General features: G+C 33.3%; 48 protein-coding genes (1 of these 48 cut by a window edge). 33 read left to right on the top strand and 15 right to left on the bottom strand.

Annotated features, from left to right (window positions below; translation table 11 throughout):
- The first annotated feature begins 542 nt into the window (after window positions 1-542).
- The 6 genes from ilvD to FUA26_RS14730 all read left to right on the top strand — a co-directional run bounded on the left by ilvD (window position 543) and on the right by FUA26_RS14730 (window position 8,129).
- Window positions 543-2,225, top strand: coding sequence for a dihydroxy-acid dehydratase (gene ilvD / locus FUA26_RS14755; RefSeq protein ID WP_147137840.1), 1,683 nt, complete (start codon window positions 543-545; stop codon window positions 2,223-2,225).
- 47 nt (window positions 2,226-2,272) lie between these two features.
- Complete coding sequence (gene ilvB / locus FUA26_RS14750) at window positions 2,273-4,009, top strand: biosynthetic-type acetolactate synthase large subunit (protein ID WP_147137838.1); 1,737 nt, start codon at window positions 2,273-2,275, stop codon at window positions 4,007-4,009.
- A gap of 103 nt (window positions 4,010-4,112) precedes the next feature.
- Entirely contained in the window at window positions 4,113-4,649 is a 537-nt protein-coding gene (gene ilvN / locus FUA26_RS14745) for an acetolactate synthase small subunit (RefSeq protein ID WP_147137836.1), read from the top strand.
- Between the two features lie 61 nt (window positions 4,650-4,710).
- Window positions 4,711-6,186, top strand: coding sequence for a ketol-acid reductoisomerase (ilvC, locus tag FUA26_RS14740; protein ID WP_147137834.1), 1,476 nt, complete (start codon window positions 4,711-4,713; stop codon window positions 6,184-6,186).
- Between the two features lie 15 nt (window positions 6,187-6,201).
- Window positions 6,202-7,467, top strand: a complete 1,266-nt coding sequence (gene ilvA, locus FUA26_RS14735) for a threonine ammonia-lyase IlvA (protein WP_147137832.1) — start codon at window positions 6,202-6,204, stop codon at window positions 7,465-7,467.
- Window positions 7,468-7,610: 143 nt separating this feature from the next.
- Window positions 7,611-8,129, top strand: a complete 519-nt coding sequence (locus tag FUA26_RS14730) for a plastocyanin/azurin family copper-binding protein (RefSeq protein ID WP_147137829.1) — start codon at window positions 7,611-7,613, stop codon at window positions 8,127-8,129.
- Between the two features lie 70 nt (window positions 8,130-8,199).
- Here FUA26_RS14730 and FUA26_RS14725 read toward each other — a convergent pair whose 3' ends face one another.
- The 9 genes from FUA26_RS14725 to FUA26_RS14685 form a co-directional block, all read right to left on the bottom strand.
- On the bottom strand, window positions 8,200-10,146 hold the full coding sequence (locus FUA26_RS14725; RefSeq protein ID WP_147137826.1) for a plastocyanin/azurin family copper-binding protein: 1,947 nt from the start codon (window positions 10,144-10,146) through the stop codon (window positions 8,200-8,202).
- Window positions 10,147-10,162: 16 nt separating this feature from the next.
- Window positions 10,163-12,064, bottom strand: coding sequence for a family 16 glycoside hydrolase (locus FUA26_RS14720; RefSeq protein ID WP_147137824.1), 1,902 nt, complete (start codon window positions 12,062-12,064; stop codon window positions 10,163-10,165).
- Between the two features lie 42 nt (window positions 12,065-12,106).
- Window positions 12,107-14,920 (bottom strand): TonB-dependent receptor, encoded by a 2,814-nt coding sequence (locus tag FUA26_RS14715; protein WP_147137821.1) that lies wholly within the window; start codon window positions 14,918-14,920, stop codon window positions 12,107-12,109.
- A 105-nt stretch (window positions 14,921-15,025) separates the two neighbouring features.
- Window positions 15,026-15,394, bottom strand: a complete 369-nt coding sequence (locus FUA26_RS14710) for a transmembrane 220 family protein (RefSeq protein WP_147137818.1) — start codon at window positions 15,392-15,394, stop codon at window positions 15,026-15,028.
- A gap of 70 nt (window positions 15,395-15,464) precedes the next feature.
- Window positions 15,465-16,280 (bottom strand): 3-keto-disaccharide hydrolase, encoded by an 816-nt coding sequence (locus FUA26_RS14705; RefSeq protein WP_147137816.1) that lies wholly within the window; start codon window positions 16,278-16,280, stop codon window positions 15,465-15,467.
- A gap of 4 nt (window positions 16,281-16,284) precedes the next feature.
- Complete coding sequence (locus tag FUA26_RS14700) at window positions 16,285-16,887, bottom strand: gluconate 2-dehydrogenase subunit 3 family protein (protein WP_147137813.1); 603 nt, start codon at window positions 16,885-16,887, stop codon at window positions 16,285-16,287.
- Window positions 16,884-18,581 carry a GMC oxidoreductase gene (locus tag FUA26_RS14695; RefSeq protein ID WP_147137811.1) on the bottom strand — a complete coding sequence of 566 codons (1,698 nt, stop codon included), beginning with the start codon at window positions 18,579-18,581 and terminating at the stop codon, window positions 16,884-16,886. Before FUA26_RS14695 ends, FUA26_RS14700 begins: the two co-directional genes overlap by 4 nt.
- Before the next feature lie 17 nt (window positions 18,582-18,598).
- On the bottom strand, window positions 18,599-19,225 hold the full coding sequence (locus tag FUA26_RS14690) for a gluconate 2-dehydrogenase subunit 3 family protein (protein WP_147137808.1): 627 nt from the start codon (window positions 19,223-19,225) through the stop codon (window positions 18,599-18,601).
- A gap of 3 nt (window positions 19,226-19,228) precedes the next feature.
- Window positions 19,229-20,944 (bottom strand): GMC oxidoreductase, encoded by a 1,716-nt coding sequence (locus FUA26_RS14685; RefSeq protein WP_147137805.1) that lies wholly within the window; start codon window positions 20,942-20,944, stop codon window positions 19,229-19,231.
- 127 nt (window positions 20,945-21,071) lie between these two features.
- On the opposite strand from FUA26_RS14685, the gene FUA26_RS14680 reads away from it, so the two are divergent.
- From FUA26_RS14680 to FUA26_RS14595, 18 genes are all read left to right on the top strand, one after another.
- A complete protein-coding gene (locus FUA26_RS14680) occupies window positions 21,072-22,115 on the top strand; it encodes a helix-turn-helix transcriptional regulator (RefSeq protein ID WP_147137802.1) in 1,044 nt (347 codons plus the stop codon).
- A gap of 104 nt (window positions 22,116-22,219) precedes the next feature.
- Window positions 22,220-23,197, top strand: coding sequence for a sugar phosphate isomerase/epimerase family protein (locus FUA26_RS14675; RefSeq protein ID WP_147137799.1), 978 nt, complete (start codon window positions 22,220-22,222; stop codon window positions 23,195-23,197).
- A 21-nt stretch (window positions 23,198-23,218) separates the two neighbouring features.
- Window positions 23,219-24,391 carry an MFS transporter gene (locus FUA26_RS14670; RefSeq protein WP_147137796.1) on the top strand — a complete coding sequence of 391 codons (1,173 nt, stop codon included), beginning with the start codon at window positions 23,219-23,221 and terminating at the stop codon, window positions 24,389-24,391.
- Between the two features lie 8 nt (window positions 24,392-24,399).
- Window positions 24,400-25,548 (top strand): Gfo/Idh/MocA family protein, encoded by a 1,149-nt coding sequence (locus FUA26_RS14665; RefSeq protein ID WP_186826926.1) that lies wholly within the window; start codon window positions 24,400-24,402, stop codon window positions 25,546-25,548.
- A 236-nt stretch (window positions 25,549-25,784) separates the two neighbouring features.
- Entirely contained in the window at window positions 25,785-26,837 is a 1,053-nt protein-coding gene (locus FUA26_RS14660; protein WP_147137794.1) for a sugar phosphate isomerase/epimerase family protein, read from the top strand.
- A 5-nt stretch (window positions 26,838-26,842) separates the two neighbouring features.
- Window positions 26,843-27,580 (top strand): 3-keto-disaccharide hydrolase, encoded by a 738-nt coding sequence (locus FUA26_RS14655; protein WP_147137791.1) that lies wholly within the window; start codon window positions 26,843-26,845, stop codon window positions 27,578-27,580.
- A 467-nt stretch (window positions 27,581-28,047) separates the two neighbouring features.
- Window positions 28,048-28,638, top strand: a complete 591-nt coding sequence (locus FUA26_RS14650) for a GNAT family N-acetyltransferase (protein WP_147137787.1) — start codon at window positions 28,048-28,050, stop codon at window positions 28,636-28,638.
- Between the two features lie 44 nt (window positions 28,639-28,682).
- On the top strand, window positions 28,683-29,858 hold the full coding sequence (locus FUA26_RS14645; RefSeq protein WP_147137784.1) for an argininosuccinate synthase: 1,176 nt from the start codon (window positions 28,683-28,685) through the stop codon (window positions 29,856-29,858).
- Between the two features lie 60 nt (window positions 29,859-29,918).
- A complete protein-coding gene (gene argC / locus FUA26_RS14640) occupies window positions 29,919-30,902 on the top strand; it encodes an N-acetyl-gamma-glutamyl-phosphate reductase (protein ID WP_147137782.1) in 984 nt (327 codons plus the stop codon).
- A 90-nt stretch (window positions 30,903-30,992) separates the two neighbouring features.
- Complete coding sequence (proC, locus tag FUA26_RS14635) at window positions 30,993-31,787, top strand: pyrroline-5-carboxylate reductase (protein WP_147137779.1); 795 nt, start codon at window positions 30,993-30,995, stop codon at window positions 31,785-31,787.
- A gap of 71 nt (window positions 31,788-31,858) precedes the next feature.
- Window positions 31,859-32,983 (top strand): aspartate aminotransferase family protein, encoded by a 1,125-nt coding sequence (locus tag FUA26_RS14630; protein WP_147137776.1) that lies wholly within the window; start codon window positions 31,859-31,861, stop codon window positions 32,981-32,983.
- Window positions 32,984-33,050: 67 nt separating this feature from the next.
- Window positions 33,051-34,262 carry a glutamate-5-semialdehyde dehydrogenase gene (locus tag FUA26_RS14625; protein WP_262712140.1) on the top strand — a complete coding sequence of 404 codons (1,212 nt, stop codon included), beginning with the start codon at window positions 33,051-33,053 and terminating at the stop codon, window positions 34,260-34,262.
- Window positions 34,263-34,287: 25 nt separating this feature from the next.
- Window positions 34,288-35,049 carry a glutamate 5-kinase gene (gene proB / locus FUA26_RS14620; RefSeq protein WP_147137771.1) on the top strand — a complete coding sequence of 254 codons (762 nt, stop codon included), beginning with the start codon at window positions 34,288-34,290 and terminating at the stop codon, window positions 35,047-35,049.
- Between the two features lie 104 nt (window positions 35,050-35,153).
- Complete coding sequence (locus FUA26_RS14615) at window positions 35,154-36,095, top strand: N-acetylornithine carbamoyltransferase (protein WP_147137768.1); 942 nt, start codon at window positions 35,154-35,156, stop codon at window positions 36,093-36,095.
- Window positions 36,096-36,166: 71 nt separating this feature from the next.
- Entirely contained in the window at window positions 36,167-36,964 is a 798-nt protein-coding gene (argB, locus tag FUA26_RS14610) for an acetylglutamate kinase (RefSeq protein WP_246109151.1), read from the top strand.
- Window positions 36,965-36,966: 2 nt separating this feature from the next.
- Entirely contained in the window at window positions 36,967-38,028 is a 1,062-nt protein-coding gene (locus tag FUA26_RS14605) for a M20 family metallo-hydrolase (protein ID WP_147137762.1), read from the top strand.
- 85 nt (window positions 38,029-38,113) lie between these two features.
- The gene (argH, locus tag FUA26_RS14600) at window positions 38,114-39,391 is read left to right on the top strand and encodes an argininosuccinate lyase (protein WP_147137759.1); all 1,278 of its coding nucleotides are present in this window, start codon (window positions 38,114-38,116) and stop codon (window positions 39,389-39,391) included.
- A 64-nt stretch (window positions 39,392-39,455) separates the two neighbouring features.
- On the top strand, window positions 39,456-42,098 hold the full coding sequence (locus FUA26_RS14595) for an ATP-binding response regulator (RefSeq protein WP_147137757.1): 2,643 nt from the start codon (window positions 39,456-39,458) through the stop codon (window positions 42,096-42,098).
- On the opposite strand, the gene FUA26_RS14590 is transcribed toward FUA26_RS14595, so the two are convergent.
- Complete coding sequence (locus FUA26_RS14590; RefSeq protein WP_147137755.1) at window positions 42,082-42,765, bottom strand: LytR/AlgR family response regulator transcription factor; 684 nt, start codon at window positions 42,763-42,765, stop codon at window positions 42,082-42,084. The genes FUA26_RS14595 and FUA26_RS14590 overlap by 17 nt on opposite strands.
- 114 nt (window positions 42,766-42,879) lie before the next feature.
- Here FUA26_RS14590 and FUA26_RS14585 point away from each other — a divergent pair, with 114 nt between their 5' ends.
- A complete protein-coding gene (locus tag FUA26_RS14585) occupies window positions 42,880-44,376 on the top strand; it encodes a vanadium-dependent haloperoxidase (RefSeq protein ID WP_246109150.1) in 1,497 nt (498 codons plus the stop codon).
- 22 nt (window positions 44,377-44,398) lie between these two features.
- The gene (locus FUA26_RS14580) at window positions 44,399-44,836 is read left to right on the top strand and encodes a doxx family protein (protein ID WP_147137752.1); all 438 of its coding nucleotides are present in this window, start codon (window positions 44,399-44,401) and stop codon (window positions 44,834-44,836) included.
- Between the two features lie 99 nt (window positions 44,837-44,935).
- Here the strand turns inward: FUA26_RS14580 and FUA26_RS14575 are convergent, their stop codons facing one another.
- From FUA26_RS14575 to FUA26_RS14560, 4 genes are all read right to left on the bottom strand, one after another.
- Window positions 44,936-46,423, bottom strand: coding sequence for a cellulose synthase family protein (locus FUA26_RS14575; protein WP_147137748.1), 1,488 nt, complete (start codon window positions 46,421-46,423; stop codon window positions 44,936-44,938).
- Window positions 46,423-47,112: a glycosyltransferase family 2 protein gene (locus tag FUA26_RS14570; RefSeq protein ID WP_147137745.1), complete on the bottom strand. Its 690-nt coding sequence runs from the start codon at window positions 47,110-47,112 to the stop codon at window positions 46,423-46,425. Before FUA26_RS14570 ends, FUA26_RS14575 begins: the two co-directional genes overlap by 1 nt.
- Before the next feature lie 89 nt (window positions 47,113-47,201).
- Window positions 47,202-48,794 carry a 4Fe-4S binding protein gene (locus FUA26_RS14565; RefSeq protein WP_147137742.1) on the bottom strand — a complete coding sequence of 531 codons (1,593 nt, stop codon included), beginning with the start codon at window positions 48,792-48,794 and terminating at the stop codon, window positions 47,202-47,204.
- Window positions 48,795-48,796: 2 nt separating this feature from the next.
- On the bottom strand, window positions 48,797-50,104 hold the full coding sequence (locus FUA26_RS14560; RefSeq protein WP_147137739.1) for an NAD(P)/FAD-dependent oxidoreductase: 1,308 nt from the start codon (window positions 50,102-50,104) through the stop codon (window positions 48,797-48,799).
- A 203-nt stretch (window positions 50,105-50,307) separates the two neighbouring features.
- On the opposite strand from FUA26_RS14560, the gene FUA26_RS14555 reads away from it, so the two are divergent.
- The 7 genes from FUA26_RS14555 to FUA26_RS14525 all read left to right on the top strand — a co-directional run bounded on the left by FUA26_RS14555 (window position 50,308) and on the right by FUA26_RS14525 (window position 56,222).
- A complete protein-coding gene (locus FUA26_RS14555) occupies window positions 50,308-51,018 on the top strand; it encodes a DUF547 domain-containing protein (protein ID WP_147137736.1) in 711 nt (236 codons plus the stop codon).
- Window positions 51,019-51,041: 23 nt separating this feature from the next.
- Window positions 51,042-51,956, top strand: coding sequence for a hypothetical protein (locus FUA26_RS14550; protein ID WP_147137734.1), 915 nt, complete (start codon window positions 51,042-51,044; stop codon window positions 51,954-51,956).
- Between the two features lie 71 nt (window positions 51,957-52,027).
- Window positions 52,028-53,029, top strand: a complete 1,002-nt coding sequence (locus FUA26_RS14545; RefSeq protein ID WP_147137731.1) for a glycoside hydrolase family 113 — start codon at window positions 52,028-52,030, stop codon at window positions 53,027-53,029.
- The gene (locus tag FUA26_RS14540; protein ID WP_147137728.1) at window positions 53,026-53,760 is read left to right on the top strand and encodes a hypothetical protein; all 735 of its coding nucleotides are present in this window, start codon (window positions 53,026-53,028) and stop codon (window positions 53,758-53,760) included. The genes FUA26_RS14545 and FUA26_RS14540 overlap by 4 nt, the downstream gene beginning before the upstream one ends.
- A complete protein-coding gene (locus FUA26_RS14535; protein ID WP_147137725.1) occupies window positions 53,760-55,016 on the top strand; it encodes a POTRA domain-containing protein in 1,257 nt (418 codons plus the stop codon). Before FUA26_RS14540 ends, FUA26_RS14535 begins: the two co-directional genes overlap by 1 nt.
- Window positions 55,017-55,086: 70 nt before the next feature.
- Complete coding sequence (locus FUA26_RS14530) at window positions 55,087-55,818, top strand: metallophosphoesterase family protein (RefSeq protein WP_147137722.1); 732 nt, start codon at window positions 55,087-55,089, stop codon at window positions 55,816-55,818.
- 134 nt (window positions 55,819-55,952) lie between these two features.
- Complete coding sequence (locus FUA26_RS14525; RefSeq protein ID WP_394344186.1) at window positions 55,953-56,222, top strand: DUF1456 family protein; 270 nt, start codon at window positions 55,953-55,955, stop codon at window positions 56,220-56,222.
- Window positions 56,223-56,254: 32 nt separating this feature from the next.
- Here FUA26_RS14525 and FUA26_RS14520 read toward each other — a convergent pair whose 3' ends face one another.
- Window positions 56,255-57,671, bottom strand: the 3' portion of a protein-coding gene (locus tag FUA26_RS14520) for a carboxypeptidase-like regulatory domain-containing protein (RefSeq protein ID WP_147137719.1). 107 nt of this gene lie beyond the right edge of the window; 1,417 of the gene's 1,524 nt are visible here — the last part of the coding sequence; its start codon lies off the right edge, out of view; the stop codon is at window positions 56,255-56,257.

The raw sequence follows: 57,671 nt of genomic DNA, 5'->3' as shown, positions 1-57,671 counted from the left end.
AGCATTTTTACTTATATCATAATGTGTTAGATATAAAGAGGTTGCAATCAGTCAAATCTTTCCTCTATTATTGTGGCGCAAAAATATAAAAATTAAACCAAAGACACCTTGTTTTTGTTTTTTTTAAGAAAAAAGTTGTATTCTAAAATTTTTCTATAAATATTTGTTGCAACAAGTATGAAACATACCGTATTAAATAGTATTTCAATTAGCGTCATTGTGATTATTTCACAATGATAAGGAAGTGCTGTTTAATAAATTAATATAAAATGAAACCTTCCTAAAAATATATAGGAAGGTTTTTTTATGATTTTTTTTAGCGTATTGGGCATCATAAAAAAACAAAGTTAACTAATTGTTTTTTAAATAATTAAGTTGTTTTTGGGTGTAGTGAATTTAACCCATAAAAACAATAAAAAATGCCTACAAGTAGCTAAAGGGTTATTTTCGTTTGTTGAATATTAATATTATTTGTTAAAATTCTTAAAAACATATAAATATCATAATTTAACTAACTAAGATTTAAATTTTTATCATAAAAAATGAACAAACTAAACAAACATAGTAGCAGATTAACGCAAGACGAATCGCAACCAGCATCACAAGCCATGTTGTATGCTGTTGGTTTTTCTGATGAAGACATGCAGAAAGCTCAAATAGGTATTGCAAGTACCGGGTATGATGGTAACCCATGTAATATGCACCTTAACGGCTTGAAAGATGAGGTTAAAGTAGAGTGCAATATTGCTGGTATGGTTGGTTTAGGGTTTAATACTATTGGTGTGTCTGATGGTATTTCAATGGGTACATCGGGTATGAATTACTCACTTGTATCTAGAGATATTATTGCAGATTCAATTGAAACTATTATGAATGCACAAAGCTATGATGGTTTAATAGCTATTGTAGGTTGCGATAAAAATATGCCCGGTGCAGTTATGTCAATGCTGCGTTTAAATCGTCCGTCAATCATGATGTATGGTGGTACCATAAAATCGGGTAATTACAAAGGTAAAAAATTAAACATTGTATCTGCTTTTGAAGCATTAGGGCAAAAAGTAGCAGGCGAAATTGACGAAGCAGAATACAAAGAAATCATTAAAAGATCTATACCTGGAGCAGGTGCTTGTGGCGGTATGTATACGGCAAATACCATGGCGTCGGCCATAGAGTGTATGGGGTTTGCATTACCTTACAACTCATCAATTCCAGCAGAAAACCCTAATAAATTATCTGAAGCTGAAAGGTACGCCAGAGCCATCAAAAATTTATTAGAGTTAGATTTAAAACCTTTGGATATTATTTCAAAAAAATCTATAGAAAACGCCATTACTCTAGTAAACGCTTTAGGAGGTTCAACCAACGCTGTTTTACACTTTTTAGCTATTGCACATGCTGCTGATATAGATTTTACTTTAGAAGATTTTCAACGCGTAAGCAATAAAACGCCTTTAATTGGAGACTTAAAACCTTCAGGTAAATACCTAATGGAAGATGTGCATGGTGTTGGTGGTACGCCAGCAATAATGAAATATCTTTTAGAAGAAGGTTACTTGCACGGTGATTGCATGACCGTTACCGGAAAAACATTAGCCGAAAACTTAGCCGATGTTAAAGCCATGGAGTTTGAAGATCAAGATATTGTTTACCCTACAGATAAAGCATTAAAAACATCAGGAAACCTACAAATTTTATACGGAAACTTAGCTACAGATGGTGCTGTTGCAAAAATTTCAGGAAAAGAAGGTTTAGTGTTTGAAGGTAAAGCCGTTGTTTACAACAGTGAGCAAGATGCCAATACAGGAATTTCAAATGGCGAGGTAAAACGTGGTGACGTTGTAGTTATAAGGTACGTTGGGCCAAAAGGCGGACCAGGTATGCCAGAAATGTTAAAGCCTACATCATTAATTATGGGGGCAGGTTTAGGAAAATCGGTGGCGTTAATTACCGATGGTCGTTTCTCTGGTGGTACGCACGGTTTTGTAGTTGGCCACATTACTCCCGAAGCACAATCTGGAGGCGCTATTGGGTTAGTTGAAACAGGTGATACCATTAGAATTAGTGCCGAAGACAACTCAATTAACGTACTAATTTCTGAAGAAGAATTGGCTCAAAGAAAAGCAAACTGGCAAGAGCCAGCATTAAAACATAAAAAAGGAATATTATATAAATACGCTAAATGTGTAGCGCCAGCTTCTGAAGGTTGCGTAACAGATAAGTATTAAAATTTCCAACTAAACAAAAAGAGTCTTTCAATATAAAGTTGAAGATTATGAAAGAAACACAGACCATAGAAAAAACGAAAACGGAAACCACAAAAACTGAACGCATAACAGGTTGCGAAGCAATTATAAGATGCTTAATTGCTGAAGGTGTTGATATTCTTTACGGATATCCAGGAGGTGCCATTATGCCTGTTTATGACGAGTTGTTTAAATACCAAGATCAAATTCATCACGTATTAACACGTCATGAACAAGGTGCAGCCCATGCCGCTCAAGGCTATGCCAGAATATCTGGTAAAGTAGGTGTAGCTATGGCAACCTCAGGCCCGGGTGCTACCAACTTAATAACTGGTATTGCAGATGCGCAAATAGATTCTACACCAATGGTGTGTATTACAGGGCAGGTATTTTCGCATTTATTAGGAAGTGATGCGTTTCAAGAAACAGATATTGTTGGTATATCTACACCTGTTACCAAATGGAATCATCAAATTACAAAAGCTGAAGATATTCCAGAGGTAATAGCTAAAGCGTTTTACATAGCTAAAAGTGGCAGACCAGGCCCTGTGTTAATTGATATTACTAAAGACGCACAGCTTCAAGAATTCGATTTTAAATACGAAAAATGTTCAAGTGTAAGAAGTTACAAGCCTGTGCCTAAAACAAATATTGAGTCTGTAAGAGCAGCAGCCCACTTAATTAACAATGCCAAAAAACCGCTAATTGTTTGGGGGCAAGGTGTTATTTTAGGTGAAGCAGAAAACGAACTTAAAGCAGTTATTGAAAAAGCAGGTATTCCATCGGCTTGGACTATTTTAGGGGCTTCTGCAATACCAACATCGCACCCATTAAATGTTGGTATGGTAGGTATGCATGGTAATTATGCACCCAATAAGTTAACTAATGAATGCGATGTGTTAATAGCCATAGGTATGCGTTTTGATGATCGTGTTACAGGAAATTTAGCAACCTATGCCAAACAAGCCAAAATAATTCATTTTGATATTGATCCGGCTGAAATAGATAAAAATGTAAAAACCGATGTTGCTGTTTTGGGCAATTCTAAAGAAAGTTTAGCATTGTTACTAAATGAACTTAACGAAAACAAACACGAAGCATGGCACCAAGAGTTTAAAGATTTATATAAAATTGAATTTGATAAAGTAATTAAAGCCGATTTACTGCCTGAAAAAGAAGGTTTAACCATGGGCGAAGTGTTAAAAGAAATTAACACACAAAGTAAAGGTGATGCAGCTATAGTTTCTGATGTAGGGCAACACCAAATGATTGCTTGCAGATATGCCGAGTTTAACAAAACCAAAAGTAACATTACATCGGGTGGTTTAGGCACCATGGGATTTGCTTTACCAGCGGCAATAGGCGCTAAAATGGCAGCGCCAGAGCGCGAAGTTGTAGCAATAATTGGTGATGGTGGTTACCAAATGAATATACAAGAGTTAGGTACTATTTTTCAGCAAAAAGTACCCGTAAAAATTGTAGTGCTTAACAATGAGTTTTTAGGTATGGTACGCCAATGGCAACAACTGTTTTTTGATAAGCGCTATGCATCAACTGAAATGACAAACCCAGATTTTGTAACCATAGCAAAAGGATATCACATTGAAGCTAAGCGTGTAACAAAACGCGAAGAATTAGCCAGTGCTGTTGAAGAAATGATAGCTTCAAAATCATCATACTTTTTAGAAGTTTGTGTTGAAAAAGAAGACAATGTATTTCCAATGATACCTACTGGAGCATCGGTATCAGATGTAAGATTAAGCTAAAAACAGTTTTAAAGTATAGAACAAAAGATAAAAGGTGATTTTATCAAAAATAAAATGTGTTATAAGCACTATTTTTCGCCTTTTTTCAAATATCTTTTAAAAAATGAACGAAGAACTAAAAACATTCACGATTTCAGTTTACACCGAAAATAACATCGGGTTATTAAATCGTATTTCAGCCATTTTTCAACGCAGGCACATAAACATTGAAAGTTTAACCACATCGCAGTCTGAAATTGAAAACGTTAACCGTTTTGTAATAGTGGTAAACATATCTGAAACTCAAGCAAAAAAAATAGTAGGACAAATAGAAAAGCAAGTTGAAGTAATTAAGGCTTATTATCACACAGATAATGAAACTATTTTTACAGAGTCTTGCATGTTCAAAATAAAGTCTGAATTGTTGTTTGAAGAGCCGCAAATACAAAACATAATAAAAGAAAGCAACACAAGAATTGTTACAGTAAACAAAGCATTTTTTGTGTTAGAAAAAACTGGCAGACGTCATGAAATTGAAGCGCTGCGTAGAGATTTAAATGCTTTTGGTATTATGCAGTTTGTACGCTCTGGAAGAATAGCTGTTACAAAAGACGAAATGAGAATAACAGAGCTACTAAAAGCCGAAAAAAACAAACAATAAACATTAAATATCACACCTAATTTGTTAGGTAAAAACAAGTATTAAAACAAGAACATTACAAATGGAAAATTATTTTAACACACTTACATTAGCAGGTAAATTAAACCAATTGTCTAAATGTAGATTCATGGATGCATCAGAATTTACAGATGGTGTAAACGCACTTAAAGGCAAAAAAATAGTAATAGTAGGTTGTGGAGCTCAAGGGTTAAACCAAGGCTTAAACATGAGAGATTCTGGGTTAGATATTTCTTACACATTACGTGAGGCAGCAATAAAAGAAAAGCGCGCATCATTCGTAAATGCTACTGAAAACGGTTTTACAGTTGGTACTTATGAAGAATTAATTCCAACAGCCGATTTGGTTTTAAACCTAACACCAGATAAGCAGCACACAAATGTTGTTAACGCTGTAATGCCATTAATGAAAAAAGGAGCAACTTTAGCATATTCTCATGGTTTTAATATTGTTGAAGAAGGTATGCAAATTCGTGAAGACCTTACCGTAATTATGTGTGCGCCAAAATCACCAGGTTCTGAGGTACGCGAAGAATACAAAAGAGGTTTTGGGGTGCCAACACTTATTGCAGTTCACCCAGAAAATGACCCTGAAGGTAAAGGTTTAGCCCAAGCAAAAGCTTATGCTGTTGCAACAGGTGGAGATAGAGCAGGTGTACTAGAATCGTCTTTTGTTGCTGAGGTAAAAAGTGATTTAATGGGTGAGCAAACAATTCTTTGTGGTTTATTACAAACAGGTTCTATTTTATGTTTTGATAAAATGGTTGAAAAAGGTATTGAGCCAGGTTACGCTTCAAAATTAATTCAATACGGTTGGGAAACTGTTACTGAAGGTTTAAAATACGGTGGTATTACAAACATGATGGACAGACTTTCAAACCCTGCAAAAATTAAAGCTTTTGAATTATCTGAAGAGTTAAAAGATATCATGCGTCCTTTATTCCAAAAGCATATGGATGATATAATGGAAGGTAATTTTTCTAGCGGAATGATGGCAGATTGGGCTAATGGCGATGCTAATTTATTAGGATGGAGAGCTGCAACTGCTGAAACAGCTTTTGAAAAAACACCAGCAGGTGATATGGAAATTAGTGAGCAAGAATATTATGATAACGGCGTATTAATGGTGGCATTAGTGCGTGCAGGTGTAGAATTAGCTTTTGAAGCTATGACTGAATCTGGAATTATTGATGAGTCTGCATACTATGAGTCTTTACACGAAACACCATTAATTGCAAATACTATTGCTAGAAAGAAATTATACGAAATGAATCGCGTAATTTCAGATACTGCAGAGTACGGTTGTTATTTATTTGATCATGCATGTAAACCTTTATTAGCAGATTTTATGAAAACTATTGATACTGATGTTATTGGAAAAGCTTATGCAAAAGATAACGGAGAAGGTGTTGATAACGCTAAATTAATTGAAGTTAATGCAGCATTAAGAAATCACCCAGTTGAAAAAATTGGTAGATTCTTAAGAACATCAATGACGGCTATGAAGCCAATAGTTTAATACCAAAAACATATTATGACGCAGGAAAACAACATATATTTTCCTAACATAAACAATGTAAAGCTAGCTGCCGATACTATTAAAAAAGTATCGGCAGTTACGCCTTTATACCATAGCTTAAGGTGTTCAAAAAAATATAATTCTACTATTTATTTTAAGCGAGAAGATCTTCAACAAGTACGCTCATATAAAATTAGAGGTGCTTACAATAAAATAAGTTCTTTATCGCAAAAACAAGCAAATAATGGTGTGGTTTGTGCAAGCGCAGGTAATCATGCGCAAGGTGTAGCACTATCCTGTAAGTTACTAAAAATTAAAGGTGTTATATATATGCCAGCACCAACGCCCAATCAAAAAATTGAGCAGGTAAAAATGTTTGGTGAAAACTATATTGATATCAAGTTACAAGGTGATACGTTTGATGATGCTTACCACGCAGCCATGTTAGAGTGTAATAGTACAGGCAAAATATTTATTCATCCATTTGATGATGAAAAAGTAATTGAAGGGCAAGCAACTGTAGGTTTAGAAATAATAGAACAAAGTAATAAAACTATTGATTATGTTTTTATACCTATTGGTGGCGGTGGTTTAGCAGCAGGTTTATCAACCGTTTTTAAAACCATGTCGCCTAAAACAAAAATAATAGGAGTTGAGCCGCAAGGAGCACAATCTATGGCTACTTCAATAAAAAATAATGAAAACACAACTTTAGAAAATATTGATAAGTTTGTTGATGGTGCTGCTGTTAAGCGCGTAGGTAATTTAACTTTTCCTATTTGTAAACAATATTTAGATGCTGTAATTCCAGTGCCTGAAGGTAAAGTATGTGAAACTATTTTAGAACTTTATAATAAAGATGCTATTGTTGTTGAGCCCGCAGGAGCATTAAGCATTGCTTCTTTAGATTTTTACGCAGAAGCTATAAAAAATAAAAATGTTGTTTGTGTTGTTAGCGGAAGTAATAATGATATTACCAGAACTCCCGAAATTAAAGAACGCGCTCTGCTTTATGCTAATTTAAAGCATTATTTTATTGTGAAATTTCCACAACGTGCTGGTGCTTTAAAGCAATTTGTGGTTGATATTTTAGGTGAAAATGACGATATTACCTATTTTCAATATGCAAAAAAAACCAACAGAGAAAATGGTTCGGCAGTGGTTGGGGTTCAACTAAAATCTTCAAAAGACTTAGAGCCTTTAATAGCAAAAATGAAGGCTCATAATTTTTACGGCGACTACTTAAATAACAAACCAGATTTGTTTCAATTTTTAGTGTAAATAATAGTTTGTAATTCTTCTAACGAAAAAATTAAGTACTTACAAGTAAATATTTTTTAAATATAATTTGAGACTTTTTTTTTTGCCGTATTTTAGTGCATTGAACACATTAGAATATTAACAAACAAAATTTAGTTTTAAAAATGAAAACATTTAAATATGTATTAACATCAGTTTTTGCTGCATCAGTTTTATTTAGTTGTGGTGGGGAGAAGAAAGAGAAAAAAGAGTCGTTTTCTTATGAAAATAAATCTACAACTACTGAAGAGGTTAAAGAAGAAGATAACGTAGCCAATATAGTTTTAGTTGGTGATGATATGATGAAGTTTGATAAAAATGAAATTAAAGCTAAAGCTGGGCAAAAAGTAAAGTTAACATTACGCCACAAAGGAAAAATGGATTTAAACGTAATGGGCCATAATGTGGTTATTTTAAAACAAGGTGTTGATATAGCAACATTTGCAGGAAAAGCAGCTACAGCCAGAGATACAAAGTATATTCCAGAATCTGGAAAAGATGATATTATTGCGCATACTGATTTAATTGGAGGCGGGCAAACAACATCTATTGAGTTTGATGCTCCTGCAGCAGGAACTTATGATTTTATTTGTAGTTTTCCTGGGCATTACGCTATAATGAAAGGTAAGTTTATTGTTGAGTAATTATTTTTAAAAATTCTATATAAAAAAAAGCGGCTAATAGGCCGCTTTTTTTGTGCAATAATTATAGTTTTTATTTTACAATTAGTTTAGTTCTCATAGTAAATGAATGTCCTGGAAAAGTACAAACTATCCAATATTCACCTGGTTTGCTTGGTGCTGTAAAATAAATGGTTTCAGAGTCTTCTGGTCCAACAGTCCCAGAGTGTGCTATTACCAAATCACTAAACGGTACGTAGTTTAAATCTGGTCCTTCAAGGCCTAGATTTAACGCTAATTCACCTACTTTAAGTGGTGTTTCTTTTCCTTGTTTAGTAATAACAACGTTGTGTATCATATCATCGTTGTTATTAAGTGTGAACTCTATTTTACTATTACGGTTAATTGTAATTTCTTCAGTATCATACTTTAAACCAGGTATAGTACCTAATACTACTTTTTGGTCGGCACCAGCTTCACCCCATTCATGTGGCATTGTTGTAATGCGCTTTGGTTGTTCAATTTTTTTACCAGATTTTTTTATTTCCATTTGCATAGATTTTAATTCGCCACCAGGAACTTCGTTTAAAGTATAGTAAGCCTTTTTATGCAATAAAGTTTCACCAGTTTTAGCCTTTAATTTTGGTATTTCTAATTGGTGAATGAATCCTAAACGCATACCGTGAACAGTTATTTTAACGGTTAAGCCATCATCAGAAAGTTCAGCTTTGTGAATCATAGCATTTTGCTGATCTATAATAGGGCTACCGTAAGTTTTGTGGTATTTGTATGTGAAGGTTTTCATTTTATAGTTTGATATATCTTCAGCCTGTTGTTTACTAACTGGTTTGGTAAATTCTAATTCAAAACCATCTGCTTGGGCTTTCATAGTTTTAATTTCAAAAGGTGTTTTACCTGTCCAAACTAAACGTTGTAAGCCAAATTCTTTTTTACCTGTAGAGGCCCAACCTCTACTAGTCATACCAACAAACATGCTATTGTCGCTTCCCCAAATCATGCGTAAAATACCTGAAGAAAACCCTTCAACAAAAGGGAAGGCTGCACCTTGATATACACCGTTTACCTTTTCCATGTAAACACGCATAATTTTACTGTGCCCTTGGTCACCTACAAATTGTTGGCCTTCAAACGGTCCAAATTTACCATTGGTAGTATCATATAAAATATCAGATGTTGAAATACCTAAAATAGTATGCGGAAACCAAATAGCTGGTGCTTTTAATTCTTTTTCTTTTTTGGCGTACTCATACAGGGTCATGCCAGAATTGTCTTTTATATCATCAGGTTTTAAGGTTAACGGAGATAGCGGGTCATCGCTCCATTTTAACCCTTCCGGATGGCCAGCAAAATCTCCCATAGCTAAGTGTGTCATTCTACCGGAACCTACCCAGTCACCTTGGTTTTCAGTATAGAAAAAGTCGCCTTCAGGATTAATAGCAAATCCAGCAGGAGAACGTAAACCTGTAGCTATTGGAGTAACATTACCTTCAGGTGATATTTTAAGCATCCAACCACGCCAACGTACGGTGCTTTTTCCACCACCTAACCATGAAAGATTTAAGGTAACAATCATATCGCCATTTTTGGTAAATTTTGGACCGTAAGAGTAGTCATGGTAGTTACCAGATAGTGGCCATGAAAAAATGGTTTTATACACATCGGCTTCATTATCACCATTTTTATCTTCAAGTCTTGTTAATTCACCCCGTTGTGATAAATAGAAACCATTATTTTTGTAGCCCAAGCCTAATGCTTCATGTAAACCTTGAGCAAATAGTTTATACTCTGGGTTTTGGCTGTAGGGGTTATTTATTAACCAAACTTCACCGCGTCTGGTTGAGACACCTAATTTATCATCATCGGTTAAGGCTAAGCCACCAACTTCTAGTTTTACATCATTAGGAATTGGAACATCAACAATTTTGTAATATTCTGATTCTTTAGATTTTGATTGACCAAAAACAAATTGACCAATACAAATGCTTAAAATTACTGTTAAAAGTTTTATTGTTTTTTGCATGATTAATTGTTTTTAATTACCAAATAATGCTATAATTTATTGTGTTTTTACCTTTAGGAACTTCAACTAATAATTCATCTTTACCATCAATGTTCCTTATAATTGGTTTAAAATTATTGCCGGAAAAATCAATATAGTAACTTTCGTTATTCACAATAAAAGTATTATTGGGTAGTACTTTAATACTTTCACCATCGGCTAATTTATGCCATAAGTTTTGTTTGCTATCAATAGTTATGTTTTTGGTTAGATTACGATTTTCATTAGACACTGTAAAGTAATTTGAAATAGTAGCCCCTTCAATTGCATATGAAAATGTAGGTAGTTTTTCAGAATCTAATTCATAACCTAATTGTTTAATGCCTTTGTTCTCTGGTTGAGGTAGTGGCCAAGGTGTATTTTGGTTTTTTAAATTTGCAAATTCTAAGCCACCGTGTAATGAAATAGAAAAACCTACAGGTTCTCCAAGTTGTTTATAACCTCTAGACAACCACATGTGTGTTGTGTTTAAAAATAAGCCACTCCATGCTTTTAGTAAAGATCCTGTTGCTAAATCATAAGAGTAGTGAATACCTTCAGGTAAGCCAACAGATATACTGTGAGTTCTTGTTTCGTTTTTATGTGTAACAAAGCTGCGTTGTATTTTTGGGGTGTTTTCTGGGTTAATAACAATTCCATTTAGCGGATTAAATTTATTTGCATCTTTCCATACATCTTCTTGTATAGAATATTTTTGCAAATTAGGCCCTTCAACATGAAGTGTAAAGCCACCTGCCCATGGTTTTGTTTGATTGTATATTATTTTGAATGGGTATGTTCCTTTTTCAAGTTTAACAACATTACTATGAATTGTATTCATATTATCCTTAGATACAAGTACTCTTTTATTGTTTATAACTATATGGGCTAGACCGTTTGTGCGAGACTCAAATAAATAATCGCCTGTTTCAGGAATATTAATAGTTCCTGTATGTGCAATTAACTTGTGCTCTTTAGTTTTTGTAACATCAACAAGTGTGAATTTATCAACGGGAGTTTCATTGGCAATAGGAATAGTATCTAAATTGTCTATAGTTTTACTTTTAGTTTTGTACTCTGTTCTTACAATGTTTGAAAGCTGAAGTTTATCAATTTCATATAATTTGTATTTTATGTTTTTAAAAGCAACAGGTCCATGGTCTCCCTGTATCATAAGCGGGCCTCTTGCTGTTTCATCACTAAAAGCAGCGGCTCTTGTTGGACCTTTAACTTCAACATTTTTATGAATTAATGAGCCATTTAACCAAACTTCTTCAAACCAAGCGTTTTTAATTTTTTTACCAGAATTATCAAACTTAGGTGCATGGAATATAATTTTAAAATGTTGCCATAAACCAGGGGCTTTTGCAGCATTAATTCTTGGAGGATGCCCTTCGTAGCCTTGTTTTCCATTTTCGGCATCTTTATTCCAGCGTTGATAAATACCTCCAATATCACTATGTTTAGGGTCTTTTACGCCCCAACTGTCTAATAATTGTATTTCGTAACGTCCTTGAAAGTAAATACCTGAATTAGATTTAATAGGCATCATAACATCAAGTTCAAGTTCTATATCACCGTGCTCAAAAGCAGTAAAAAGTTGTTTGTTAAATTCTTGGTCATTGGCATTAAAAAGTATTCCAACACCGTCTTCATCAATTAAGGTTTTTTCTTTTTGTCTATCGGCTATAACGTTTCCAACAATTTTCCAGTTAGAACCACTAGGTTTAAAAGCAGATAAATCGTTTAAATTTAATGTTTTAAAGGGTAGGGATGTTATTGGTTGGTTTACTTCAGTTTTTTTATTTGCCACAGTTTGTTGAGGCTTTTTTGCGTCTTTTACACATGAAAAAGCAAGTGCAAAAAGTAAAATTAGTAAATAATTTGAAACATGTTTCATTTGTTTTAAGTTTAGTTTATACTAAGTTGTTTAATTCATGAATTAAAATATATAATTTAGGTTTATTAGAGAGCTTCTTGGTAAAATTGGTACAACAACAAAACTAGCATCTGGATTTGCTTGTACAAAATCATTGGTAACACCATTAGCACTTGCACCAAAACTGTTAGCACCAAAAAAGTTAGCAAGTCCTTCAGAGTTGAATAAGTTATTTATAACCAAGTTAGCAGATAGGTTTTTTGTAATTTTATAACCAATACCTGTATTGAAAGTACTGTAAGCGTCTAGCTGAAAGGCGTTAGCTGCATTGCCTTCTCTTTTGCCCATATATTGCCAATTAAAAAATGCCGAAAGTGTGTTGTTATTGTAATAACTACCTAAGTTAAACATTAATTTAGGGTTGAAAGCTAATTGGTTTCCAGAGTAATTTGTAACCGTGTCGTCGTTTGTGTCTACTGTACCAGCAGCATTATAAATACGCCATTTTTCGGCTTTAGGGTTTTGTAAAACACCATTAAATTTAAACGCTATATTTTCAATTGGGGTTACAATACTTTCCCATTCAAAACCTAAAGATCTAGAGGTGTTAAATTGAATAGGTGTATAAAAAACGGTATTAGTATTACTGTCAAATTCAAAATTGCTAGAGCCAATATTTTTTAGTTCGCTCCAAAAAAGTGTACTTGTAAATGAAACAGATTTAGAGCTTAGTTTTAAGCCAGTTTCAATTTGTGTGATTTTTTGAACTTCGCCCTTGCCATTAATTGGTACATTATCAAAATTATTAAAATAGTAATTTAATTCTGGAGCCTTATTTCCTCTAGAAAAGCGGCCAAAAATAGCAGCGTTTGTACTTAAACTATAATTTAAACCTGCGGAATAGGAAATATAATTGTAATTAAAATTAAAATCATCAGTTTCACCAGTTGGTCCTTTAAGGCTGTTATCATAAGCAGTATTCTCATTGCCATCAACACCGCCGTCTAATCCCAATGGGGCATGTTGGTCTTTGCTACCTTTGTGGGTAATGTTTTCAAGGCGTAAACCAACATCTACGCGTAGGTTTTGGTTAATATTCCATTCATCGTTTATAAAAGTTGCAATTTGGTTAACATTAGCATTTGTGTTTACATAAAATAAACCACCGTAGTTACTAGCGCCTTTGGCATCAGATAATGCAACTATGGGTTGGTTAGGGTTTTGTAACGTAACTTGCAGCATTTTAGGGTTTGGCTCATAAGTAACATAAGCAAAACTACCTTGGGTAAAATGGTCTGTTTTAGAAAAGCCAAGTGATAATCCGGTAGAAATGGTATGATTTTTTAGTTGCTTTTGAAGTACAAAATTGTTCATTAATTCATCAGCAGAAATATCTTTATACCATGCTGAAGTTCCCATAATAGCATCGTTTGGTAGGCTACCGTTTGTTAAATACTGAAATGAGCCACCCGATAAAATAGTGCTATTATCAACGCGGGCTAGTTCGGTGCCAGATTGTGCATCGTTAAAAACTACTTGGCCAATAGGATAGTCTGCACCACTAACAAAATAGGCGGTAGGATCATTTAATGATACAAATGCGTTACTAATTGATGTTTGCCAATTAGCTTTTTTTGTTGAAAATTTAATATTGTTTTTAACAGTCCAGTTGTTGCCAATATTTTGAGAAAAATCAAAACCTAAAGCAAAATCTTGTGCGTGTACACCTTTAGAAGGGTTGAAACTATTGGTTTTATCTGGATTTCTTCCGTCGGGAATTTCTACATCAAACGATGGCATCATTAATGCTGTTGAACTAAAACTTTGGCCAAAAGCAGGCTTAGGGTCATTCCAATTTGTAGCAGCAACACCAGTGTAGCGGTTGGTGTAATCATCTAAAAGTTTTCCGTAGAATTTAAAATATCCGTTCTTGTTGGTTTTTATAAGGTTTAGTTTGGCTTGCCCGCCTTTGCTAAACGTAAAATTAGTATTTCTGGCGCCATCATCATGCCTGTAATGACCACCAAGGTTAAAATACCAATTGTTACCTAGTGGCCCGCTTAAATTGGCATCAATTCTATAAATAGGATTGTTATCTTCACCTTGAATACCAGTTGAAGCAATAATTTCACCTCCAAAAGTTTCGTTTACACCTTTTGAAATAAAATTGTAAATGCCTCCAGGAGCGTTCATTGCGGTAACAGATGCATTTCCTCCCCTTAAAGCTTCAACTTTTTGTGTTGTAATATCTGTTCTGTGAAATAAATCGGGTGAATAGTACGAGTGTTGCACCAAACTTACAGGTAGGCCATCTTCTTGCAAAGAAACATAATACCATCCCATGTCGTCTTCGGCGGAAGCTGATACTCCTCGCGTGTAAACTCTAGTGAACACCTCACCAGCAGAAGCATCGGTAAACGTGCCAGCTATGTTTTGTAGTAAATTAGCAGTGCCTCTAGGGAATGTGTTTTGAATATCTTTTTGGGTTAATGTGCTAACCGATGTACTGGTTTCAATTGTTTTATTAGGATTGAATGATCCTGTAACAACAATGGTTTGAAGGTTAAGTAAATCGGGCTCTAGATTAAATTCTAGAGTAATATCGTTATTCTTAACTTCAATTACTTTACTAATGGTTTTGTAGCCTAAGTACGAAATTTTTAACGTGTAATTTCCGGCTGAAATATTTTGAACATTAAATGTTCCATCATAATTTGTTAAACTTGTTTGGTTTGTTGGTTGTATTAAAATATGTGCGCCTTCAATGGCTGTTTTATGGTTGTTGTAAACGTAACCGCTTATTGAAACTTGAGACCATGCTATATTGGTCAATAAAATAAAAATAAAATAAAGTGCGTTTTTTTTTAAGGTAATCATTGTTTAATTTATAGAGAGAGTTTAGTTTAGTTAACACACAAAAATGCAAAATATAAACGCAAATAATGTGTGTAATTATTCAGTGAAATATTTTGAACAAAAGTATTACTTTTTATTGGCTTTTATTTGGTAGAAGATAGCTGCAGCAGCAATTAATAGGCCTAAAAATTCTCTAGAGCCTTCAAGGTATGGTTTTTCGTAAACCATTTTACCAAAAATTTCTTCTTTGTTATCTGTTTGGAGGTAATCTATAAATAAAGAAAAATGAAAAGCTGCATAACTAATTAAGCTAAAAAAGATTAGCCAGTAAAGGTAAATAGGCATTTTTTTAAAACTAGGAGCTAAACATAAAATAGCAACAATAAAATATATTGAAAACCAGAGCAAGCCATCTGGGTCATTAAGTTGAATTATAGCAAATGCTATAAATGTTAAGCATAAAATTATATTGGTAATTTTTTGTTTTTTACGCATTATTAATTTTTTTGCTTGTAAATGTACAGCTATTTTAAAAATTGATATTTAATAAAAGTTTGTGTTTTATTTATTCCAATTCTAAAATTTCAATATTTTTAAATTCAACGGGATGGCTTTCGCTTTGCAAAGAAATGTAACCAGATTTTAGAGGTTGCCCTTCTAAAGATTTCCAATGCGCAACATTGTAGTCTATATTTCCACCTCCATACTGTGGTTTATAGTAACGCATAACTTCATTACCATTAATAAAGTGTTTAATAATAGAATCATTTCTAACTTCAATTTCAATATTAACCCATTGTTCTCCATGATAGGTTTTTGAAGCAGATGTTATACAATGCTCGGTTATTAATTCGTTATCCATAATAACATTGGTGCCGGGTGTACAAAGATTAGCGGTAGTGCGTTCATCAACGCCATTACCACCTAAAAGTTGTACTTCAATTGAAACAGGAAAGTTTTGGTCTAGCCCTATTTTTTTTGGGTCTTCGCAATGTATCATAATACCACTATTGCGGTTGGCCCAAGCAGCACCATCGCTTAATTGTTTATCTACAAATCTGTAATCCATTCTAAAACGGTAATTAGAAAAAGGTTTTTTGTAGTAAATATGCCCGAAAGTGTTGTTAAAAGTATCGTTATATTTATTATAGTTTACTTTTAAAATACCATTTTTAACAATAAAAGTATTATTGTAATTATCGCCAGCCGGATAACCTTTAATTTTAATTATCCAATCATCTAAATCTTTACCATTAAATAGTTTTATCCATTTTTCAGCGCTAGATTGCTGGGGTGTTTTAAGTTCTTTTTTTGTGTTGTTTTTACACGCTATAACACTAATAAAGGTAATTAGTATAAAAATTATTTTGAATAGTTTCATAAGTTTATCTTTGTAATGACCATGCTTTTCCTTTGGTGGTATTTTGCAAATCTACACAACCTTTATCGGGGCCTGGAACAGGATTGTAAGCTAATACTTTTTCGCCAACCAATTCACTGTTTTTAAAAGCCCAAACAGCTTTTGATCGGATACTTTTTAGTCCATTAAATACTATGCTTTCGTTTTTGTTGAAGCTTTTACGTGTTTCGGGTTTAGATTTTAAATATTTAGCTAAAAGAGCATCGTAAGTTTCTGTTTTTATATCAGAAATAGAAAAATCATCGGATTTATTAGGTGCTAGTTCTAAAATAAAGGTGTCTATTTCTTTTATAAATTTTGTTTGATCTTTTTTGTTATACGATTTAAAAGCTAACAAATCTATAAATTCAGGCACATTAACCTCTAAAGCGCCAGGAGAAGCCTCGGTTTTTGGTAAAATTAAATCAATAATATTTTTTAAAACAAACCCTTGATCTACAGTTAAAAGTTTTGGAGTCCATACTTCAATTTCCGAAGTGCAACTTTGTAGTATACTTAAAGCGCTTGGTGCCACTGCAGCGTACCCCAAAGATAAACCAATGTTTTTTAGTGCGTTTCTACGATTCATGTGTTTTGGGCTTTAAATTGTTTAATAGCATGATTAGCAGCTCTTGCGGTAAGTGCCATATACGTAAGTGACGGATTTTGACAACCAGCCGATGTCATACAGGCACCATCAGTTACATACACATTTGGTACGGTATGTATTTGGTTGTATTTGTTTAACACTGATGTTTTAGGATCATGCCCCATTCTGGCAGTTCCCATTTCATGTATGCCTATACCCGGAGCTTTTGGTTGGTCTCTGGTTTGAATGTCTTTAAAACCTGCTTGTTCTAACATGGCAACTGCTTGTGCAATCATGTCTTTTCTCATGGCATATTCGTTTTCCTTCCATTCGGCATCAAATGTAATGGTTGGTAATCCCCATTGATCTAGTTTATTATAATCTAAACTCATTTTATTATCATGGTAAGGTAAACATTCGCCAAAACCACCAATACCTAAACGCCAATTTCCGGGTTCTAACATTTTTTCTTTAAAAGCGGCGCCGTAAGCTAATTCTTCGGTAGATTCTGTGTAGTCGCCTCTTGTAGCTCTACCTTGGTAGCCGTAGCCTCTTAAAAAGTTTTTGTTTTCAGAAGCTTTGTCGCCTAAATTAACAAATCTTGGTATGTAAACGCCATTAGGCCTTCTTCCGTAGTAATATTTATCTTCAAAACCATCAATTTTTCCAGAAGCTCCAGCTCCTAAGTGATGATCCATGATATTATGACCTAACTCACCAGAATCATTTCCTAAGCCATTTGGGAACCTGTCAGATTTTGATTGTAATAAAATAGAAGCTGATGCCATAGCTGATGCGCAACAAAAAATAATATCAGCTTTAAATTCAAGTTTTTCTTTAGTTTCGGCATCAATTATTTTAACACCCGTTGCTTTCTTTTTGTCGGCGTCATAAACAATTTCATAAGCAATAGAATGTGGTCTCAATGTCATATTTCCGGTGCGTTCGGCGGCTGGTAATGTAGAAGCGTTACTGCTAAAATAGCCACCAAAAGGACAACCGCGAATACAGCGATTTCTACTTTGGCATCGGCTACGGCCTTCTCTGGCTGTATTGCTTGTTATGTGTGCAACTCTACCAATGGTTAGTACACGCCCAAATTTAGTTGCCATACTTTCTTTTAGGTGTTCTTCAACACAATTTAGTTCCATTGGAGGTTCAAAAACACTATCGGGTAATTGTGGTAGGCCCAAAGCTTCACCGCTAACACCAATAAATTTTTCTACATGGCTGTACCAAGGCGCAATATCTTTATAGCGTATGGGCCAATCAATACCGTGGCCGTCACGTATATTTGCTGTAAAATCTAAATCACTTAGCCTATAACTTTGTTTGCCCCACATAATAGACCTACCGCCAACGTGGTAACCGCGCATCCAATCAAAACGTTTAGTTTCGTTGTAAGGATGTTCTAAATCATTAACAAACCAGTGTTTGCTCTCGTTTTTTACGGTGTAACCTGTTCTGCTTTGTTTTGGGTATTTTTTTAATTCTTCAGCAGAAATATTTCCTTTTAATTCTTGGTCCCACGGGTCTAAATTCATGGTAGGATAGTCTTCAATATGTTTTACCATTCTGCCGCGTTCTAAAACCAAGGTTTTTAAGCCGCCTTCACAGAGTTCTTTGGCAGCCCAACCTCCTGAAATACCTGTGCCAATTACAATAGCATCATATGTTTCGTTTATTGATTTCATAATTAGTTTAACTTAAATTACAAAGACCACGCTTTACCATTGGTTTCTTCTGTAGAAATACATCCTAATTGAATGCCTGGAACAGGATCATAAGCTAATACGTTTTCGCCTATTTGTTCTGAGGTGCAATATCCAAAAATGGTATATTCTCTAACAGTGTAAAGAAATTTGTATATGTAATAGGTATCTTGTTTAGTTTGTGGAATGTTTTTTACGTGGTTTTTTAGTTGGTTTATAATGTTTTTTGAATCTTCTTCTGAAACATTAAAATATGAATTTAAAAGTATGCTGAAATCTTTTTTAGAAAGTTCAGATATGGGTTTCTTTGAGTTTAATATGGCTTTTTCAGTAAATAAAGAAGCGCCTTTTTTAAATATATTCTTGTTTTCAGTTGTTTCTATGTCATGATACATTAAATCAATAAACTGAGGAATGTTAACATCTAAAGCACCGGGAAGTTCGGTTTTTGGTAAAATAATATCAGCTAAATTTGTAACAATATGTTTTTCATCTTCAGATAAAAATAGAGGTTTCCAAGTAGGGTTGTTATTGTTGCAAGATGATAAAATACTTAGTATAGTAGGTGTTGCAATGGTGTAGCCAATGCTTGCAGTTAAATTTTTAAGTGCTGTTCTTCTATTCATAATTTAACTGTTTTTATTTTTATTGAATTCTTTTATTGCATGATTAGCGGCTCTGGCTGTAAATGCCATATATGTTAATGATGGGTTTTGGCATGCCGAAGATGTCATAAAAGCTCCATCTGTTACATATACATTTTTACAAGTATGCACTTGATTATATTTGTTTAAAACTGATGTTTTTGGATCATGCCCCATTCTGGCAGTTCCCATTTCGTGAATACAAGCTCCGGGTATTGCTTTACCTAAGTGGCCTTTTACATTTTTGTAACCAGCAGCTTTTAGCATGGCTACGGCTTGGTCTCTCATGTCTTCACGCATTTTAATTTCATTGTCTTTAATTTCGGCATCAAAATCTATAGTTGGAAGCCCCCATTCATCTGGTTTATTATAATTTAAAGAGATTTTGTTTTCATGATACGGTAAGCATTCACCAAAACCAGACATACCTATACGCCAAGGACCGGGTTTTAATATTTTTTCTTTCAGCTCTTTTCCAAAGCTTAGTTCAGAAACGGCATGTTGCCAATTAGTTCGGCTTGCGCCACCTTGGTAACCGTAACCGCGTATAAAATCTTTTTTTGTTTTTGTGTCTCCTAAATTTCTAAATCTAGGAATGTAAAATCCGTTTGGTCGTCTTCCTTTGTAGTATTTGTCGTTAAAACCATCTACTTCAGCAGAGGCTCCAACGGCATAGTGGTGATCCATTAAATTATGGCCTAATTCTCCAGAATCGTTACCTAAGCCGTTGGGAAATCGGTCAGATTTTGATTGCATTAAAATAGCTGTTGAAGCAATTGCCGATGCGCAACAAAAAATTATTTCAGCTTTAAATTCAAACTTTTCTTTAGTTTCAGCATCAATAATTTTTACACCAGTAGCCTTTTTTAAGGTATCATCATAAACAATTTCATAGGCTATAGAATGTGGTCTAAGCGTCATGTTTCCGGTGCGTTCGGCAGCAGGTAACGTACATGAGTTACTGCTAAAATAACCTCCGAATGGGCAACCACGCATACAGCGATTTCTAAATTGACATTTACTGCGCCCTTCATGAGGCTTGGTGCTTGTAATATGTGCAGCTCTACCAATAGTTAAAAGTCTACCGTCTTCAAAATTATTCTTAATACTTTCTTTAAGGTTTTCTTCAACACAATTTAGCTCCATGGGAGGTTCAAGCTTTTGGTCGGGTAGTTGAGGTAAACCTAGGTTTTCGCCAGATACGCCAATGTACGCTTCTACCTTATCATACCAAGGCGCAATATCTTTGTATCTAACTGGCCAATCAACACCATGGCCGTCTTTTTTATTGGCTTCAAAATCTAAATCGCTTAACCTGTAGCTTTGTTTGCCCCACATAATTGAGCGTCCGCCAACATGATATCCGCGCATCCAAAGATATTCTTTAACTTCGTTATAGGGGTGTTTTACATCGTCTACAAACCAATGCTTGGTAGCTGGTTTTGTTAGGTTTCCGCCCCAAAGCCTGCTTTGTTTATGTTGATTTTTTGTAGCATTTGGATGTTGTTTTTCACGGTGTTTAAAATCCCACGGATCCATATTCATGGTAGGGTAGTCTTCAATGTGTTTAACCATTCTGCCGCGTTCTAAAACCAAGGTTTTAAGGCCGCCTTCACAGAGTTCTTTAGCTGCCCAACCTCCTGAAATACCCGTGCCAATTACAATAGCATCATAAGTTTCAGAATATTTATTATTACTCATTTAGTTTGTGTTGTGATTTTGTAGTTTAATGTGGTGGTTTTTGATAATATCCTACAAAATAGGGTTAATTTTTAATATAATTGGAAAAATACTTAATTTGCATCATTGTAATGTTTAAATTTTTTCAGTGAAAATAAATATACATCAAATAGAACCTTATGAGGCTGACGGCGTGGTGTATCATGCAGATACTTGCTTGCCTTTAATAGATGCCTACCACAGGAAAAAACTAAAATTTAAAGCTCTGGCAAGACATACATATCCTGGTGATAGGTTAGATGATAATACCTTAGGGCTTAATAGTATTGGTTATTGGGATGCTAATGAACCGCAAGATTGGGGTTTAGATTGGCACAGAAATGAAGGTATAGAATTTCATTTTTTAGAATCAGGTACCATGCCATATGCTCAAGAAAACAAGGAGGTGTTATTAACGCCTAATCATTTAACAATAACACGTCCTTGGGAGGCACATAAAGTTGGAAATCCGTATATAGGAATGGGGAAATTTTATTGGGTGATTATTGATTTAGGCGTGCGAAGACCACACCAAGAATGGGTTTGGCCAGATTGGATTACGCTAACTAATAAAGATTTAACCCGCTTAACAACTATTTTAAGGCATAACGAAAAGTCTATTTTAAAAACAGATCAACGATTCAGAGATTGTTTTAAACGCATAAACATGGCAGTTAATACTGATGAAAACGGAAGCAATGCGTCTAGAATTCGTTTGTTGGTAAATTATTTGCTTATTCTAATACTTGATTTGTTAGATACTGAAAAAATTGAATTAAATGAGGCGTTAACCGATAGCTCACGTAGTGTGCAATATTTTTTGAAGGAGTTGGATAAAAATTTATCTGAAAACTGGACTATTGAGCAAATGGCACAATCGGCAGGTGTTGGTTTAACTAGGTTTACACATCATTGTAAACAATTAACTAATTTAACGCCTATGCGTTATTTAACAATGCGAAGATTAGAAATGTCTAAAAAAATTCTGAAAGAAAATGAAAAATTAACTGTAAGTGAAGTGGCTTATATGTGCGGTTTCACAACTAGTCAGTATTTTTCAACAGTATTTAAAAAACATGAAAAATGTTCACCTAATGAGTTTAGGAAATTACAGTGCATAAACCAATCTTTGGTTGCTTATCCAGAATTATAAAATGTTTTTGTTTAAATTCTTTCACTGAATAAAAATAAACAGAGGTAATATTTTATTTGTATATTTTCACGTAATTACCAACCTAAACTAACTAAATATAAGGTATGAAACGACGTGATTTTATAAATAAAGCGGGGCAATCGGGTCTTGCTTTAGCGTTGCTTGGTGCTGCTTCATGTAAAGATACTTCAAAAAGTGAAGTTAAAACTATTGAAAGCAACAAAGCAGAAGATACTTCCCTTTTTTTTAAAATATCATTAGCACAATGGTCTTTGCACAGAGCCTTATTTGCAGGCGACATGGATAATTTAGATTTTGCAGCTAAATCTAGAAGCTTAGGTTGTGAAGGCTTAGAGTACGTAAATGGTTTCTTTAAAGATAAAGCCAAAAATATGGCGTATTTAAAAGAAATGAATACAAGGGCTAATGCCGAAGGTCAGCAAAACGTACTTATAATGATTGATAGAGAGGGTAATTTAGCAGTGCCTGATGATAAAAAGCGTTTGCAAGCCATTGAAAATCATTATAAATGGGTAGAAGCTGCGCATTTTTTAGGTTGTCATGCAATACGCGTAAATCTTGCTGGAGCTAATAATTTTGATGATGGTGTAGAGGTAGCTGTAGACTCACTTCAAAAATTATCAGAGTTTGCAAAAGGTTCCAATATTAATGTTTTAGTAGAAAATCATGGAGGATTATCTTCAAACGGAAATTGGATGTACCAAGTGTTTTCAAAAGTAAAAAATGATAATTGTGGAACGCTTCCAGATTTTGGTAACTTCTGTATAAACAAAGGTGAAAAAGATGCTAATGGTGTACGCCCATGTTTTGAAGATTACGATAGATATAAAGGTATGCAGCAATTATTGCCTTTTGCAAAAGCTGTAAGCGCTAAGTCTTATGATTTTGATGAGAACGGTAACGAAACCACTATAGATTACCATAGGGTAATGACAATGGTTAAAAATGTTGGGTATAATGGGTACGTTGGTGTTGAATATGAGGGATTGAAGTTTCCGGAGAATAAAGGCATTGAATTAACAAGAAATTTGCTAATTAAAGTTGGCAAACAATTATCATAATTACTAACTAACTAAATTTTTATGGAGAATATTAATAAAAACAGACTGTTTTTGGCAAGTTGTCTTGCTTTAATAACAACGGCAATGACATTTGCAATTCGCGCCAGATTAGAAACCGTTTTTGGGCCCGAAGGCGTAGGCTTAACTTTAGAGCAAATAGGCTATGCATTTACACCCGCTTTTTTTGGTTTTACAATAGCTATGATTATTGGCGGGCCGTTAGTAGATTTATTGGGCATAAAAAGAATAACGTGGATGGCATTTTTAACACATGCGGTAGGTATTGTTTTAACATTATTGGCAAGCTCAATGACATCATTATTTATAGCCACGTTATTTATAGGTATAGGTAATGGGTTTGTAGAGGCAGCATTAAACCCTATGGTGGCATCAATGTATACCAAAGAAAAAACTAAAATGTTAAACAGATTCCATGTTTGGTTTCCCGGTGGTATAGTAATTGGGGCGCTTTTGGGCTGGTTGGTAATGGATGTTTTAAACCTTAGCTGGCAAGTAATGGTTGGTACGTTGTTTATTCCGTTAATAGCCTATGGTGTTTTGTTTTTTGGACAAAACATGCCTGTTACAGAGCGTGTGCAATTAGGTATAAGTAACAAAAAGATGTTTTCAAGCGCACTTAAACCATTGTTTTTATTCATGGTGTTTTGTATGTTTTTAACAGCAGCATCAGAGTTGGGTACAACACAACGTATAGAATCACTTTTAAAAGAATCTGTATCAGCGCCATTATTAGTACTAGCTTTTATTAATGGTATTATGGCTTTAGGGCGTATGTTTGCGGGTCAGGTGGTACATAAATTAAAACCTTCGGGCATGCTATTATACTCTGCAATTTTTACATTTATAGGTTTGTGGATGTTAACTGTTTTAAGTGGAGGTATGACGTTTGTGGCTGCAGCAGTTTTTGCTGTTGGTGTTACTTTTTTCTGGCCAACAATGTTAGGTTTCGTAGCAGAATATTTGCCAGAAACAGGTGCTTTAGGCTTATCTATTATGGGTGGTGCAGGTATGTTTTCGGTATCAATAGTATTACCAATTATGGGTAATTTAATGGATAATGCAAGCGCCTCAGAGGCATTGCGTACCATGTCTATTTTACCAGCAATTTTAATTGTGGCCTTTTTAGGGTTAAATATTTATATGAAAAAACGAAATAAAACAGAAAACGCATAAAATAAAACATGTCAAGAAAATTAAGAATGGGAATGATTGGTGGCGGCACCGGATCGTTCATTGGTGATGTACACAGAAAAGCAGCGTCTATTGACGGGATGATAGATTTAGTTTGTGGTGCTTTTAGTAGTAGTGCAGAAAAATCAATAGCATCAGGTAAAGCACTGTATTTGCCAGAAAATAGATGCTACCGAAGTTATGAAGAAATGATTGCGAAAGAAAAACAACTTCCCGAAGATGTTAGAATGGATTTTGTGGCCATTGTAACACCAAATCATATGCACTTTCCTCCAGCAAAAATGGCTTTAGAAAATGGTTTTCATGTAGTGTGTGATAAACCAATGACTTTAACTTTAGATGAAGCTGTTGAACTAGAGAAAATAGTTGAAAAAAGCGGAAAATTGTTTGCGCTAACACATAATTATACAGGCAATTCTTTGGTGAAACAAGCTAAGGCTATGGTTGATAATGGCGATCTTGGTAAAATTAGAAAAATACAAGTACAGTATTTACAGGGTTGGCTAAGTACCGCGGTTGAAGCCACCGGCCAAAAACAAGCGGCGTGGAGGGTAGATCCTAAACGTTCAGGAATTGGTGGTGCTTTGGGTGATATTGGTACCCATGCTGAAAACTTAGTTGAATATATTACAGGTTTAAAAATTGAAGAATTAGCGGCCGATTTAGGAAGATTTGGTGAAGGACGTGTTTTAGATGATGATGGAAATGTGCTAATTAGAATGGAAAATGGCGCTAAAGGCACCATGTCTTTTTCGCAAATTGCTTTAGGCGAAGAAAATAATTTAGCTATTAAAGTGTATGGTGAAAAAGGTAGTTTAGAGTGGCACCAAGAAAACCCTAACCAGTTAATTACACATTGGTTAGATGAACCGGTTAAAATTTTTACGCCTAATGGTAATAATTTGTATCCTGAAGCATTGGCGGTTTCCAGAATTCCAGCTGGTCATCCGGAAGGATATTTAGAGGCTTTTGCAACTGTTTATAAAAACTTTGCTACGCATTTATTAGCAGTTTTAAATGGTGAAATTATTGAAAAACCAGATTACCCAACAGCAAAAGATGGGGTGCGTGGTATGCAATTTATTTACGCATCGGTTGAAAGTGATAAAAACAATGCTGCTTGGACTAAATTAAGTTAATTTAGAATAAATATTGGCAAGGTTTGCGTTAGGGATTGCAGCTGCATCCTTTTTTAAACGACGGTTTGAGTGCATTTGTGAAGCATGAGCAAATTTGTACAAAAAAACAAGTTTAAAAAAGATATGGCGAAACATTTATGTTCATGAATTCAAAAATATAGGTTAAATAATCATGAATAAAAGCCCGACCCTTGTGGTAACGCCAAAAAAACATAAACTAAACACAACAAAATATTATGAAAACAATTAAAGGACCTGCGGTATTTTTAGCTCAATTTGCAGGTAGTGAAGCACCATTTAACAGTTTGGATGGTATGTGTCAATGGGCTTCAAATTTAGGATATAAAGGTATACAAATACCTACGTGGGAAAGTAATTTAATAGATATTGAAACGGCTGCCGAAAGTGAAACTTATTGTGATGAGTTGAAAGGTAAAGTACAATCTTACGGATTGGAAATAACCGAACTTTCTACACATTTACAAGGGCAATTAGTAGCTGTAAATCCGGCTTACGATTCTATGTTTGATGGTTTTGCACCAGAGCACGTTAGAGGAAACCCTAAGGCTAGAACAGCGTGGGCTGTAGATTTTGTAAAAAAATGTGGAACTGTAAGTGGGCGTTTGGGGTTAAAGTCGCATGCATCATTTTCAGGTGCGCTAATGTGGCATACTGTGTATCCTTGGCCACAACGCCCTAACGGATTAGTTGAAATGGGTTTTAAAGAGTTAGCAAACCGTTGGTTGCCTATTTTAAATCATTTTGATGAACATGGGGTTGATGTGTGTTATGAAATTCATCCTGGAGAAGATTTACATGATGGTATTTCGTATGAGCGCTTTTTAGAAGCTACCGGAAATCATTCGCGTGCAAATTTATTGTATGACCCAAGTCATTTTGTGCTTCAGCAGTTAGATTATTTACAGTTTATAGATATTTATCATGAAAGAATACGAGCGTTTCATGTAAAAGATGCTGAATTTAACCCAACAGGAAGACAAGGCGTTTATGGTGGTTATGCTGATTGGAAAGATAGAGCGGGACGTTTTAGAAGCTTAGGAGATGGGCAAGTGGATTTTAGTGCTATATTTTCAAAATTAACTACTTATGGTTTAGATTTATGGGCGGTTATGGAATGGGAATGTTGTATAAAATCATCAGAACAAGGAGCTAGAGAAGGCGCACCTTTTATAAAAAAACATATTATTGAAGCAGCAACACGTAGTTTTGATGATTTTGCTGGAGGCGATATTGATGAAGCGTATTTAAAAAGTGTATTAGGTATTTAATAACAATGAAAAACATAATAACATTAAGTTTAGCACTTAGTATAAGTTGTTTAAGCTTTTCGCAACAAGACATAGATCCCAAGTTAACCGAAGTATGGCAACCCAAAGTGCCAAAAGTAGTGCCAGGTAATAATAATTTAGCTCCCAGTGATGCTATAGTGTTGTTTGATGGTACTAATTTTGATAGCTGGAACGGTAAAAACAATACAGTTAGTTGGACTTTAAATTCTGATGGTTCAATGACTGTGAAACCAACATCTGGAGGCATTACTACAAAGCAGAAATTTGGTAGTATACAGTTGCATATTGAGTGGAAATCGCCCATTGATATCATTGATAAAAAAGGACAAAAACGAGGTAATAGTGGTGTGTTTTTACAAGGCCGTTATGAAATACAGGTGTTAGATAATAATAACAATGAAACTTACTCTAATGGTCAAGTAGGCTCTGTTTACAAGCAGTCTATTCCGTTAGCAATGGCATCAGTTCCAACTGGTGAATGGAATATGTACGATATTATATATCATCAACCTGAATTTGATGTAAAAGGCAATGTAGTTAAAAAAGCTACGGTAACGGTATTACATAATGGTGTTTTAGTACAAGACCATTTTGAAATACAAGGGCCAACAGTTTACAGAGGAAAACCAAGTTATAAAGCACATGGTGAAGCACCAATTTTTCTTCAAGATCATGGTGATTTAGTGAGTTATAGAAATATTTGGGTTAGAAAGCTAGATTAAAACAGGTTGTTTTTTAACATAATAAATTGAAAGCGCGGTAATTACTGCGCTTTTTTTGTGTAAAAAAAGAATTTGATTGAATTTTTTAAGGTAAAATGGCTTAAAAAAAACATATTTAATAATTTTCATTAAAAACTAACATTGGTGTGTTTATTTAATAAAAATATATTTAGTTTTGTGCCTCAATATTAACGAAAGGGGCTCACGCCGACGATTTAGAGTTAATAATTAAGATAGTTTATTCAGTGAAAACAGGAAACAACATATCTCTTATCTCTTTTGTTCTAGTAAATACTACTAGAACTATTGTTGTGCGTTTTCCTCAAACTCGCCCCTAAGGGGCTATTCAGTTTAAGAAAGCATACGCTGCTTTCGTTTTTCGTTATTATTTTAGAGTAAAAAGTTAAAAGCCTAAAGCTTTTATTTCCACTAACATGCATTTTGCATAAGGTTTAATTAGTATTAAAATGGAAACCGTATTGGATATTGAAAAAAATACCATTGTAGAAAACGCCAAAGCCTACTGTGATGAACAAGGTTTAGAGGTGGTGTTTACTCATGAAATTGATCACACACAGCTGCAAATAATTTCTGAGCGCACCAAAAACCTTTCAGCTATGTATCATGCCAACGTTGGTATGTTGCTAGATCGTTTAAATAATGGGTGCTATCTTATTATTAAAGATGGCGAAATTTATGGGCATATTTTTGCGCATAAGCATGTTGTTGGTAAATTTTCGGTTTTTGAGCGTTCATCACTTTGGGTGCATGAGCAATACCGAAGTCATAATTTAGGCTTGTTACTAATGGATTTGTTAACAAAACATTTCAATAAAAATTTTCTTATTTCAATAGCTCAAGGTGCAACCGTACATCATAATAACGAGTTGTTAGGTATGAGGTATATTACCCTAAAAGATTTGTCGCCAGTACTAATTGAAGTTTTAGAAAAATTAGGAAAACTTAGAGATGAGGTAAAGTATAAATATTACGTTAATGCTTATTTCGAATCTAAAATTGGTCAGTTTAACAAAATTCTTAAAAGTAAATTACTCTAAGGTCATTAAGTTATTTAATAAAAACATCAAATAAAAATAAACACATGAAAAAACTAGTAATAGCCTACAGTGGTGGTTTAGATACATCGTATTGTGCCGTAAGTCTTTCAAAAGAATACGAAGTTCACGCAGTAAGTGTAAACACTGGTGGTTTTACAAAACAAGAGGTTAGTAAAATAGAACAGAACGCTTATAAAATGGGCGTTACAACCTATAAAAATATTGATGCTGTGGCTACATTTTACAATAAAGTAGTAAAGTATTTAATATTTGGTAATGTGTTAAAAAATAATACGTATCCGCTATCGGTAAGTGCAGAGCGTATTGTTCAGGCAATTGAAATTATTGAATATGCCAAAAGTATAAATGCTGAATATATTGCGCACGGTAGTACAGGTGCTGGAAACGACCAAGTGCGTTTTGATATGATTTTTCAAACCTTAGCTCCAGGTATAAAAATAATTACACCAATTAGAGATCAAAAACTATCAAGACAAGAAGAAATAGAGTATTTAAAAGCTAATGGTATTGATATGTCTTGGGAAAAAGCTCAATATTCGGTTAACAAAGGGCTTTGGGGAACTAGTGTTGGTGGCGCTGAAACCTTAACTTCAGAAAAACCTTTGCCAAGTGAAGCGTATCCGTCGCAATTACAAAAAGAAGGTGAAGAAAAAGTAACTTTAACATTTAAAAAAGGTGAATTTATAGCTTTAAATGGTGAAGCAAACGCGCCTGAAGTAAATATTGAAAAGTTAAATGATATGGCTTCGGCATACGCCATTGGTAGAGATATTCATGTGGGCGATACTATTGTTGGTATAAAAGGGCGTGTTGGTTTTGAAGCTGCAGCTGCTTTAATAACCGTAAAAGCACATCATTTACTAGAAAAGCACACGCTTACTAAATGGCAATTACAGCACAAAGAATATGTGTCTAGTTTCTATGGAATGCATTTACACGAAGGCCAATATTTAGATCCTGTAATGCGCGATATGGAAGCTTTTTTACAAAGTAGTCAAGATAAAGTTTCAGGCGATGTAACGGTAACATTAAAGCCTTACCATTTCACGTTAGATGGTATAAAATCTGAACACGATTTAATGAGTGCTAAATTTGGAAGTTATGGTGAGGAAAATAGAGCATGGACTGCCGATGACGCCAAAGGTTTCATAAAAATTATTGGTAACCAAAACAAGATTTATAAACAAGTAAACTCGTAAGTTTTGTTATGCTGAAGGTGTTTCGGCATCTCACTAATATAAGTTTAAAAACTTTTTAAAATGAAAAAAATACAAGTAGGCATTATAGGTGGTGCAGGTTATACAGCCGGCGAATTGATAAGATTATTGGTGAACCACCCAGAAGCCGAAATAGATTTTGTTTACAGTACCAGTAATGCTGGTAATCAAATTAGTAAAGTGCACCAAGATTTAGTAGGCAGTTTAAATCGTGTATTTACTGATACGGTTAACCCAAATGTAGATGTGTTATTTTTATGTTTAGGTCATGGTAACTCGGTTAAGTTTTTATCGGAAAATACGTTCTCAAAAGACACAAAAATTATTGACTTAGGAAACGATTTTAGATTAGAAGCCGATAATGTTTTTGAAGGTAAAACCTTTGTTTATGGTTTGCCTGAATTAAATAAAACAGCTATTGAATCGGCTAACTACATAGCAAATCCTGGATGTTTTGCTACAGCTATTCAGTTAGGTTTGTTACCACTTGCCAAAGCTAATTTGTTGCAAAATAATGTGCATATTAATGCTGTAACAGGCGCAACTGGTGCAGGAACATCATTGTCTGCAACTACGCATTACACGTGGCGTGATAATAACTTTTCGTATTACAAACCGTTTACGCATCAGCATTTAGGAGAAATTAATCAGTCTGTTAAACAACTGCAAGCTAGTTTTGCTTCCGAAATTAATTTTATGCCAAATAGAGGTAACTTTTCGCGAGGCATTTTTGCCACACTATACACAAAATTTGATGGCACTGTAGATGATGCTAAAAACCTTTATAATAATTTTTATGAAAGTGCAAAGTTTACTTTTGTTAGCAACGATTTTTTACATTTAAAACAAGTGGTTAACACAAATAAATGTTTACTGCATTTGCATAAACACGAAGGTAAATTACTTATTACAAGTATAATTGATAATTTACTTAAAGGTGCTTCGGGGCAAGCCATTCAAAACATGAATTTAATGTTTGGTTTAGAAGAAACTACTGGATTAGGACTAAAAGGGACTTATTTTTAACTGCGACTGTCATTGCGAGGAACGAAGCAATCTGTTTAAAAAGATTACTTCAGTCATTCTTCCTTCGTAATAACAACAAAAAAGAATAAAATGAAAATAGCAATTATAGGAACTGGAAATTTAGGAAGCTCTATAGCTAAGGGGTTAATAGGAAATAAATCATTTACCTCGTTGTATTTAAGTGATAAAAATACATCGGCTGTGGTGCAATTTACTGATGAAGAATATGTAACCATAACCAATTACAATAAAGAGGCGGTTATGAATTCAGACTTAATAATATTTGCATTACAACCAAGGCATATAGAAAGTGTGTTAAAAGAAGTAGCTTCTTTAATAACAAAAAAACACTTAGTAATGTCGGTTGCTGCGGGGTATTCTTTAGAAAAAATTGAAAGTATTATAGGTGAAGATAAACATATAATTCGTGTTATGCCTAATACAGCTATTTCTATAGGTAAATCTATGACGTGTTTATCTGCCAACAGTGTAGGAGAAGAGAAAATTGAATTAGCAAAAACCATATTTAATCAGTTAGGAACTACTATGGTAATTCCTGAAGAACAATTACAAGCAGCAACTGTTATTTGTGCTAGTGGTATTGCGTTTTGGATGCGCTTGGTGCGTGCTACTACGCAAGGTGCTATTCAGTTAGGTTTTGAGGCCGAAGAAGCACACCAACTAGCACTACAAACCTGTTACGGCGCAGCAAGTTTATTAAAAGAATCTGGTAAACACCCCGAGGCTGAAATTGATAGAGTAACTACACCAAGTGGTTGTACCATTGCAGGATTAAATGAAATGGAACACCAAGGTTTAAGTTCTGCTTTAATACAAGGCATTAACGCCTCTTTTGAAAAAATTAATCAAATAAAAAACGGTTAATATATATTTTGTAGGCAATATATAGTCTGCAAAAAACAAACAACTAGTAATACAAAAACAAGAACAAGAAAATGCCATTATTTGATGTGTATCCGCTATATAACGTAACACCTGTATCTGGAAAAGGCGCTTATGTTTATGATGATAACGGAACAGAATATTTAGATTTATACGGTGGTCATGCAGTAATTTCTATTGGTCATGCACACCCAAATTATACAAAAGCTATTACAGAACAGGTTAATAAACTTGGGTTTTATTCTAATGCTATTCAAAACCCTTTGCAGGTTGAATTAGCCAATAAAATTGAAATGTTATCTGGCTGCAAAGGTTACAACTTATTTTTATGTAATTCTGGTGCCGAAGCTAACGAGAATGCTTTAAAAGTGGCTTCGTTTAAAACAGGAAAAGAGCGTGTTGTGGCTTTTAAAAACGGATTTCACGGGCGTACATCGGCGGCGGTTGCAGCTACCGATAATAAAAATATTATTGCGCCAATTAATGCCCAACAAAAGGTAACTATTCTGGAGCTTAATGATATTTCAGGCGTAAAAGCGGAGCTTGAAAAAGGCGATGTTTGTGCTGTTATTATTGAGTTTATTCAAGGTGTTGGTGGTTTAGATCAAGCCACCGCCAATTTTTACCAACAAGTATTTGCTTTGTGTAAAGCCAATAACACCATGTTTATTGCCGATGAGGTACAATCGGGCTACGGGCGTTCGGGTAAATTCTTTGCATTTCAGCATTACAATGTTACTCCAGATATTATTTCTATAGCCAAAGGTATGGGTAACGGTTTTCCAATAGGAGGTATTTTACTTCATCCAGATATTGAGGCAAAATACGGCATGCTCGGTACAACTTTTGGCGGAAATCATTTAGCATGTGCTGCAGGTTTATCGGTTTTAAATACTATTGAAGACGAAGCCTTAATGGATAATGTAAATGAAGTTTCAGAATATTTTATTTCGGAAGCTAAAACCATTCCACAGATAAAGAATATAAAAGGTCGCGGATTAATGCTTGGTTTAGAATTTGATTTTGAAGTAGGTGAATTAAGAAAACAATTAATTTACAACCATCATATTTTTACGGGTGGCGCTTCAAATAAAAAATTACTCAGAATTTTACCGCCTTTAAATATTACAAAAGCTCAAATTGATGTCTTTTTTAAGGCTTTAAAACAGGTGCTTTAAAGTTTAACAAAACATTATAAATGCCTAATTGTCATTCCGTTTTAAAAATTGTACACTTAGGCGAACTATAAAAAGAAAAAAACACATGAATACCTTACTATCTATTGAAAAAAGAAACGCTGTTTTATTACGAATGGCAGAACTTTTAGAAGAAGAAAGGCAAGAAATTATTAATATTAATAAAACCGATTGCGACGCTTACAAAGGCGATGATATTTCAATGTTCGATCGTTTAAAAGTGAATGATGCTAAGGTTGATGAAATGATTAAATCTGCAAAGCATTTAGCATCGCAAGATGATCCAGTTGGGGTTGAGCGCTTTAGCTTTAAACACGAAAACGGCATGCAAGTATATAACAAAACAGCATCGTTTGGTACGGTTTTAATTATTTACGAATCGCGACCAGATGTAACGGTTGAAGCTGCTGGAATTGCATTTAAATCGGGTAACAAAATTTTACTAAAGGGCGGTAAAGAATCCTTACGCTCTAACTTAAAAATTGTAGAGTTATGGCACCAAGCTTTAAAGGAAAATGAAGCATCAACCGATTGGGTAGAATATCTTCAGTTTAACAGAACCGAAACCCAAGCGTTTTTAGAAAACCCAACACAGCAACTCGATTTAATTGTGCCACGTGGTGGCGAACGTTTAATTGCATTTACAAAAGAACACGCACGTTGTCCTGTTATTGTAAGTGGTCGTGGTAATAATTTTGTGTATGTGCATAAGGAAGCCGATTTAGATATAGCTATTGATGTTATACTTAACGGAAAATCTAAAATTTCGGCATGTAATGCCGTTGATAAGGTGTTGATTGATAAAAATCTTCCGAATAAAAGTGAATTTGTTGCGCAATTAATTTCAAAATTAAAAGATTCAAAAATTGAAGTTTTAGGTGATGCTGAAGTTGCAAAAGCACACGGTTTAGAAAGTATAACTTCTGATGCTATTTGGTACGAGGAATTCCTAGATTATAAAATTTTAATAGGTGAAATTGAGAATAATGAAGCAACCATCGCCATGATAAACAAATATTCTGGTGGACATTCTTCATCTATCATCACTAAAAACGAAAGTGAAGCTAAAACCTTTATGGAAAATGTTGATACTGCTGCGGTGTATCACAATGCTTCAACACGGTTTACAGATGGTGGACAATTAGGTTTAGGTGGTGAATTGGCGATTAGTACAGATAAATTACACCAACGCGGACCAATAGGGTTACAGCATTTAGTAACCAATAAATGGTACGTACACGGTACAGGACAAACAAGATAAGTCTTAATTCAGACTTTAAAAATAAATGAAAAAGAAACGCATTTTATTAAAAATAGGTTCTAATACACTTACTAAAGAAACCGATAATTTATCGCGTGGAAAAATTGAAGATTTAGCAAATCAAATAGCAAAACTTCAAAAAGATTACGAGTTTGTAATTGTGAGTTCGGGCGCTATTGCTGTCGCGAAACAGTTTGTGAAATTAGAAAGTAAACAAGAAGACGTTTTTGTAAAACAGGCGCTAGCTTCTATTGGTCAGCCGCATTTAATTCGTATTTATCAAGAAATATTTCGTGAATATGGCTTACTAACCTCGCAGTGTTTGCTGTCCTATTCCGATTTCGAAAAAGAAGAAAGCAAAGTAAATATTGTAAACACCATTAATGTATTGGTAAACAATAATTACATTCCTATTATAAATGAAAATGATACGGTTGCAACCGATGAAATTAAATTTGGCGACAACGATAAATTAGGCGCTTTAACAGCCTCGTTAATTGAAGCCGATTTGTTTATAATTGCCACAAATACAAACGGCATTTATACCAAAGCTTCTATGGAAAACGGAACGCCTGAAACCATTGCTTTGGTTGAAAATTTTGAAGATTTAAAAAACGAAGTTGTAAATTCTAAATCGTCACACGGTAGCGGAGGTATGCAATCTAAAATTGAAGCCGCTTCGGTTGCCAAAAATGCCAATATTGAAACTTGGATTGTAAATGGTCTTGAAGATAATTTTATAAAAAATGCCATTGAAAATAAAGTGCCATTTACAAAAGTTAAGTAGAAGAGTTTAAATAACACCGTCATTACGAGCCATAGCGTAGTAATCTTTTTAATGTAAAAGAAGAAGTTGTATCTCTTAATGCCAATTAGTTTTAAAATAAAAAAATGAAACATTACACATCAATAAACGATATCGATAACATCGATTCTTGGATTGAAGAAGCCAAAGCGCTCAAGCTAATGCCGTTAAAACATATAGATTTAGGAAAAAACAAAACTTTAGGTTTGTTGTTTTTCAATTCTAGTTTACGTACGCGCTTAAGTACGCAAAAGGCAGCTTTAAATTTAGGAATGAATCCTATTGTAATGAATGTTTCAGGTGATGCTTGGGGTTTAGAGTTTGAAGATGGAACGGTTATGAATGGCAACACTGCCGAACATATTAAAGAAGCCGCGGCAGTAGTTTCGCAGTACTGTGACATTATTGCGGTAAGAGCATTCCCAACGTTAACCGATAAAGCTAAAGACGAAAGCGAACAAGTTTTAGAGGCCTTCAAAAAATACGCGTCTGTGCCTATTGTAAACATGGAAAGTGCCACAGGGCATCCGTTACAGGCTTTAACCGATGCGATAACTATTTCTGAGTTTTCTAAAAAGAAGAAACCAAAAGTAGTTTTAAGTTGGGCACCACACATTAAGGCATTGCCACATGCGGTAGCAAATAGTTTTACACAGGCTATGCAAAAAATGGATGTAGATTTCGTGATAACTAATCCTGAAGGCTATAGTTTAAGTCTTGAAATAACAAAAGATACGCCTATAATTCACAACCAAGAGGAAGCCTTTAAAGATGCCGATTTTGTATACGTAAAAAACTGGAGTTCGTATGAAGACTATGGGAAAGTGGAAAATAAAGACCCCAATTGGATGATTACCAAAGAAAAATTAGGCAATGCTAAGTTTATGCACTGTTTGCCAGTAAGGCGAAATGTAATTGTAGAAGATGCGGTTTTAGATAGCGATAGTTCAATTGTTATTCAACAAGCTAATAACAGAACCTATGCAGCGCAATTGGTGTTGAAAAAAATATTGGAGAGTAATAAATAAAACGTCATTGCGAACGTAGTGAAGCAATCTTTTTGATATGAAACAGATTACTTTGTTGTAAACTACTTGTAATGACAATGAACAAAAACATGAAAGAAAAACTATCCATAGTAAAAATAGGAGGAAACATCATTGAAGATGCCAATGCTCTCAATGCATTCCTTAAATTGTTTTCAAAATTAGAAGGTAAAAAAATATTAGTACATGGTGGTGGCAAACGCGCTACAAGTATAGCTTCTAAATTGGGTATAGAATCTAAAATGGTAAACGGTCGTCGTATTACTGATGCCGAAACTTTAGAGGTTATAACTATGGTTTATGGTGGTTTAGTAAATAAAAATGTGGTAGCTAAATTACAAGCGCTAAATAGTAATGCTATAGGATTAACTGGAGCAGATGCAAACAGTATCACGTCTATTAAAAGACCAGTAAAAGATATAGATTTTGGTTTTGTAGGCGATGTGAAACACGTAGCGCATAATGCTGTAAATAAATTAATTCAAGCCAATTTTACGCCCGTATTTTGTGCCATTACCCATGATGGAAACGGTCAGCTGTTAAACACCAATGCAGATACCATTACAAGTCAAGTAGCGGTTGGCATGAGTGCTTTATATGATACATCAATTTATTATTGTTTTGAATTAAATGGTGTTTTAGAAGATATTAACGATAAAAACTCTGTAATAAAACAAATTGATACCAATATTTATAAAAATTTGCTAGATAAAGGTATTATTGCAGATGGTATGTTGCCTAAATTAGAAAATTGTTTTGATGCCCTTAAAGGAGGTGTTACTAATATTCACATGGGGAATACATCAATGCTCACACAAGAAAATGACAATTTTACAACCATAACCCTGTAAATATGATTCAGGAATTAACCCAAAACGCCATTGCGCTTTTAAAACAGCTTATAGAAACCCAATCATTTTCTTCCGAAGAAAACGAAACCGCGTTACATATTGAAGCTTGGTTTAAGCATCAAAATATAGATTATAAACGTACCAAAAATAACGTTTGGGCGGTTAATAAATACTTTACAGAAGGTAAGCCAACATTGTTGCTTAACTCGCATCATGATACGGTTAAGCCAAATTCTGCCTACACCAAAGATCCGTTTAAAGCCATTGTTGAAGATGGAAAATTATTCGGTTTAGGTAGTAATGATGCCGGCGGTTGTTTGGTATCGCTATTGGCAACCTTTGCCTATTTTTACAATAAAGAACATTTAAAATATAACTTAGTAATTGTCGCTTCCGCGGAAGAAGAAAGCAGCGGGCCAAATGGACTTAATAGTATGTTAAGTGTCATTCCAAAAGTTGATGTGGCTATTGTTGGAGAACCAACACTTATGAATTTAGCCGTTGCAGAAAAAGGGCTTGTGGTTTTTGATGCGGTTTTAACAGGAACACCAAGTCATGCCGCACATCCAAACGATGATAATGTTATTTATAAATCAATAGAAGCCCTACAATGGTTTAAAGATTATAAATTTGAAAAAGGTTCTGAAGCTTTAGGCGATGTGAAGCTAACGGTTAGCCAAATAAACGCAGGAAAACAACATAATGCGGTGCCTGCCGATTTAAAATTAGTGATAGATGTTCGTGTAAACGATGCTTACACTAATGCCGAAATTGCAGAAATTCTACAAAACGAAGCACCGGTAACAAGCATTACTCCAAGAAGTTTAAGATTGAATTCGTCATCTATTCCAGTAGATCACGATTTGGTAAAAGCAGGCATAGCTTTAGGAAGAACAACTTATGGTTCGCCAACATTATCCGATCAAGCAGTATTAAGCTGCCCTAGTTTAAAGTTAGGACCAGGAGATAGTACACGCTCGCACAGTGCAGATGAATTTATTTATTTAAACGAAATAGAAGAAGGCATTAAAATATATATTGAATTATTAGAAAAAGTATTATAAACTAGTTGATAGTTTATAGTTGTTTGTTTACGGTGTGCACCTTTTAAACCAATAACTAGTAACTAAAAACTAATAACAAAATAAAATGAAACTCTGGGATAAAGGCATATCAATAGACAATAAAATAGAACAATTTACAGTTGGTAATGATCGTGAAATAGATATTCACATTGCTAAGTACGATGTTATAGCCTCAAAGGCGCATGCTAAAATGTTGCAAAGTATAGGTATTTTATCGGCTGAAGAATTGGAGCAACTATTAGGCGGATTAGAAGTTTTAGCAGCACAAATTGAAGAAGGCTCTTTTGTTATTGATGCACAGTTTGAAGATGTACATTCTAAAATAGAATTTGAATTGACTAAAACGTTAGGTGATGTTGGAAAGAAAATACATACGGCGCGCTCCAGAAACGATCAGGTTTTAGTGGCTTGCCATTTGTATTACAAAGAAAACTTGCAGTTAATTAAACAAAAAACTAAAACTTTTTTTGATACGCTTTTAGGTTTAGCAGAAACGCATAAAGATAAATTATTACCAGGATACACGCATTTACAAGTGGCAATGCCATCATCATTCGGGTTATGGTTTTCAGCGTATGCAGAGTTAATGATTGATGATGTGTACTTGCTAAATGCAGCTTTAAAAACAGTAGATCAAAATCCGTTAGGTTCGGCAGCTGGTTATGGTAGTTCGTTTCCTATTGATAGAGAATTAACTACAAAAGAAATGCAGTTTTCAACCTTAAAATACAATGTGGTTGCTGCACAAATGGGGCGAGGTAAAAATGAGCGTACTATTGCTGCTGCTTTGGGAAGTTTGGCTAATACACTGTCTAGGTTTGCAATGGATGTATGCTTATACATGAGCCAAAATTTCGGCTTTGTAACGTTTCCTGATGCATTAACTACCGGAAGTAGTATTATGCCTCACAAAAAAAACCCTGATGTTTTTGAGTTAATTCGCGGAAAAAGTAACAAAATACAAGCGCTTCAATCAGAAATGGTATTAATTACCAATAACTTACCAAGTGGTTATCACAGAGATTTTCAGTTGTTAAAAGAAAACATGATTGCTGCTTTTGAAGAGCTGAAAGATATTTTAGATATTTTTAACTATGCTATACAACAGGTAATAATTAAAGATATTGATTTGAATGACGATAAATACAAATACCTTTTTACTGTTGATAATATAAATACGCTAGTTTTTGAAGGCCAGAGTTTTAGAGAGGCTTATCAAAAAATTGGTGGGCAAGTGCAAGACGGTAGTTATGTTCCTGATACATCAAAACAACACACACATGTTGGTAGTATTGGTAATTTAAGTTTAAATAAAATAAAGGCTAAGTTTCCAGAGATTTAATTCATAAATAAAACTTTTAAAGTAGCCTAATAATTAATTAAATTGCTTAGCAATTTTTAATTACATGCGTGAAAACAGGGTAAAGCAGGCACAAAAAGGCAGCATAATAAATTTTAAAAAATCAATAGTCTTTAAATCGGGTATTGTTTTTGTAACTATTATGTTGTTCGTGCTTTTTGTGTCTGGTTATCTTATTAATAAAAAAGCCACTACCGTAATAAAAACCTATAATCAAGATAGGTTAATTCATGTTTCAAATATTTTAGAGAAATCTTTTTACTCCATGTTGAGTGAGGTTGAAAATGATATTTCTTTTCTTTCAAAAAACATTCATATAAACAACAATTTTCAACCTAAAACATTAGATACTTTCTTTTATTCAATTTTAAGTGAAAAGCCTAATTACTTTCAAATTAGGTTGCTTGATGTTAATAATAATGGTTTAGAAATAGTAAAGTTTATAAAACAAGATGAGTTGGTTGAAAAAATACCCAAAACCAATTTACAGTTTAAAGGTGCTAAAAAATACGTTACCAGTGCTTTAAAAGTTAAGGCACCATATTATTTTTCTGAAATAAATTTAAATGAAGAACATCAAGAAATTAGCAAACCTTACAGGCCAACCTTAAGGGCAATTGGTAAATTATACAATACAAACAATACACTTAAATATTTAATAATTATAAATGTAGATGTAACATCATTTTTTAGTGATATTAAAGAAATTAGCAAACAAGATATTTTAAATGTAGTTATTGATGTTGAGGGCGATTATAAATACCATGAAAATTTTAATTTTTCCTTTGGAAAACAACGAAATACAGGTAGTAATTTCTTTAATAATTATAAGGTAAAGCCATCTATATTACAAAATAATAGTGGTAAAACCTTGGTTGATACAAATAATCAAGTTTTTTTATATCATGTTAAACCTATTCAGTATTCATCGGGTTTAAACACCTTGTATTTAATAACATTAGCAAATGAAAAGGCCGTTTTAGCTAACGTTAATAGCGTTAATACATATTCATTGTTAACCATTGTTATTATTTGTGTTGTATTATTGCTTTTGGTGTGTTTTTATGCTTATTATTTTATTTTAAAATTACAGAAAGTAACAACAGCTATAAGTAACTATGCTGAGGCTGATGTATATGAAAATCAGTTAGCTGAAATAAAAAACAGATCAGATGAAATAGGTTTGTTAAGCAATGCTTTTTTACAAATGAAGGCGGAAATTGATGCTGGTTTCAAAAAGTTAAAAATTGCATTGCAAAGAGAAAAAGAAGCGGTTGAAGATAAAAAAGTGTTTCTGCAAAATATGAGCCATGAATTAAGAACACCGTTAAACGCTATTTTGGGCTTAGTTTACTTACTAGATAAAAATAAACCTTCGGCAAAAGCTACACCTATTATAAATGCTTTAGGCAGAAGTGCTAATAATTTAAAAGGGCTTATGCATGATATTCTAGATGAGCAAAGTTTATTAGAAGGAAAAATTAAGCTAAACCCAACACAATGTAATATTAATGAACTACTAGAAACTATAATTTCAAACTATACATTTGATGCTGTGAAAAAAGGGTTGAAAATAACTTTAAATACAGATGAATTAATAAGAACAAATAGCTATATGCTTGATGTTTTGCGTTTTGAGCAAGTGGTAACAAATTTATTGGTTAACAGTATTAAATATACATTACAAGGTCAAATTGAAGTAGGCGGTAGTATTAAAAATAATAACTTAATTGTTTGGGTAAAAGATACTGGTTTGGGTATAAAACCAGAAAATTTAAACAAAATTAAAAACCGATTTTACAGAGAAAACACCAATAAAATTAAACGTGAAGATAGTTTTGGTTTGGGGCTTTCAATAGTAAAACAAATTATAGATTTGTTTAAAGGAGAATTACAAGTGCAATCTGTTTTTGGCAAAGGCTCAACTTTTAAGTTTATTATGCCAATAGAACAGGTAAAAGTGAAGAAAAATAAAGAAGAAACACAAACTTTTTTATACCCAACTGATGTTAAGCTGTGTAAAATACTTCATATTGAAGATGATGTACCTTCTCAAATTCTTATAAGCAATGCTTTCAATGCTTTATCAGTTGAGGTTGTTGCCATTAATGATTTTGAAATTGTAAACGAGGTTTTAAGTACTGCCAATTTCAATTTAATTTTATCAGATTTAATGTTAGATTCAAAAAATATAATTACACACATCAACTCATTGTCTGCTAAAATAACTACACCTATTTTAGCGTTTTCAGCACTAAGTAGTAAAGATGTTGAAACGCTAAAAGTACCTTATATTCAAAAACCAATACATTTAAACGCGTTAACAGACTGTGCTATTGTTTTAATGTTAAAACATACATATAACACACCTAAATTGGAAAATATTTATGAGCAATATGATTTTAATAAACAAAAAATAACCAATTATTTAAATATACTAAATAAAGAATTTGATGTTTATTTAAAGCGCATTACAGTTGTTTATAAAAGTAAAAATAATGAAGAATGGTTAGCTATAAAACATAAAATTATAACACACCTAAATTCTTTAGAGTTGTTTCAAATGAAAACATTATTTACTGATACTATTGAAGATGTAACACCACAAAATTTCACAATTTTAACTAATGCTATAAAATATATACAATGCTATTTACGTAATGAAATAAGGCTTAGTTTAACAAGTTAAGCTTTTGTAAAAAAGTAGTTTCAAAAGTTTTACTTAAAGGTACGGTGTGGTTGCTTATTTTTATGCCATCAGTAGTTACTTTATCTACTTTGTGTAAATTAATTATGTATGATCTATGCGTTTTAAAAAAGTTGCTATCTAATTTAGGGGCAATATCTTTCAAAGTCATAAGTGTCATTACTTTCCTGTTTTCCATTACAAATTCTAAATAATTACCAGCAGATTTTATAAATAGAATTGTGTTACTATGAATTTTAGTTAGGTTTGTACCCTCTTTAATAAAAAACGAATCATCTTTAGTGTAGTTATGTTTTGTTTCAGTGCTTTTTACTTTAAGAATGCTTTTATAAAATCTGGCAAATTCAATAGGCTTTACCAAATAATCTATAACCTGATTAAAATTGTATGACTCATAACCAAAATCTTTGTTTGATGTAACCATAATTACAGGAGTTTTGGTATCAATTACAAATAAAATTTCTTTTCCGGTTATATCAGGTAAATCATAATCTAATAAAATTAAATCAAAGCTACTTTGGTTAATTAAATTAATAGCCTCAAAGCCAGAGTTTGTAATAGTAGCATTAATGTTCATATTTAGTTTGCTACAAAAATGCTCTAAAAGGTCGCATACCAAAGGATCGTCATCAATAATTAAAACATTCATATAACGTTTGTCAATTAGTTATTAAGTTTCGTCAATTAATATAGTGATTTCGTGTAAAAAACAAATTATAGAATCATTTAAACAGTAATATTGGTGTAAACTAAACTAACTTAAATGAAACTAAAATTACAGCACTTATGTGTATTAATGGTGTTTTTATGTCTTTTTTCTCACTGCAAAAACACCCCAAAAAAAACAGAAACAGTAAATATTGAAGTTGAAAATGAGCCTAAAGGCGAAAACAATGTAGCGTACCAATGGGCGTATGTGGCTTTAGAGGCTACTGCTAATGATACCGATATGTTTAAGCCAAGACCTACTATTACATCAAGGTTTTTAGGATTAATTTTCACATCAATGTTTGATGCTTGGTCACGTTACGACGATAAAGCAATACCGGTATATTTAAAAAATGTTGATAGATGCCCAACCAACAAACAAACATTAAAAAATAAAGAAATAGCTATTAGTTATGCGGCTTATGGCGCTTTAAAAGAATATTACTTTTCAGATAGTTTAATGTTTAGTAATAAAATGAAGGCGTTAGGGCTAGATCCAAACAATACATCTTTAGATCCTCAAACACCAGAAGGAATAGGTAATTTAGCAGCTAAAATGGTTATAGAATCTAGAAAAAATGACGGATCTAATCAATATGGAGCGGTTGAAGGTTCTAACGGAAAACCATATTTTGATTACACAGGCTATAGACCTGTTAATGATCCAGATACTAATGTTGATATAAATAAGTGGCAACCAAAATATTTTTCAGACGGAAAAGGCGGTAGGTTTGCTCCAGGTTGTTTAACACCTTATTGGCAAAAGGTTAAACCACTTTTATTAAAATCGTCAGATCAGTTTCGTCCTGGTCCGCCACCATTAGTAGGTTCTGAACAATTGGAAGAAGAAATAGCTGAAGTAGTAGAGCTGCAAGCTAACTTAACACCAGAAAACAAAGCATTAGTTGAATTTATGCGAGATGGCCCTAAATCAGTTCAACAAGCTGGTCATTGGTTAAAGTTTGCGCAAGATGTATCAAGACGTGATAAAAATACTTTAGATGATGATGTGAAAATGTATTTTTTAGTAGAATCTGTTGCTATGGACGCCTTTATAGCATGTTGGGATTCTAAAATGTTTTATGATTTTGCGCGTCCGTATGCATTGGTTCATAAATATTTTGAAGATAAAGATATTAAAGCTTGGGGCGGTCCTGAAGTAGGAATGACAACATTAAAAGGACAGTTCTGGAGGCCCTATTCGCCCGATGTATTTTTATGTCCGCCATTTCCAAGTTACGTATCAGGGCATAGTACCATTAGCGGTGGGTGTGCAGAAGCTTTAAAGTTATTTACAGGGAATGATTTTTTTGGAGAAGAAGTTACACTTATTCCTGGAGCATTAACAGAACCCGATAACTTAGAAGATCCGGTAGTTCTTAAATTTCCAACTTTCACAGAAACAGGAGAAATGGCTGGTATTTCAAGAGTAATGGGAGGTTATCATATTCAAGCAGATAATATTGAAGGCTTAGAGTTGGGTAGAAAAGTAGCAAGGTATAATTATAAAAAGTATTTAAATTTAATAGGAAATGATGCAAATGCACAGTAGTTTTATAACCAAAAAGTAGTATATGACTAGAATTTTGTTAAAATTTGATAGAGAAAGAATTTTAGCTATTAGTGTGGGCGTAGTTTATTTATGGTTTGGAATGCTTAAGTTTTTTCCTGAAGTAAGTCCTGCTGAAGATTTGGCAAAAGAAACAATACAATTTTTAACGTTTGCTATGTTACCCAAAAACCTAGGCTTCTTACTACTTGCAATTATTGAAGTAGCTATAGGTTTGTGCTTGGTATTTAAAGTAAAGCCTAAACTAGTTATTTTGGTAGCCATAACACATTTGGTTTTAACGTTTGTGCCATTAATATTTTTTTCTCATTTAATATTTGGCAACGTTCCATTTTCACTAACTTTAGTTGGTCAATATGTAATTAAAAATATTATAGTAATAAGTGCGTTAATGGTTATTTATCCAACAGAACAATTGCTGTTAAACAAAGAAAATATTTAGTAAGAAGCTATTGCTAGCTTTAAGCGTTTTTCTGAATGTTTATATTCAATTTAGTTAATGAAAAAAACTGAAAGTTATTTAGCTTTCAGTTTTTTAAATTTAAACTTTTGAAGCAATAGACTTAAAAAACACATAGCCAAAACCAGTAAATAACATGGTGTGAAAAGGGAATAAACCAAAATCGCCCCCTTGGTCTCCAACAATAAAAGCACTGTACATACCAAAACCAAAGTAAAGCATTAAAATACCTTCAAAAATTACATTAACTGATGGTTTCTTTTTTATGTATTTATTGTTTTTCCAAGAGTCTTTTAAATTGTTAATATTAAATTTAGGTGTACGAATAAATGCCGATTTTTTACCTAAATGACCTTCTAACACAGCAATAGAATTATGTAATGAAAAACCCATAGCTATTGAAAAAAACACAAAAAACATACCTATATAGCCCATGAAGTTTTTAATGCCTTTACCGTAAATATTACGGTACATAACCCAGTAACAAATAAAAAATATAACAGTACTTATTACAAAAAAGCTCATGGCCAAAAAGTAGTGTTTTAAATGGGCGTATTCATTTTTAATATAAAGCATTGGTATACTTAAAATAGCAACAATAAGTATGTTTAAAAACATGGTGCTATTTAGTAGGTGCAGCAAACCATGTACTTTAGTTTTAGCCGAAATATTTTTATTTTTTATAACACGCCACAGCATTTTCCTAAAATTCTCTGCACCACCTTTGTTCCATCTAAACTGTTGTGAGCGTGCAGCACTTATAACAACAGGCAATTCAGCGGGTGTTTCAACATCTTCTAAATATTTAAACTTCCAGTTTTTTAATTGCGCTCTGTAACTTAAATCTAAATCTTCGGTTAGTGTATCGCCTTCCCAATTTCCAGCATCAATAATGCATGTTTTACGCCAAATACCAGCGGTACCATTAAAATTAATAAAATGGCCTTTACTGTTTCTTCCTACCTGTTCTAGGGTAAAATGAGCATCTAAAGCAAACGCTTGTATTTTGGTAAGCAATGAGTAGTTACGGTTTATATGGCCCCAGCGGGTTTGTACTACACCAATTTCTTCATTTTTAAAATATGGTACTGTACGCTTTAACCAATCTGGTTTTGGTAAAAAATCAGAATCAAAAATGGCAATAAATTCGCCTTTAGCAATTTTTAATCCTTCTTTTAAGGCGCCGGCTTTAAAACCAGTACGGTTTGTTCTGGTAATATGCTGAATATCTAAGCCAGTTTTTTGAAGTTTGGCTATGTGCGTTGCAGTGCTTTCTACAGTTTCATCAGTAGAATCATCTAAAACCTGAATTTCAAGTTTATTTTTAGGATAATCAATAGTTGCAATATTATCAAGCAAACGTTCCATTACATACATTTCGTTAAAAACGGGTAATTGTATGGTTATAAATGGTACTTCAGAAGGATTTTCTAAATTAAACTTAGGTGCATTGTCTTTTCTTTTTGCTGATATATAGTTGAAAAGAAGGTTTAATTGTGCCAATGCATACATAAAAATAAGTAATATAGCAATGGTGTAAATAACAATGATGATGGTTTCTATAATCATTATTTAAAACTGTATTTAAATATCCAACCTAATATCTTAACGCCTGCAAATATAGCACCTTTTACGGTACCTGAAACTTTTGATACGCCTATTCGGTTTCTATATTTAACAGGAATTTCTGTGTAAGTTAGCTTTTGTTTTAAGGCTTTTAATTGCATTTCTACTGTCCAGCCATAAGTTTTGTCTTCCATGTTTAAAGCCAAAAGCTTATTGTATTTAATGGCTCTAAATGGGCCAAGGTCTGAAAATTTAGCTCCAAACATTAGTTTCATTAGGGTTGTTGCCAGCCAATTGCCAAAAATTTGTGGTCCTGTCATAGAGCCGGCTTCTCTTAGCTTTTTAACACGTGCACCAATAACAAAATCTATGTTGTTTGTAATTATTGGAGCCACAATATCAGTGAGTTGTTCTGGATAGTCTGAATAGTCGCCATCAAGAAACACAATAATATCTGGTTTTTCGGCTTTGTTAGCAATATAGTCTATACCTTTTAAGCATGCGTAACCATAACCTTTTTTATTTTCAGTTAAAACGGTAGCGCCAGCTTTTTTAGCATTAACCTCAGTATCATCAGTAGAATTGTTACTAATAACAATTACTTCTTTTACTGTTTTTGGAATGTCTTTAATAACAAGACCTATAGAATCTGCTTCGTTATACGCAGGGATAATGACATTAATTATTGGCATATGCTAATTTTGTGCAAAAGTACAATAACATATCAGTTCACAAAACAAAGAACTGATAGCTTCTTTTAAATTATTGTAAAGAATTGTAGTTATTTTTTGTTTACTAAATCCATTAAATCTACGTCGTTACCTAAAAGAACATCGGTAGGGTTTATTCTGTTTTCTAATGGGCCATTTTCTAATTTTAAAACACCTCTTGGGCAAACAGCAGAACAAATACCACAGCCTACACAACTTGCACGTACAATATTTTCGCCTTTTTGTGCGTAAGCTCTAACATCAATGCCTTGTTCACAATAGGTAGAACAGTTACCGCAAGAAATACATTGCCCACCATTAGTTGTAATTCTAAATTTTGAAAATAACCGCTGCTGAATACCAAGAATACCTGCCATTGGGCAACCCATTCTGCACCAAACACGGTTACCAAAAATAGGATAGAAGCCTGTACCTATAACACCCGAGAAAATGGCACCTATTAAAAACCCGTAAACTGAGCGTAGTTTGCTGGCTTCAAACAAAAATATTTTGTTGTTGGCTGTATTGGTAAAGTAATGTATGGCAATTAAAGCTAGTACAATTACTAAGTAGCCTATGGCGCCATAGCGTGCATCTTTAGCTAGTTCTTCTTTTTTGAAATACCAAATAGCAGCAAATAAAATACCTAAAAAAACAGCAACACCAATTAAAAACACGTCTTTTGTAAGCCAATATTTTTCAGAGTCGTAGCCTAAATATGTGCTAATAACGGCCGTTGTCATTACAACCGAAAATACTAACACCGAATAAATAACCCAGCGTTCAACTTTCCAAGCAAACATGCTTTTGTCACTTAATTGCCTGAATGAGTCACCTGCGGTTTCGGCTAAACCACCACAACCACAAACCCATGAACAATACCAACGTTTACCGTATTTATAGGTTAATATTGGTGAAATAACAAAAATGGAAAGAATAGCAAAAAGTAGAAAGGCAATACCAATGGTTTCGGCATTTATAAATTGATCTACACGCCAACCATCAAACGCGTAGTAGTTTAACGGCCACATATTTTTTAAATCGTTGTACGGCAATGAAAACGAATCGTTATTCAATCTAGACATTAATTCTGGTATTAAAAAAGCAAATGCTGTTTGAAAAAACATAACACTTACTGTACGTAGCTGCTCGTATTTGTTATGCTTGTATTTCCAAATAAATTTTATGCCAAAAGCAAAAATAGCAATGGTGTAAAGTGTGCCGTAAACAAACCATTGGCTAGCAGCATTACCACTTAAAAAATAGCTTAACGGATCAAAAAGTGCAACAATGCCTGTATTTCCGTTAGGGTTAGCACCTAAAAGTTCTTCATAAAAATATAGTATAATATAAAAACCTGTTAGTGTTATGCCTGTAATCCAGCCCCAAAAACCACGGCTAGAAATGCTTTTAAACCAAACACCATGATTTTTTATACCTGCAGGTTTATTAGCATATAAACCTTTTGAATATAAAATAACACCAGCGGTAATAGCGGCAAGTGCAATAAATAGCCATAAAGCTTTATTTTGAAAATTATTGAAAAGAGAGAAAACTATAATGGCTAGTCCGCCTAAACCAATTACGGTTCCTAATTTTTGTAGCGTATTTAACGTATCAGATGCATTGCCTGTTAAAGACATGTTTCTTTGTATGGTGCCCATAATTATTGTGTTATAGTGTTGTTTTTGTAGAATGCAGAGCGAATATCTGTTTCAAAATGTTTAAAAAATTCAGGATCGAAATTAGCTAGCTTCAAATTGTCTATTACGTAATTTACAGATTGTTTTTCTGTTAGCCATTTATCAAATACCTCATGGCGCATACGTATCCCAAAGGTATTTATGCCTAAAAATTCATTATTGTTTTTGTTGTAAGCAATGGTTACACATTTGTTACCGCTTTTATGCATCCAATGGAATTGTGTTTCATAATCTGGCTTACCTTTTGCCCCGTGTACCCAACCATAAGTTTGGTATTCAATATCTATAAATTTAGCAGAGTTAAACCAATGTCCTGGATTATATGCCATGCGGTTGCCACAAATGGTTTGTGCTAGTGTTTCACCCATCATGCGGCCCGTGTACCAAACAGCCTCAATGGGTCTGCGGTTGCCAATAGCTTCATGTTGTTCTGCACAATCGCCAATGGCATAAACATCGGCTATATTAGTTTCTAAAAAACGATTCACTTTTACACCGCGACCCAACTTAATATCAGAATTTTTTAAAAAATCAATGTTAGGAGAAACGCCAGCAGTTAAACCAACAACGTTACAGTTTATTTCTTCACCAGTTTCATCAATAATAACAGATTTTACGCAGCCATTATCATCAGCTTTAATTTCTTTTAAGTTAACGCCTAAGCGTAAATCTATGCCGTTTTTACGAATTTCTTCATTAATCATTTGGCTTTCACCGTTGGGTAAAACACCATTCCAAAAGCTATCTTCACGTACTAAAAATGTAACAGGAATATGGCGAGAATGTAACATTTCGGCTAGTTCAATACCAATAAGTCCGCCACCAACAATAACAGCTCTTTTGCAAATGTTGTTGTTAGGAGCATAGGCTTCTAAACGTTCTAAATCTTGTTTGTGGTACAAGCCCATAACGCCTTTTAAATCTTGCCCAGGCCAACCAAATTTATTGGGTTTGCTGCCTGTAGCAATTATAAGTTTATCATAATTCATTTGTTCTTTGTTAGAAAAATGAAGCGTTTTTGATGCGGTTTCAACCCTTTCTACAAATCCTTTTTTAAGTTCAATGCGGTTTTTTTTCCAAAACCAAGGCTCGTAAGGTTGTGTATGTTCAAATTTCATATGCCCCATATAAACATACATAAGTGCTGTACGAGAAAAAAAATAATCTGTTTCGGCAGAGATAATGGTTATTTTTTTGTTAGAAAGTTTTCTAATATGTCTGGCAGCCGTAACCCCAGAAATACCATTGCCAATTATTACAATGTGCTCCATTTTTTTTGAATTATGAGAATTGAGTCGAAACTAAAGATAAGAACTTAATACGGACTTTGAATTTAGAATGGTTTCAAATTACCCTTTGTTTGTAAGGTGTTTGCGTTTATTAAGACGCTAATTTTTTTTCGGGTTTTGTAAGTTAGCTAACATTTTGTTCGACTTACCAGTTGTTACTTTGTCAAAAAAATAAATTTCAAAACATGAAAAAAATACTAATTATAGCACTATTAATGGTAGGTGTAAAAGGAACAGCGCAAACAGCTAATAGCTTTTTTGAAACTGCCAATACATTTTTTAAAACCTATATAAGTAATGGTAAAGTTGCTTATGATAAATTACACAAAAACCCAGAAGATTTAAATAAGGTTATTGCATTAGCACAGGCAGTAAACGTAACTAAAAATAATGTAAATACATATCAGGCATTTTGGATTAACGCTTACAATCTTTCAGTAATAAAAGGTATAATTGATAATTATCCAACCAATTCGCCATTAGCAAATGCTGGTTTTTTTGATAAAGTGAAACACAATATTGGCGGAAAAAATATAACACTAAATGATATTGAACACAAATTGTTACGTGCACAGTTTAATGATGCCCGTTTTCATTTTGTATTGGTTTGTGGTGCCATTGGTTGCCCACCTTTAATTAGTGAAGCGTATTTGCCTTCTACATTAAATACACAAATGGATGCGCAAACAAAAAAAGCATTGAATGGTAATTTTTTAATGGTAAATATTAAAAAGAAACGTGTAGAAGCATCGCAAATAATGGAATGGTATAAAGAAGATTTTACCATGAACGGCACTACTGAAATAGACTTTATAAATACATACAGAACAGAAAAAATACCAGCTAATTTCAAAATAAAATACTTTGAGTATAACTGGCAACTTAATAAACAATAGTAAAAAAATAATTACACATACACATGAAAAAACTAATAACCATAGTATTTGTAGCTTTAGCGTTTACAGCTTTTGCACAAGAAGAAAACCAAGAAAATAAAGGGAGTGTTATTCAAACTTACACACCATCAAAACTTTTAAAAAAAGGACAATGGGATATTAAGTGGTTTAATAATTTATACACCCAAACCAAAGCAGCCGATGAAAATGGTGATGTTAGCAAAAACCTAAGTAGAGAAACTTATTTTACATCAACTTTAGATGTGTTTACTGGTGTTTCAGAAAACAGTAAGCTTAATGTAGGTGTTATTTTAGAGTTTCGTTCAAATGTAGTGGGTGATAGAAATGCGCTTGATGTTTTTAAGTTTGATGGTGAGCGCGGAACTGCACGTTCTGGTTTAACATCTATTGCGCCGGCTATAAAATTTAATCCGTTAAAAAATGTGTCAAACTTTACTATTCAAACAGCGTTACACATTCCTTTAGTAGGTAATGAAACTGAAGATGGAGTGTTTTTTGACCAAAAAGGGTTTATCTTTCAAAATAGATTTTTTTATGATTATACCTTTGGAAGTGGCGATTGGCAAATTTTTTCAGAGCTAAATACAGAGTTTAACTTTGGGAAAGAAGATGTGTACACTCCAGATTTTTCAACCTCACTTGAGGGCAGTTTTGCAAATAACAGTTTACGTTTAACACCAGGCGTATTTTTAAGTTATTTCCCAAGTAATAAATTTACAGTTTTAGCCTTGGCACAACACTCGCAGTTGCTAGATTTAGGTAATGATTTCTCTCAAGATTTTACAGCCGTTGGTGGTGGTGCAAAATACCAATTAACCAAAGTTTTAAATATTGAAGCGCTTTACACCAATTTTGTAAGAGGTAAAAGCTCTGGCTTGGGGCAAACATTTAATATAGGTTTAAGAGCCTTGTTTTAATAAATAACAGTAAAAGTTAACTTGTTTTGGGGATTAATTAATAGTACTTTAGGAGCTGTATTTTTTTTAAAATGAAAACATATAAGCTCCTAATTTTATTACTGTTACTACAATCATGTACAGCGCAAGTTGAAAAAATAAACGGTGTTAGTTTTGTAGCCTCTAAAGATGCAGTGAATGATGCACACGTAAATCCGGTTATAAACCTAAATGCTAATTATGCGGCTGTAATGCCTTTTGGCTTTATAAAAAGTTTAAACAGTACAACATTAACTTATAACACCAATAGGCAATGGTTTGGTGAAACCGCAAAAGGTGTAAAACAATATGTTGAAGCACTACAAAAACACCACATAAAAATAATGATAAAACCTCAAATTTGGGTATGGCATGGTGAGTTTACAGGGTTTATTAAAATGACTTCGGAAGCAAATTGGAAGGCTTTTGAAACATCATATTCAAAATTTATTTTAGAGTATGCTGTTTTAGCCGAAGCGGTAAATGCCGATATTTTTTGTATTGGAACAGAATTAGAAACATTTATAAAAAACCGACCCAGTTTTTGGTTCAAACTTATTAAAAAAGTAAGAGCTATTTATAAAGGAAAATTAACCTATGCTGCCAATTGGGATGAGTTTAAACGCACACCCTTTTGGGGCGCATTAGATTTTATAGGTATTGATGCTTATTTTCCTGTAAGCAATGTTAAAACACCAACTTTTGAAGATGCTATGGAAGGTTGGAAAAACCATTTGCCAGAAATTAAAGCAAAGCAAAAGGCATTTAATAAGCCTATTTTGTTTACTGAGTTTGGTTACCGAAGTGTAGATTTTTCAGGGAAAGAACCATGGAAAAGTGAACGAAGTATGCAAGGAGTTAATTTGCAAGCACAAGTAAATACCACAAAAGCACTTTTTGAAACCTTTTGGCATCAAGATTGGTTTGCTGGTGGTTTTGTGTGGAAATGGTTTATAAATCATAATCAGGTTGGGGGTGAGCAAAACCATATGTTTACACCACAAAATAAACCTGTTGAAAGGCTAATAAATTCATATTATAAAAAATACGAATGAAAAAAATAGTATACTTAATTTTAGTTTTGTTCATGGTAAGCTGCTACAGTGATGATAATGCACCACTAATTACAGATGAAGAAGCCATACTTTCAACATTTATAGCAAACAAAAAATTTATAAAAGATAATGTTATTGCATGCGCTGCTAGTGATGAGGCTGTTGCAGGCTTAATTAATGTGTATTTTTACCCTGAAGCTGGTGCTAAAGATTTTAAATTATACCAATCGGCCGCTACTGATGGTAATAATTTTTCAAAATACCAATTTGTAAAAGCAGTACCGCAACCTTTTATTGATGGTACATTGCAGCAATTTAAAGTACGCTCTACAGTTAATTGGTTTGTGGTGGTTTACATGGTAAATGAAACTGTTAAAATTTCAACACCTATACGGTCAAAAGTGTTTTCGCAACCAACAGTTTGGAACAATGCTGTAACTATAAACCAAGAGCAAATGGGAATGCCACAATTTAGTTGGCCTATTGCTGATGAAAGCTTAAATGCTATATTTTTTCAAGTTGTTACTACAAAAAACTCTGAATTCCTTTCAGGTACTTACACTCACGAAAATAAATTTCAATATTATAAATTAAATAATGTAGTTTTGAATGTAACTAACAGAACGCCACCTAACTTAATTACCAATGAAACGTATAATTTTATTGTTATGGATGTGAGTTTAGATAATTGGGTAAATACGGTGAGTAGTTCATCTTTTGTGGCAAATTAATGAGATATTTTCTTGTATTATGTATATTGTTTGTATGTGCTAAAATTGGTGCGCAAGAGTATGTTAATAGCGTAAAAGTACAAGGTAATAAAAGGCTTAAAGCATCTTTTGTTAAAAAGATAAGCACGGTTAAAGCAGGAGGCGTGTTAGATTCTTTACAGCTAAACCAAGACACGGAGTTTTTAAAACGATTACCTTCAGTATCACACGCTTATTATCAGGTTTTTAAAACTGAAACAGGTAATTATAACGTTGTTTTTAATATTGAAGAAAGTTTCACTTTAATACCTTCACCCAGTATTTATACTACAAATAATGGCGAATTTGCCTTTAGAATAGGACTTACAGAGTTTAATTTATTTGGTCAAAATATTGGTTTAGGAGCTTTTTATCAGCATGATATTTATGATTCTTATGCTATAAATTTTAGAGCACCTTTTTTGTTTTCAAATAAATTTGGACTAGCCGTAAACTTACAAGATTTAACAACTTTAGAGCCTGTTTTTTTTAATAACAGTTCAGCCGATTATAGGTATAATAACGAGTCTGTTGAGGTTTTAGGTCTTTATAAAATAAATTTTAAAAATAGGTTTGAGTTTGGTGCTACCTATTTTAGTGAAGATTATAGTTATGTTTCTGGTGTTACAAGTAGCAGTGTGCCGCAAAATTTAGAAGTAAATAAATGGTTGGCAAAGTTAATTTATGAATATAATAATTTAAGCTACCATTACCAATATGTTTCTGGGTTTAGAAGTTTGTTTAACTTTCAGTACGTTACAGCAACCAATAGTGAATTGCCTAATTTTTTTATCACTTGGAATGACTTTTTCTACTTTAAACGTGTAGGTAAAAAAGGTAATTGGGCAAACAGAATGCGTGTTGGCTTATCACAAAATGACAATACACCTTTTGCTCCTTTTTCAGTAGATAATAATATAAACATAAGAGGTGTTGGTAACACCATAGACAGAGGTACCGGTGCTATAGTTTTTAATACTGAGTATCGACATACTTTAATTGATAAAAAAAATGTTGCATTGCAAAGTAATGTGTTTTTAGATAGTGGTACGTGGCGTAACCCTGGTGGCACATTAAGCGATTTTACAAACAGCAACAACCTAAAAATATACTCTGGTTTAGGGCTCAGGTTTATTCATAAAAAAATATTTAATGCAATTTTTAGAATAGACTACGGTTTGGGGCTTACAGAAAATGCTTCGCAAGGACTTGTGTTTGGTATAGGTCAATATTTTTAATTAAATCTTAACTTTAAAAAAGCGTTGTTTTTTATAATTCTGCTATAGTTTTGCAGAAAAGTATTATAAAATGGCGCGCACTATTGCAATAGGAGATATTCACGGAGGTTTACAGGCTTTAATTCAAATATTAAATAAAATAGAAATAAAAGAAGCGGATACCCTTATTTTTATGGGTGATTATGTAGATGGCTGGAGTGAATCTGCCCATGTAATTCAGTTGCTAATTGAATTATCTGAAAAAATAAACTGCATTTTTATAAAAGGAAATCATGATGTTTGGTGTGAAAATTGGCTAAACTCAAAAGGCGTTAATGCAACTTGGTACATGCATGGTGGTAAAGAAACTATTGAAAGCTATACAAGCTTTACACCTGAGCAAAAAAAGGAACATTTAAAGTTTTTAAAAAGTATGCCACTGTATTATCTAGATGAAGAGAACAGGCTGTTTTTACATGCAGGTTATACATCACCTCATGGTATTGAAAAAGAGCCTCATAAATCTAATTTTTATATAGATAGATCGCTTTGGGAAATGGCGTTGGCTATGGATAATGATTTAGATGAATCATCAGTATATTATCCAAAAAGGCTAAAGCATTATGACGAAATATATATTGGCCACACACCAACAACCAATTTTAATATAGAAAAACCTATGAATGCTGCTAATATATGGAATGTAGATACCGGAGCCGCTTTTAAAGGTAAACTATCAGCCATGGATATTGATAGTAAAAAGGTTTGGCAAAGTGATAATTTACCAAGTTTATACCCTAATGAAATGGGCAGAAATAAGTAAACAATTCGTTTCTTATTAAAGCTTAAATTCTTCTATTTTATTCTAGTTAACTAAAAGATGTTGTTTAAAGGCAGCGTTGTTTTACTTACATTTACCAAATATTTAAAAACAACGATTTAACTTTTGTTTAAATCGTGAAAAGAAATATTATGACTAATAACGATGTCTTAAAAAAATTACGAGTTGCATTACAATTACGCGATGATGATATTATTAAAATTTTATCGCTTGTAGATTTTAGAGTTTCTAAAAGTGAGTTAAGTGCTTTTTTCAGGCGAGAAGATCATCCTAAGTATATGGAATGTGGCGATCAAATTTTAAGAAACTTTCTTAATGGTCTTGTAATTCATTTAAGAGGTCCAATGCCTGAAAACGTAAAAAAGCAAATACCTAAACAAAAATAATAGGGTCTTTTTATTCGAAAAGTATTAGTAAACTACTCAATGCTCTTAAAATCTTTTATGGCTTTGTTAGGTTCAATAACATTGTAGCCTTCCCAAAATTTTGGGTTATAATCAGGCAAATAAGTTGGGTTTACGTTAGGTTTTTCTGTAAAAGCATTAAATACTGTATTTGTAATAATGTTGTTTTCAAAAACAACTAGCTCTTTTTTCACGGTGTTAGACATTATAAAATGAACATCTGTTGATAGCTCATTTTGCTTTCTGCGCCCTTTAACATACTTGTTTTTTTCAATAATTTTTAGCGGACGTTTAATGCCAAAACTCATATTATTTTCACGTTCAGCATATTTTAAAGTATAAGCATTTTTGCTGTTTTTTGTATAAATTAAAACACCTTTATGTAAATTTTCTTGGTAAGAAATACCCAATAGGTTAAAGTTTTTTAAGCGTTTTACATTTTCATAATCTACTCTAACTATTGCAAAATCTTCAGTATTAATGTAAATAACGCCTTTGTAATCTGCACTTCTTTTTGGGGTAAAATGTAATTTATAAACAAAATTAGAGTTTAAAAATAAGTGGTCTGAAATTTCAAAATGGTATTTATTTGGCTTTTGTAAAAAGTTTAAATGCGAATCTTCAAGTAAAAAGCTATCGTTTTGTAAATTGGTTACCGTATGCTTGCGGTGTTTTAAAAAATCTTTTTTCCTATCTGCTTCTTTCTTTTTTTGTTCCGCAATAAAAGCTTCGGTTTTTTTATGGTTTTCTTTTTTTTCTGCACTATCAAAAAATGATGAGTCTATGGCTTCTTTAGTGCCAAAAATACCCGATTTAATTTTAAAATATGAATCGCGTTTTACGTGTTTTCTAAATATGGAGTTAAAACGTTCTTCTAATCCATCAAATGAAACTTCTAACTTTTTATCGTATAAGTGCGAAGCCTTAATAATGTTCAGTTTTTTAGCGGTTTCAGGGTTTGAACTTTGGTAAAAATCACCTAAAAATTCAATGTGGTCTGAAGCGTTTTTTGGCATCATTTTCATAATGTTATCCATAAATTTTTGATTTAATTCTGGTATGCTAGTTTCTTTTACTTTTATACTGTTTTTGGTAATGTTGTTAAAATGCGATTCTCTTAAAAACAACCTGCTTTTAGTATCATTTAACGGATAGTTTTTACTTAAATTCTCGTAAGCTTTTTTTATAATTTCTTTGGCTGTGTAGTTTTTGTTTGATACTAAAACTTCATCTAACTCTATAGATTTGGGAGCTAAAGTTAAAACACTATCTGTAAAGGTTAACGCTGCTATGGTTTTAGGTTTGTAGCCCATGCAACTTACAAAAATAGAGTCCTTATTGCTTAATTGTTTTTTAAAATGAATTTGAAAAACACCCTGAGAATTACTAATAACACCTGCATTTTTACTATAACTTACATTGGCAAAAGGA

The organism is Seonamhaeicola algicola, from assembly GCF_007997385.1.
In the GTDB taxonomy this organism is placed as follows: Bacteria; Bacteroidota; Bacteroidia; order Flavobacteriales; family Flavobacteriaceae; genus Seonamhaeicola; species Seonamhaeicola algicola.
The sequence above is the reverse complement of the archived record's forward strand: the minus strand, read 5'-3'. Positions and strand labels throughout refer to the sequence as shown.

What these genes read in the sequence shown, in the direction of transcription:
- FUA26_RS14660 (WP_147137794.1), top strand. Translation starts at nt 25,785, where the DNA reads ATGAAAACAATTAAAGGACCTGCGGTATTTTTAGCTCAATTTGCAGGT.
- FUA26_RS14595 (WP_147137757.1), top strand. Translation starts at nt 39,456, where the DNA reads ATGCGTGAAAACAGGGTAAAGCAGGCACAAAAAGGCAGCATAATAAAT.
- ilvC (WP_147137834.1), top strand. Translation starts at nt 4,711, where the DNA reads ATGGAAAATTATTTTAACACACTTACATTAGCAGGTAAATTAAACCAA.
- FUA26_RS14720 (WP_147137824.1), bottom strand. Translation starts at nt 12,064, where the DNA reads ATGAAACATGTTTCAAATTATTTACTAATTTTACTTTTTGCACTTGCT.
- FUA26_RS14715 (WP_147137821.1), bottom strand. Translation starts at nt 14,920, where the DNA reads ATGATTACCTTAAAAAAAAACGCACTTTATTTTATTTTTATTTTATTG.
- FUA26_RS14585 (WP_246109150.1), top strand. Translation starts at nt 42,880, where the DNA reads ATGAAACTAAAATTACAGCACTTATGTGTATTAATGGTGTTTTTATGT.
- FUA26_RS14650 (WP_147137787.1), top strand. Translation starts at nt 28,048, where the DNA reads ATGGAAACCGTATTGGATATTGAAAAAAATACCATTGTAGAAAACGCC.
- FUA26_RS14710 (WP_147137818.1), bottom strand. Translation starts at nt 15,394, where the DNA reads ATGCGTAAAAAACAAAAAATTACCAATATAATTTTATGCTTAACATTT.
- FUA26_RS14530 (WP_147137722.1), top strand. Translation starts at nt 55,087, where the DNA reads ATGGCGCGCACTATTGCAATAGGAGATATTCACGGAGGTTTACAGGCT.
- FUA26_RS14685 (WP_147137805.1), bottom strand. Translation starts at nt 20,944, where the DNA reads ATGAGTAATAATAAATATTCTGAAACTTATGATGCTATTGTAATTGGC.
- FUA26_RS14700 (WP_147137813.1), bottom strand. Translation starts at nt 16,887, where the DNA reads ATGAATCGTAGAAACGCACTAAAAAACATTGGTTTATCTTTGGGGTAC.
- FUA26_RS14645 (WP_147137784.1), top strand. Translation starts at nt 28,683, where the DNA reads ATGAAAAAACTAGTAATAGCCTACAGTGGTGGTTTAGATACATCGTAT.
- FUA26_RS14535 (WP_147137725.1), top strand. Translation starts at nt 53,760, where the DNA reads ATGAGATATTTTCTTGTATTATGTATATTGTTTGTATGTGCTAAAATT.
- proC (WP_147137779.1), top strand. Translation starts at nt 30,993, where the DNA reads ATGAAAATAGCAATTATAGGAACTGGAAATTTAGGAAGCTCTATAGCT.
- FUA26_RS14690 (WP_147137808.1), bottom strand. Translation starts at nt 19,225, where the DNA reads ATGAATAGAAGAACAGCACTTAAAAATTTAACTGCAAGCATTGGCTAC.
- argC (WP_147137782.1), top strand. Translation starts at nt 29,919, where the DNA reads ATGAAAAAAATACAAGTAGGCATTATAGGTGGTGCAGGTTATACAGCC.
- FUA26_RS14570 (WP_147137745.1), bottom strand. Translation starts at nt 47,112, where the DNA reads ATGCCAATAATTAATGTCATTATCCCTGCGTATAACGAAGCAGATTCT.
- ilvD (WP_147137840.1), top strand. Translation starts at nt 543, where the DNA reads ATGAACAAACTAAACAAACATAGTAGCAGATTAACGCAAGACGAATCG.
- FUA26_RS14655 (WP_147137791.1), top strand. Translation starts at nt 26,843, where the DNA reads ATGAAAAACATAATAACATTAAGTTTAGCACTTAGTATAAGTTGTTTA.
- argH (WP_147137759.1), top strand. Translation starts at nt 38,114, where the DNA reads ATGAAACTCTGGGATAAAGGCATATCAATAGACAATAAAATAGAACAA.
- FUA26_RS14695 (WP_147137811.1), bottom strand. Translation starts at nt 18,581, where the DNA reads ATGAAATCAATAAACGAAACATATGATGCTATTGTAATTGGCACAGGT.
- FUA26_RS14545 (WP_147137731.1), top strand. Translation starts at nt 52,028, where the DNA reads ATGAAAACATATAAGCTCCTAATTTTATTACTGTTACTACAATCATGT.
- FUA26_RS14730 (WP_147137829.1), top strand. Translation starts at nt 7,611, where the DNA reads ATGAAAACATTTAAATATGTATTAACATCAGTTTTTGCTGCATCAGTT.
- FUA26_RS14575 (WP_147137748.1), bottom strand. Translation starts at nt 46,423, where the DNA reads ATGATTATAGAAACCATCATCATTGTTATTTACACCATTGCTATATTA.
- ilvB (WP_147137838.1), top strand. Translation starts at nt 2,273, where the DNA reads ATGAAAGAAACACAGACCATAGAAAAAACGAAAACGGAAACCACAAAA.
- FUA26_RS14555 (WP_147137736.1), top strand. Translation starts at nt 50,308, where the DNA reads ATGAAAAAAATACTAATTATAGCACTATTAATGGTAGGTGTAAAAGGA.
- FUA26_RS14630 (WP_147137776.1), top strand. Translation starts at nt 31,859, where the DNA reads ATGCCATTATTTGATGTGTATCCGCTATATAACGTAACACCTGTATCT.
- FUA26_RS14560 (WP_147137739.1), bottom strand. Translation starts at nt 50,104, where the DNA reads ATGGAGCACATTGTAATAATTGGCAATGGTATTTCTGGGGTTACGGCT.
- ilvA (WP_147137832.1), top strand. Translation starts at nt 6,202, where the DNA reads ATGACGCAGGAAAACAACATATATTTTCCTAACATAAACAATGTAAAG.
- FUA26_RS14550 (WP_147137734.1), top strand. Translation starts at nt 51,042, where the DNA reads ATGAAAAAACTAATAACCATAGTATTTGTAGCTTTAGCGTTTACAGCT.
- FUA26_RS14725 (WP_147137826.1), bottom strand. Translation starts at nt 10,146, where the DNA reads ATGCAAAAAACAATAAAACTTTTAACAGTAATTTTAAGCATTTGTATT.
- FUA26_RS14540 (WP_147137728.1), top strand. Translation starts at nt 53,026, where the DNA reads ATGAAAAAAATAGTATACTTAATTTTAGTTTTGTTCATGGTAAGCTGC.
- FUA26_RS14670 (WP_147137796.1), top strand. Translation starts at nt 23,219, where the DNA reads ATGGAGAATATTAATAAAAACAGACTGTTTTTGGCAAGTTGTCTTGCT.
- FUA26_RS14605 (WP_147137762.1), top strand. Translation starts at nt 36,967, where the DNA reads ATGATTCAGGAATTAACCCAAAACGCCATTGCGCTTTTAAAACAGCTT.
- ilvN (WP_147137836.1), top strand. Translation starts at nt 4,113, where the DNA reads ATGAACGAAGAACTAAAAACATTCACGATTTCAGTTTACACCGAAAAT.
- FUA26_RS14565 (WP_147137742.1), bottom strand. Translation starts at nt 48,794, where the DNA reads ATGGGCACCATACAAAGAAACATGTCTTTAACAGGCAATGCATCTGAT.
- FUA26_RS14665 (WP_186826926.1), top strand. Translation starts at nt 24,400, where the DNA reads ATGTCAAGAAAATTAAGAATGGGAATGATTGGTGGCGGCACCGGATCG.
- FUA26_RS14590 (WP_147137755.1), bottom strand. Translation starts at nt 42,765, where the DNA reads ATGAATGTTTTAATTATTGATGACGATCCTTTGGTATGCGACCTTTTA.
- proB (WP_147137771.1), top strand. Translation starts at nt 34,288, where the DNA reads ATGAAAAAGAAACGCATTTTATTAAAAATAGGTTCTAATACACTTACT.
- FUA26_RS14675 (WP_147137799.1), top strand. Translation starts at nt 22,220, where the DNA reads ATGAAACGACGTGATTTTATAAATAAAGCGGGGCAATCGGGTCTTGCT.
- argB (WP_246109151.1), top strand. Translation starts at nt 36,167, where the DNA reads ATGACAATGAACAAAAACATGAAAGAAAAACTATCCATAGTAAAAATA.
- FUA26_RS14615 (WP_147137768.1), top strand. Translation starts at nt 35,154, where the DNA reads ATGAAACATTACACATCAATAAACGATATCGATAACATCGATTCTTGG.
- FUA26_RS14705 (WP_147137816.1), bottom strand. Translation starts at nt 16,280, where the DNA reads ATGAAACTATTCAAAATAATTTTTATACTAATTACCTTTATTAGTGTT.
- FUA26_RS14580 (WP_147137752.1), top strand. Translation starts at nt 44,399, where the DNA reads ATGACTAGAATTTTGTTAAAATTTGATAGAGAAAGAATTTTAGCTATT.